Source organism: Phenylobacterium sp., assembly GCF_004297125.1.
GTDB lineage: Bacteria > Pseudomonadota > Alphaproteobacteria > Caulobacterales > Caulobacteraceae > Phenylobacterium.
This window is the reverse complement of record NZ_SCVD01000026.1, coordinates 1-57,671: the sequence shown is the minus strand read 5'-3', so window position 1 is coordinate 57,671 and position 57,671 is coordinate 1. Positions and strand designations below refer to the sequence as shown.

The following is a 57,671-nucleotide window of genomic DNA, read 5'->3' as shown; positions in this document are numbered from 1 at the left end:
GTGTGGGTCATCAGCTCGCGCATGGTGGGCATGCGGGCCGGCGCTTCCAGGATCGGCTTGCCGTCCGGGCCCATGCCCTTGAACACCTTCACCCCCGCCAGTTCCGGCAGGAATCTGGTGATGGGATCCTCGGGCCGCCACTTGCCCTGGTCGTAGAGGATCATCATCGCGACCGCCGTGATCGGCTTGGACATCGAGAAGGCGCGGAAGATGGTGTCCGGCCGCATCGGATCGCCGGTGGCTTGGTCGCGCTTTCCGGCGGCCGAGCTGTGGACCACCTTGCCGTCCTTGAGCACCAGGATCACCGAGCCGCTCCAAAGGCCCTGATCGACGAGGGGCTGGAGCACGGCGTCAACCGCCGGCAGGCGTGGCTCGGCCACGGCGGGGGAGGCGCAGAGCGCCGCGGCGGTCATGGCGGCCAGCGCGAGTCGGCGGGAGATCATGGAACTGCTCATCAATCGAGAACGGGGAACATCAGGCCGGCCTGGCGCCGCGCCAGCCGTAGAAGGCTACAAGGGCGAAACAGGCGGCCGGCAGCAGGAAGGCCGAGGGCGTGCCGTAGAGCTCGGCGATCCGGCCCATGGGATAGGGCAGCAGCACCCCGCCGCCGATGGCCATGACCATCATCGAGGCGCCCCGCTTGGTGTCGGGACCGAGGTCGGCGATGCCCAGGGTGAAGATCGTGGCGAACATGGTCGACATGAAGAAGAACACGCCGATCAGGGCGATGGCCGAGACCTGGTCGACACCGGCGGCGACCACCAGGCACAGGGCGACGTTGATCACCCCATAGAGCGTCAGGATCACCCGCGGCGCGAAGCGTAGCAGCAGGCCGGTCGCCACGAACCGGCCGATCAGATAGCCGGCGGTGGCGATGGACAGCAGATAGGCGCCGCCCCGCGAGGTGAGGCCCGGCCAGGTCTCGGTGACCAGGTTGATGAAGAAGGCGCCGATGCCGACCTGGGCGCCGATGTAGAGCGCCTGGGTCAGCACGCCGAGCCGGAAGTGACTGCGGGACCAAAGCGCGGACCGGCCCACCGCCGAGCCGTCGGCCGCCTCATGGCTGGCCTCGCGGACTTCCGGCAGGCGGGAGAACGACACGAAGGCGGCGAAGGCGATCACCGCGATGGCGATCACGAAATAGGTCAGTTGGACCGCCCCCTGGCCACCGCCCGCGGAGGTCGCGCCGGGTTCCTCGGCGAAGAACAGCGCGCCGCCGATCAGCGGGCCGAAGAACACGCCCAGGGCATTGAACGACTGCGCCAGGTTCAGCCGCTGGGTCGCCTTTTCGGGTGGGCCCAGCACGTTGACGTAGGTGTCGGCGGAGGTCTCCAGCACGCATAGACCGGCGGCGAGCACGAACATCGAGCCGACGAATAACGGGAAGCTCGCCGCCTCCGCCGAGGGGATGAACAGCAGCGCGCCGCCGGCGGTGACCACCAGGCCGGAGACGATGCCGAACTTGTAGCCGCGGGCCTGCAGCAGCAGGCCGGCCGGCACGCTCATGGTCAGGTAGGCGCCGAAGTAGGCCATCTGCAGCCACGTCGACTGCGCCTTGCCGACGTGGAGTGTCTCCTGGAAGTGCTTGTTGAGGACGTCCAGCAGTCCATAGGCCAAGCCCCAGACCACGAAACAAGCGATGGCGATCGACAGCGGCCCGCGCAGGGATCCGGCCGGGCGCGCCAGCCCCGGCGGCGCGGCGTCGGTCTCGATGACCATGGTCGTCTCCCCTTGCATGGCGCTTGACGCACGCCTTGCCGTCACGGTGCCTGCGATCTGTTTTGAAGGCAAATGGTTAGTTTTGATCGATTGCAGATCAGGCCCCGCCATGGGCGATCTGCTCGCGCCAGGCCTGGCGATAGGCGTCGAGCGAAAAGGGCAGGGGCGCGACACGCTGCAGTGGGGACTTCGGCGGCAGCGTGGGGTCGATCAGGCGCAGCGCCCCGTAGGGCACGTCGTCGTGGGCGTTGGAGACGTGGACCGCTTGGTCCGGCCGCAGGGTCGCCAAGGCGCGCACGAAGACCTGGGCCTCGGCGAAGCGTCCCTCCACCAGCAGGCGCTCGCGTGAGCCGATCAGGTCGAGGGCGGCGTCGGACATCAGGGCCAGGTAGAGGCCCAGCACGGCGCGCTTGTCTGACCGGTCCTCCGGTTCGTGGCGCCAGCGCCCGGTGTGACCGGGGAAGGGGCCGACGCCTGGCGCGAAAGACGGGAACACGCAGGCTCCGCCGGCGATCAGCGCCGGGAGGCGTTCGATCAGGGCCTCCGGATCGTAGTCGTCGGTCAGATGCCAGGTGTCGAGACCCGCGATCAGTTCGGCCTCGCGCCCGCCCATGAACCGCGCCGAGGGGATCGGCTGTCCGGCGACATCGACATTCACCAGGCAGTCGCGGGCCTCGTCCAGGACCGGCAGGCCGCCCGCCGGATCGTCGAGCGACGGCGAGCGCATGGCGACGAACCAGGTGCCGGTCGAGAGGACCGTGGCGTCGTGGCGCCCGATCTCCGAGTGCCCGCGCGCCGCCAGCAGCGCCGCGTTGCTGTCGTGCAGGCCGCAATGGATCTGGCAGCCGGCGGGCAGTCCGGTGAGGGCGACCCACTCGGCTGTGAGCGGGCCCAGCGCCTCGCCGGCGTGGCGCACCGGACCCAGCCGATCGGCCCACCCCCGGTCGATGGCCAGTTGGCTTGGCCGATTGTCGAAGGGCCGCCAGAGGTCGCTGTGGCAGCCGAGGCTGGTGACTTCGCTGGCGGCGACCCCGCTCAGGCGCCACGCCCAATACTGTGGCCAAGGCAGGATGGTCAGGTCGTCCGGCCAGGGTCCGGTCATCGCTTCGAGGCGGTGGAGCTGAAGGCCGAGGTTTAGGCCCTGCGGCAGCGCCGGCGAGCCCGTCGCCCGGAAGTCGTCACGCAGACCGGCGTAGGCGGCGCGCTCCGCCTCCGGACCCTCGTCTTCGTAGTCCATCGGCGGTGTGAACGGCGCCCCGCCCGACACCAGGGCCGCCGCGGCCCCGTGGCCAACCGGGATGATGGCGCAGACCTCGGCCAACCCGGCGAACTCGCGCAGCGTCGCGCGCAGCCACGCCTCGATGCCGTCCACGTCCAGCGCGCGGTAGCGCCGGGCTTCGACCACCGCGTTGCGGCGCGAGCGGCGCGCCAGCGCCTGGCCGTCGGCGCCCCACAGCGACAGCTTCGCGTTCGTCTTGCCGATATCAAGGACGATCACGCCGTGGTTCGCCACAATTTCCCCCCGATCTATTTTGACGGCTTTTTATCGAAACTGATTGAAGAGGGCCAGGGCCAGGATTAGTCTTTCCACATGACTGTCCATACGCCGTCCCGTGCGCCCGCCTCCGCCTTGCCATTTCTTGTGCCGGCGTCGCGATGGTCCGCACACGCGGCGTCGAGCCTCTCGCCCGAGGAACTGCTGCTCTACCGCTCGAACCTCCTGGGCTCCGACCTGACGGTGACCAACTTCGGCGGCGGCAACACGTCGGCCAAGCTGGAAGAAGCCGATCCCCTCACCGGCGAGGCCGCCACCGTGCTCTGGGTGAAGGGCTCGGGCGGCGACATCGGCTCGATGAAGCTGGACGGCTTCTCGACCCTCTACCTGGCGAAACTGCTGCGGTTGGAGACACTCTATCGCGGGGTCGCCTTCGAGGACGAGATGGTGGGCTACCTCCCCCATTGCACGTTCAACCTGAATCCGCGCGCCGCCTCGATCGACACGCCGCTGCACGCCTACCTGCCCTACGCCCATATCGACCACGTCCACCCCGACGCGGTGATCGCGCTCGCCGCCTCGGCCGGCGGCGAGGCCGCGACGCAGGAGATCTATGGCGGCGAGGTGGGCTGGCTGCCCTGGAAGCGTCCGGGCTTCGACCTGGGCCTGCGCCTGCGCGACTATGTGACGACCAACCCGGGTCTGCGCGGCGTCATGCTGGCCGGCCACGGGATCATCTGCTGGGGCGATGACGCCAAGGGCTGCTACGAAAACACCATCGACCTGATCGCCCGCGCCGCCCAGCACCTGAACGCGCGGCTGGCCAAGGCCCCGGCGTTCGGCGGCGCCCTGGTCGAGGCGCTGCCGCCCGAGCGGCGCGCCGCCATCGCCGCCGAGTTGATGCCGCGTTTGCGCGGCCTGATGACCGGCGCCCACTCCAAGGTCGGCCATTTCAGCGACGACGCCGAGACCCTGGAGTTCGTGGGCGGCCGGGACTACCAGCGGCTGGCCGCCATCGGCACCTCCTGCCCCGACCACTTCCTGCGCACCAAGATCGCGCCGCTGGCGCTGGATCCGGCGCGCGTCGCCGAGGCCGGCTACCTCGAGGCGGCCCTGGAGACCTATCGGCAGGGCTACGCCGCCTATTACCAGCGCAACGCCCAGGCGGGCGACCCGAAGATGCGTGACGCCAATCCCGTGGTCGTCCTGCTGCCCGGCGTCGGCCGCTTCACCTTCGCCGCCGACAAGACCACGGCGCGGCTGGCCGGCGAGTTCTACGCCAACGCCATCAACGTCATGCGCGGGGCCGAGGCCATCGGCGGCTACGTCGGCCTGCCTGAGGCCGAGGCCTTCGCCATCGAATACTGGGCGCTTGAGGAAGCGAAACTGCAGCGGATGCCCAAGCCCAAGGCCCTGGTCGGCAAGGTCGCCCTGGTGACGGGCGCCGCGGGCGGCATCGGCGGCGCGGTGGCGGCGCGGCTGCTGGAGGACGGCGCCTGCGTCATGCTGCTCGACATAAATGCGCCAGGCCTGGAGACCATCCGCGAGCTGATGGTCCAGAAGTTCGGCCGCGACGCGGTGCGGGCCGACACCTGCGACGTCACCGACGAGGCGGCCGTGGCCCGCGCCTTCGCCACGACGGCCCGCGAGTTCGGAGGCCTGGACATCCTGGTCGCCAACGCAGGGCTCGCCTCATCGGCGCCGATCGGGGAAACGACGCTGGAGCTCTGGCGCAAGAATTACGGGGTCTTGGTGGAAGGCTACTTCCTGGCCAGCCGCGCCGCATTCCCGCTGATGCAGGCCCAGGCCGGCGGCTCCATCGTGTTCATCGGCTCGAAGAACGCCCTGGCCGCCACGCCCAACGCCTCGGCCTACGCCTCGGCGAAGGCCGCGTCCCTGCACCTGGCCCGCTGCCTGGCCCTGGAGGGTGCGGCGCACGGCATCCGGGTGAATGTCGTGAACCCCGACGCTGTGATCCGCGGCTCGCGCATCTGGGACGGCGACTGGCGCCAGGAGCGGGCCAGCGCCTACGGCATCGACGCCGGCGACGAGCTTGAGGAATTCTACCGCAACCGCTCGATGCTGAAGCGGAGCGTGCTGCCGGAGGACATCGCCGAGGCCGTGCGCTTCTTCGCCTCCGACGCGTCCGGCAAGTCGACCGGCAACATCCTCAACGTCGACGCCGGCAACGCCCAGGCCTTCACCCGATGAACGGCCAGCCCCTGTCCGCCGACCAGATCGAGAGCCACAACGCAGAGCGTATGGAGGCCCTGCGGGACGAGTACGACAGCCTGGGCCGCGCGCTCGGCCGGCGGGGGGTCGACATCGAGGCGGTGAAGGACAAGGTCGCGGCCTTCTCCGTGGCCTTGCCCAGCTGGGGCAGCGGTCGCGGCGGCACCCGCTTCGCCAAGTTCCCGATCGCCGGAGAGCCGACCAACATCCACGAGAAGCTGGAGGACTGCGCCGTCGTCCAGCAGCTCAGCCGGATGACGCCCCGCGTCTCACCGCATTTCCCCTGGGACAAGGTCGCCGACTACGCGGCCCTGCGGCAGGAAGCGGCCGCCCTGGGCCTGGGCTTCGACGCCGTCAATTCCAACACCTTCCAGGACCAGCCCGGTCAGCCGCACTCGTATCGAAACGGCAGCCTCACCGCCACCGATGCGGCGGTGCGCGCCCAGGCCGTCCAGCACAACATCGAGTGCATCGAGATCGGCCGCCAGTTGGGCTCGACGGCGGTCACCGTCTGGGTGGGCGACGGGACCAACTTTCCCGGCCAGCAGGACCTGGGCGGCTCGCTGGATCGCTATCTCGACAGCGCCGCGCAGATCTACAGCGCCCTGCCGGAGGGCTGGCGCATGCTGCTCGAGCACAAGATGTACGAGCCGGCCTTCTATTCGACGGTGATCTCGGACTGGGGCTCCAGCATCCTGGCGGCCCAGCAGCTGGGCCCGAAGGCCCAGTGCCTGGTCGATCTGGGCCACCATGCGCCCAACGTGAACATCGAGCAGATCGTCGCGCGCCTGCACCGCTTCGGGAAGTTGGGCGGCTTCCACTTCAATGACTCGAAGTACGGCGACGACGACCTCGATTCCGGCAGCATCAATCCGCACCAGCTGTTCCTGGTGTTCAACGAACTGGTGGAGGCCGAGGCCAATCCCCGGGACGGCTTCGACCCCGCCTACATGATCGACCAGTCGCACAACGTGACCGACCCGATCGAGAGCATGCTTTCCTCCGCCGAAGCCATAGGCGCGGCCTACGCCAAGGCGCTCATCGTCGACCGCGCGGCCCTGCACGCCGCCCAGTTCGACAACGATGTGATGATGGGCTTCCAGGCCCTGCGCCGGGGCTACCGCACGGACGTCACCCCGATCCTGGCTCTGGCGCGGATCGAGGCGGGCGGCGCAGCGGACACGATCCAGCTCTATCGCCAATCCGGCTGGCGAGAGCGCAAGGCGCAGGAACGCCGCGCGGTGGGGCTTGGCGCTGGCATCGTTTGACGCATTCTGATCAAAGCCGATTGCGGAGCCCCGGAAACGGGCCGACAACCGACCGCAGGGTTTTGAGGGACAAGATGCACGCCGCGGAGCGCGAGACACTCATTCTGCGCCTGCTGAGCGAACGGGGCTTCATCGGCTTCCAGGAGCTCGAACGCCGGATCGACGCCTCGCCCGCGACGCTGCGGCGCGATCTCGGGCGGCTGGTCGAGGCCGGCCGCATCGACCGCGTGCGTGGCGGGGCGCGGCTGCGCAGCGGCGGCGACGCCGTAGACACCCCCGGCGGCGCGCACCTGCAGGGCGTGCCCTTCCACGAAAACATCGGCCGCCACCCCCGGGCGAAGGCCGCCATCGGCCGGGCTGCGGCGGAGCTCTGTCGGCGCGGCGAGGCGGTGATCATCGACGGCGGCTCGACCACGCTGCAGATGTGCGCGCACTTGGAGACCCTGGAGCTGCAGGTCCTCACCAATTCGCTGCACATCGTCAGCGCGTTGCTGCCCCAGCCCGGCACGCGGATTTCCATCCCGGGCGGTACGTTGTTCCGCGAGCAGAACATCGTGCTTAGCGCGTTCGAGCAGGACGGCACCGAGCGTTTCCACGCCACCAAGATGTTCATGGGCGCCGCCGCCATCAGCCGTCACGGCCTGATGCAGAACGATGTGCTGCTGGTGCAGGCCGAGCGGCGCCTGCTGAGCCGCACCGACGAACTGATCGTGCTGGTGGACTCGAGCAAGTTCGCCGAACCGGCCGGCCATGTGGTCTGCGGCCTGGACGAGATCCACATCATCATCACCGACGACGGCATCTCCGAGGCCGACGCCGCCGCGATCGAGAAGGCCGGCCCCCGCCTGATCCGCGTCCCGGTCTAACGGGCGGTCTGCACGCCCAGCAGCCGGACCGGGCCCAACAGCCCCGACGGCAGTAGCGGCGAGGTGGCGGTGTAGGGCGAGATCGGCGCGAAGGTGATCGGCTTGGCGCCCGGCTGCTTGTCGCCGATCAGCCGGTTGGGCCAGAGGTTCACGACCCGGATCTCGACCTGGTTGTCCCGCCGCCTGAGCGCATCGGTGATGTCGACACGGTAGGGGGCGTGCCAGGAGGTGGCGACCGGCTTGCCGTTCACCGATACCGCCGCCAGCTCCTTGACGTCGCCCAGGTCCAGGACCACGCGCTTGCCCGGCCCGAACCACGAGGCGGCGGCCTTCACCGTCTTGCGGTAGGTCGCGCCGCCGGAAAAGTACTTCACGCCGGGATCGGCGGACTCCGTCCACGAGCCGAGCTGGTCGAACGTCGCCTCCGCCGGCGCGCTGCGGCCCGGCTCGAAGCGGACCGACCAAGGGCCCGCTAGCGTAGCCAGCACGTCGGTGCGCGCCGCCGGCGCCTGCCAGGCCTGGGCCGTGGTCGGCCTTCGGAAGACCACGAAGACCGCCTCGTGGGCCTCGAGCCTGAGCGGCGTCACCGTGGTCCCGTCGGGCGTCAGTCGGTAGCTGACCGACTCGGTGCGGCCGGTCTCGGCCCGCCAGAGCTCGGCGGCCTTGCCCGTCACCCGGAAGGTGGCCTCGACGTCCAGCGCCTCGTCCTTCTGGTTCGAGACGAAATAGACGTCCGCGTCGTCGGTGCGACGGTGCAGGCTCAGGAGCTCGGGATCCTTGGCCGAGGTGTTGAAGGCGTAGTCGGGACCGACCTTCTCCGCCGCCAGCGCCGCCGTCAGCGTGCGATAGACGCGGCCCTGCCCGAACCGGTGGCCATCGGCTCCGCCCGCGCCCCACACCTCGTCGGCGATCCGGCGGACTTCCGCGTCAGAGGTCGCCAAGCCCAGCGAACCCACCGGCTTCGGCCCCACCACCACGGCCCCGTCCGCGACGAGGTCGCGGACTTTGCGGATCGCCGGACCGGTCATCCGGGTCACGTGGTCCGGCAGGAACAGCACCCGGTAGCTCATGCCCCCCGGCGTCACGAGCCGCCCGTCCTTCACCGACAGCAGCGATAGCAGCGCCTCGGGATTGATGTAGTCGTAGCGATAGCCCGGCGGCACGTCGGTGTTGAGCCGGCGGCGCATCAGCTCCGTAAGGTTCCGGTCCTCGCCGTAGAAATAGGCCACGTCGGCGACGTACCTGCCCTGCTGCAGCATGAAGGACGTGCGGGCGAGATAGCTCACCCACGGCCCGGCGTCCTCGGCCCAGGTGTCGTTGCGGTTGAAGAACTGGCCGAAGAAGAACAGCGCCAGGCCCGGCTTGGCGTCGACCTGCGGCTGGTGCCGGGAGTCGTGGACGATGATGCGGTTGACGCCCCGGGCGAAGATTTCGTCCGCCACCGGCTTCAGCATCCGTGGCGAGAACGACCAGGGGTCCGTGCCGGCCGCCACGGTCAGAGCCTCGGCCGCCACCAGAGGCTTACCGTAGACGTGCGCGGCGGAGGCCGCCTCTTCCAGATCGGCCTTCAGCGAGAGCTGGCCGGGACCGGCGGCGAACGGGCGGTACCAGTATTCGGCTGTCGGGATGTCCGACCGGGCCTTCATGGTCATGCCGTCGCCGATCGCGCGTGGCGTGTCGCCGTTGGCCTCGGTGTAGTAGCCCATGCCGCGCTCGTGCAGCGCCTTGGCCAGCACGCCGTAGTGGGCGTCGGCCAGCAGCTCCTTCAGCGTCAGCCGGTAGTCCCAGAGGAAGCGGTCGCTGGCCTCGGCGCTCTCCACCACCCGGCCCGCCAGCACAGGGCCGAACGGGGTCGGGTCGTAGCCGCGGCGGCGCTGGAACTCGGCGAACAGGCCGGGGGTCCAGTTCTGGACTCCGGCCTCCCAGCTGTCAGTGAGCAGGGTCTGTACGCCGCCGGGGCCAACCGTGCCGCCGGTCGCGGCATCGTACTGGCTGAGGTAGGCGTCGATGTAGCGGCGCACGGCGGCGGGATCGAGCTTGTCGACCTCCAGGCCGGTGGCTTCGGCCTCCGCTGGGCCGTTGGTCTGGCCGGTGAGCGACCAGCCGAACCGCAGCACGGTCCAGCGGCCGGACGGCGGCGTCCACTGCAGCCTGCCGTCCGCGCCGACCTTGGCGGTCAGGTCGATCACGCCAGCCTTGGGGATCACCGCGTCGGCGGGGGCAGGGGCCGTGGCCGAGTCGGGATCGATCGACGGCTGGAAGCCTGCCTTGGCTTCGAAGGCCTGCACGCGCGCGCCCGTCTCGAAGGCGAGGCTGGCGATCGAGAAGGACGTGGGCGGCGCCGAAGACGGCCGGTAGCCTTTGGGTAGATCTGGCAGCGGCGGCGGCGGCGCTCGCGCGGTCAGCACCACCCGGAAGACCTTCGCCGTGGTCGCCGGGAAGGCCAGGGTCTGCTGCGGCGCCGGATGGTCTATGGTCGCGCTGCCGGGAATCTCCAGGCGCGCCACGGTGCGGAACTCACGCCCGTCGTCGCTGGCGCGCAGCTCGACGCCGGCGCCGGTGGCGACCGCCAGCGTCAGGGCCGAGAGCCGGGTCGGCTTGGCATAGGTCGCCTGGATCCACGCACTGGCCTCGCCGGCCGGAATCGGCAGGGTGACGGACTTCGCAAGGTCCCCCGCGGCGATCGGCGAAAGGTTCAGTGCGCCGGCGCTGGAGGACAGCAACGCGGGCGCGGCCTTCTCCGCGGCGGGTGTCGGGAAGGCGATCACGAAGGCCGGGCCGTGAACGTCGCCCTTGAGCTGCTTGGCTCGGCTGGGCGCCGCCTTGGCCTGGAACGGTCCGGTCGCAGCGGGAAGCGGAGTCAGCAGGCGGTCGAACGACCGGCCGCCCTCGATCTCGGTGGCGCTCCAGACGTATTTCTTCATGGCGTCGGCGGGCGACACCCAGACGCCGCCGGTCTGGCTCCAGCCGGGCGACCCGGCGATGCCGACCTCCATGCCGGCGTCGTGCGCGATCTGCGTCGTCTCGCGGAATACGCCCTGCCAGCCCGGGCTCATGAACGGCAGCAGGCTGTCCACGACCTTGGCCTCGGGGAACCCGCCGCCCGAGAAGGTATGCACGCCGCCCACGCCCACCCGCTGCATCCAGGCCAAGTCCAGCTTGGCGCCCTCCAGCGAGACGTTGCCGCTGAGCCAATGCCACCACACCCGCGGCTTGGCGGCCTGGGGCGGCGCCTGGAAGCCGGAGAGCAACGGATCGGTCGCGGGCTGCGCGAAGACCGGTCCGGCCGCGATCAGCAGGGCGGCGCTGGCGATCAGGGCGCCGCGCCTCACGGCGCGGCCTTCCGGGCGGCGGACTTCAGCAGGCCGCGCGCTTCCATCCACCAGACGAACTCCTCGAACCAGTGGTCGCTGCTGGCGCCCTTCGGCGTCATGCCGAAGCCGTGCCCGCCGCGCTCGTAGATGTGCAGTTCGGCGGGGCGGCCGGCGGCCTTCCAGGCGTTGAAGATCGGGATCGAGGCCCGGGCCGGCAGCAGCGGATCATCCGCCGCCGTGACGATGAACGCAGGCGGCGCGTCGGCCGGCACGGGCGTTCCCAGCGCCCCATAAACGATGCCCACGAAGTCCGGCCGGCCAGCCGCCTCGCCCGTCGAGATGTTGGCCGCGGTGATGGCGCCGGCCGAGAAGCCCACGAACCCCACGCGCTTGGGGTCGACGCCCCAGTCCGAGGCTCGGGCGCGCACCAGCTTGACCGCGGCGGCGGCGTCTTCGGCCGCCAGGGGCTCGGTCGCGAACGGCGGCAGCCGATGTTCCAGCGGCTTGCCGTCCGGACCCTTAGGATTCTGCAGCCCCCGCATGCGCTTCATCATCTCGACCATGAACACGGCCGGCGCTGGCGGTGTCTGCTCCACGCGGTATTTCAGCACGAAGGCCGTCGCACCCTGCTCGGCGAGCTTCTTCGCGACCAGGATCCCTTCACTGTCGAGGGACAGCATCATGAAGCCGCCGCCGGGGGCCACGATCACTGCGGTCCCGTTGGCCTTCGCCGGGTCGGGCAGGAAGGGAATGAGGCTGGGCTGGGTGACGTTGCGCACGATGCGCTGGCCGCCGCTTCCCGGAATCTCGTCGATCCGCTCGGGGTTGCCGCCGCTCTCCGGCAGCGGCTGCGCATAGACCGGGAACGAGGCCGGGTCCGCGGCCTGCGCCGAGGCGGCGACACCCAGGAGGATCGCGGCGACGACACCTGCCCCCACGGCGCGCAAGCGACCTGCCCTCATCGTGTCGTCCTCCCTCCGACCGGTCCGCGCGGTGCAGGTTCGAGCCCGCATACCTGCGTCACCCTAAGCCGATCCGCTCGCGCTTCACCGCCTGAGGTCGCCACCGGCGTCATTTGATCATAGACGATGGCATATGATCGAAAGTGAGTATAGCGACTTTTCAGCGGCCTAAGCCGCGTAGGACCGAGGCGCACACGAGGCTCGCAAGGGCTACTTGTGGTCGCTAATGGCAAAACTGCTCCCTATGAAGCGGCGCCAGTTGGGACTTGACGGCGGCGCATTATGAGCGATTTTGATGCCTTCTGCTGCAAATCCGCGTTCAATGAGGTTGCAGTGAATAATAAAGATCATACGGGGGGAGTCCCAATGTTCCAACGCCACCTTCGCGTCTCGCGCCGGGCTGTCCAATGGCTGCAAGGGTGCGCCGTCGTCGCCCTGGCCGCCGCCTGCGCCACGCCGAGCTTCGCCGCTGACGAGGGCGAGACCCTCAGCGAGATCGTCGTCACCGGGTCGCTGATCCGCGGGGTGGCGCCGGTCGGCACGAATGTGACCAGCGTCGACGAGGCCCAGATCAAGAAGATCGGCGCGGTCTCGACGAACCAGGTGCTGGCGCAGGTCCCCGTGGTCTCGAACGCCTTCAACACGACCGCGGCGACGCCCACCACGATCGGCAACTCGATTTTCCGCCCCAACATCCGGAACCTCGGCGCCGCGGGCGGCAACACCACGCTGATCCTGATCGACGGCCATAACGTGGTGGGCGCGGGCATCCTGCAGACCACTCCGGACGCCGGCGTGATCCCGCCCGGAGCCCTTGCGCGCGTCGAAGTGGTGGCCGACGGCGGCTCCTCGATCTACGGCGCCGACGCCGTGGGCGGCATCATCAACTTCATCACCAAGCGCAAGGCCGACGGCTGGGAGGTCTCGACGCACTACGGCGCCGCCAAGGGCGGCTACCATTCCGAGGATCTCAACGTCACCGGCGGGACCAGCTGGGCGACCGGTTCGGCGTTCGTGTCCTATGTCGCGCGCTACAACAGCAACCTGTCGGCGGCCAAGCGCGACTATTTCCGCCAGGACTTCCGTCCGCAGGGCGGCGCGGACTTCCGCGGCCGGGGGTGCTCGCCGGGCACCATCAGCGCCAACGGCGCCACCTACGCCCTGCCAGGCGGCGTCCCCGGGACCAGCAACCTGTGCGACCTTGCGGTGTTCACCGACCTGGTCCCGAAGGAGCACCAGAACAGCGTCTTCGGGTCCATCACACAGACAATCAGCGACAGCGTCAGCTTCGACGTCACCGGCTTCTGGACCGACCGCCTGACCAAGTCGCGGGCGGCCCAGGTGGCCGGCGCCGCCGTGCCGATCACCGTCGCCAACCCGTTCTTCGTCCGCGTCGGCGCGGCCAACGCCCAGACGGTGGATTTCAGCTACGCCTCCGTCCTCGGCCCTTACGCCGAGAGCCGCGCCGAGCTGGAGGAGTACGGCGTCACGCCGGTGCTGACCTTCAAGTTCGGCGGCGATTGGCAGGCCAAGGCCATGTACAACTATGGCTGGAGCGACACTCGGATCTACGCGCCCGGCGTCAACACCACGGCCCAGGCCGCTGCGGCCGCGGCCACCACCACCGCCACGGCGCTCAACCCGTACGACCTGACCCAAACCAACCCCGCGGTGATCCAGGCGATCACCAACTTCGGCAACACCGCCCGCTCGAAGCAGACGCTGAACGACTTCAGGGTCATCGGCGACGGCCCGATCTGGTCGCTGCCGGGCGGAGAGGTGCGGATCGCGATCGGAGCCGAATACCAACGCCAGGGCGCGGACGCCCTGTCGGTCAACGGCGTTCCCGGCGTCCTCACCGGCGCCATCGCGCTCGAAACCCACCGCAACATCAAGTCGCTGTTCGGCGAGGTGTTGGTTCCGATCGTCGGCGGGGCCAACGAACTGGCGTTCGTGAAGGAGCTGACCCTCACCGGCTCGGTCCGCTATGACGACTACAGCGACTTCGGCACGACCACGAACCCGAAGATCGGCTTCACCCTCGTCCCGGTCGAGGGCCTGAAGATCCGCGGCAACTACGGCACCTCGTTCAACGCCCCCAGCCTCGCCGACAAGACCGGCGCTGTGGACACCCGGGCCCAGATCCTAGCCGTGAGCCCGTTCCGGGCGCCCGGCTCGGCGCCGACCGACCTGTTCCGGCCGACGATCATCCTGGCCGGCGGCAACCCCGACCTGCAGCCTCAGACCGCCGATACCTGGTCGATCGGCGCGGACTTCACGCCGTCGCAGGTCCCCGGCTTCCAGGCGGGCGTGACGTTCTGGAGCGTAAAGTTGAAGAACACGATCACCGTCGTCCCGTCGGGCGGCGTCGGCTCGCTGTTCACCGTCCCGGCCTTCGCCAGCTTCGCCACCATCAATCCGTCGCTCGCCTTCGCCCAGGCCCAGACCGCCGGCATGTTCGTCGATGGCGCGCCCAGTATCGCGGCGCTCTATGTCGGGACCAGCCCCTATGTGCTGCTGGACCTGCGGCGGAAGAACATCGGCAACCTGAAGGCCTCCGGCCTGGACTTCTCGGCCAGCTACACGCGTACGCTCGACTGGGGCACGGCCTTCGCCGCGGTCACCGGGACCTACGCCCTGGACCGCAAGGCCTCGCCCTTCGCCGGCGCCGACTACATCGACGTCCTGGGCGCCGACACGAGCAAGTTCCGCGCGAGCGTCTCCGCCGGGGCGACGGTGGGCCAGTTCACGGGCTCGGCGACACTGAACTACTCCGCCGGCTACGACGTGACGGGGGCTGCCCCCCAGACCCACACCGGCGCCTTCGCCCCGGTGAACCTCGCGCTGGTCTACAACTTCGAGGCCGACAACGCGGTGCTGAAGGACCTCAGCGTCTCGCTGAACATCGACAATGTGTTCAACGAGGACCCGCCGTTCCTGAACGTCTCGCCCGGCGCGCTCCGCCAGGTGAATGGCTCGACCGTCGGCCGCTTCGCCAACCTGGGCATCCGCAAGCGGTTCTGATTTGTCCGCGCCTGCGGTTCCGCTGCCGGCGCGTCGGTCGCGGCGGTGGCGGTCCGAAGACCCCAGAGACTCAAGGCTGCGGCATTTCGACCCGATGGGGTCGGAGGGCGCCGCTGCGCATGCCGATACTCCGACGCCCACGGCTTCCGACGGGTGCAAGCTCTCGACGAGTTTGGTCGGCGATCGGAAATTTTGTACCTCCAGCCTGCGAACTCCGTCATCGACAAGGGAGAATTCTACCGCGTAGAACCCGCGCGGCGATCGCAGGGGCCTGAGCGCGGCCCGTGCGCGCGCCGGGGATGAGGACATGACGATGCGCGCGATGGAGCAGCAGGGACTCTACGATCCCCGCAACGAGCATGACGCCTGCGGAGTCGGCTTCGTCGCCAACATCAAGGGCCGCAAGTCGCACGAGGTGGTGCAGGCCGGCCTGCAGATCCTGGTCAACATCGACCACCGCGGCGCCGTGGGCGCCGACCCGCTGGTGGGCGACGGGGCGGGGTGCCTGATCCAGATTCCGGACCGGCTCTACCGCGACTGGGCGGTCGAGGCGGGCGTCGATCTGCCCCCGGCCGGCGAGTACGCCGTGGCCATGTGTTTCCTGCCGCAGGATGCGCTGGCGCGCTCCGCCGCCATGGAGCAGTTCGAGCACTTCCTGAAGGTCGAGAAGCAGCCGCTGCTGGGCTGGCGCGACGTGCCGGTGAACACCGACGGCCTGGGCGCGGCGGTGCTGGCCTCCATGCCCTCGATCCGACAGGCCTTCGTCGGCCGCGGCCCGAACGTGAAGGACCAGGACGCCCACGAGCGCAAGCTGCTGGCGGTCCGCAAGCAGTTCCAGAATCCGCTGGCGGAACTGGCGGCCAAGCGCGGGATCCCCGAGCTCACCCAGGTCTACCTGCCGTCGTTTTCCACCCGGACCGTGGTCTACAAGGGCCTGCTGCTCGCGAACCAGGTGGGCAGCTTCTATCGGGATCTGGCGGACGAACGCTGTGAGTCCGCCCTATCGATGGTCCACCAGAGGTTCTCGACCAACACCTTCCCGTCCTGGAAGCTGGCGCACCCCTATCGGTTCATCGCCCACAACGGCGAGATCAACACCGTCCGCGGCAACGTGAACTGGATGAACGCCCGGCGGCGCACGCTGGAGAGCGAGCTGCTGGGGCCCGACCTCAACAAGATGTGGCCGCTGATCCCGCACGGACAGTCGGACACCGCCTGCCTGGACAATGCTCTGGAGCTGCTGCTGGCCGGGGGCATTCCGCTGGCCCAGGCGGTGATGATGCTGATCCCGGAGGCCTGGGCCGGCAATCCGCTCATGGATGCCGAACGGAAGGCCTTCTACGAATACCACGCCGCGCTGATGGAGCCGTGGGACGGCCCCGCCGCCGTGGCCTTCACCGACGGACGCCAGATCGGCGCCACGCTGGACCGCAACGGCCTGCGCCCCGCCCGCTTCGTCATCACCGACCAGGACCACGTGATCATGGCCTCGGAGGTGGGCGTGCTCGACGTTCCCGAGGAGCGCATCGTCCGCAAGTGGCGGCTCCAGCCCGGCAAGATGCTGCTCATCGACATGGAAGAAGGGCGGATCATCGAGGACGAGGAGATCAAGCGGAACCTGGCCGCCGCCGCGCCGTACCAGACCTGGCTGGCCGAGACCCAGTTCAAGCTGGAGGAATTGTCGCTGGACGAGGTGGCGCCCGAGGCGGCGCCCAACGACCCCGAGACCCTGCTCGATCGCCAGCAGGCCTTTGGCTACACCCAGGAAGACCTGCAGTTCTTCCTCGAACCGATGGGCCGCGATGGGGACGACCCCCTCGGCTCCATGGGCCACGACACGCCCATCGCCGTGCTCTCGTCGCGCTCCAAGCTGCTGTACGAGTACTTCAAGCAGAACTTCGCCCAGGTCACGAACCCGCCGATCGACCCGATCCGCGAGGAGCTGGTGATGAGCCTGGTCTCCATGATCGGGCCCAGGCCGAACCTGCTGGGCCGCCAGGCTGGCACGCACAAGCGCCTGGAGGTGGCCCAGCCGATCCTCACCGACGAGGATCTGGCCAAGATCCGCGCCGTGCACGAGCTGCTGGACGGCGCGTTCCGCACCGCGACGATCGACATCACCTGGTCGGCCGAGGAGGGCGCGGCGGGACTGGAGGCTGCGCTGGACCGTGTCTGCCGCGAGGCGACCGACAATGTGCTGGCCGACACGAACATCCTGATCCTCTCGGACCGGGCCGTGTCGGACAGCCGCATCCCGATCCCGGCCGCGCTGGCCACCGCGGCTGTCCACCACCACCTGATCCGCCAGGGCCTGCGCATGCAGACCGGCCTCGTCATCGAGACCGGCGAGGCGCGCGAGGTGCATCATTTCTGCGTGCTGGCGGGCTACGGCGCCGAGGCCGTGAACCCCTATCTGGCGTTCCAGACCCTGGAGCAGCTCCGCGTATCCAACGGCCTGTCGCTGTCGGCCTACGACGTGCGCAAGAACTACATCAAGGCGGTGGGCAAGGGCATCATGAAGGTGATGTCCAAGATGGGCATCTCGACCTACCAGTCCTACTGCGGCGCCCAGATCTTCGATGCGGTCGGTCTCTCGTCGGCCCTGGTCGACCGCTACTTCACCGGCACGGCGACCACCATCGAGGGCGTCGGCCTCGCGGAGGTCTCGGAAGAGACGGTCCGCCGTCACCGCGACGCTTTCGGCGACAATCCCATCTACCGGAACATGCTGGACGTGGGCGGCCAGTACGCTTGGCGCCTGCGCGGCGAGGCCCACGCCTGGACGCCGGAGTCGGTCTCCGGCCTGCAGCACGCCGTGCGCGGCAATCTGCCGGGCGAATACCTGAAGTTCGCCAACGCCATCAACGAACAGAGCGAGCGCCTGCTCACCCTGCGCGGCCTGATGCGCATGAAGCCGGCCGAGACCCCCCTCTCGCTGGACGAGGTGGAGCCGGCCGCGGAGATCGTGAAGCGCTTCTCCACCGGAGCCATGAGCTTCGGCTCGATCAGCCGCGAGGCGCACACGACCCTGGCCATCGCCATGAACCGGATCGGGGGGCGTTCGAACACCGGGGAGGGCGGCGAGGAGCCTGACCGCTTCGTGCGCCTGCCGAACGGCGACTCGATGCGCTCGGCGATCAAGCAGGTCGCCTCCGGCCGCTTCGGGGTCACGACCGAGTACCTCGTCAACGCCGATGACATCCAGATCAAGATGGCCCAGGGCGCCAAGCCCGGAGAGGGCGGCCAGCTCCCCGGCCACAAGGTGGACAAGAACATCGCCCGGGTCCGGCACTCGACGCCGGGCGTCGGCCTGATCAGCCCCCCGCCCCACCACGACATCTATTCGATCGAGGATCTGGCCCAGCTGATCCACGACCTGAAGAACGTGAACCCCCAGGCCCGCATCTCCGTGAAGCTGGTCTCGGAGGTGGGCGTCGGCACGGTCGCGGCCGGCGTCGCCAAGGCGCGGGCGGACCACGTCACCATCTCCGGCTTCGAAGGCGGCACGGGCGCGAGCCCGCTGACCTCGCTCACCCACGCCGGCTCGCCCTGGGAGATCGGCCTGGCCGAGACCCAGCAGACCCTGCTGCTGAACGGCCTGCGCAGCCGCATCGCCGTGCAGGTGGACGGCGGCCTGCGCACCGGTCGCGACGTGGCCATCGGCGCGCTGCTGGGCGCCGAGGAGTTCGGCTTCGCCACGGCGCCGCTGATCGCGGCGGGCTGCATCATGATGCGCAAGTGCCATCTCAACACCTGTCCGGTGGGGGTGGCGACCCAGGACCCGGTGCTGCGCGCGCGGTTCACCGGCCAGCCCGAGCACGTGATCAACTACTTCTTCTTCGTCGCCGAGGAACTGCGCGGGATCATGGCCGCGATGGGCTTCCGCACGCTCGACGAGATGGTCGGCCGGGTGGACCGCCTCGACATGCAAGAGGCCGTCGACAACTGGAAGGCCCGGGGCGTCGACCTGTCGAAGCTCCTCTACGCTGCGGCCTCAGCCGGCCAGGCGGCGCTCTTCAACACCGAGCGTCAGAACCACGGCCTGGAGCACGCCCTGGACCACGCCTTCCTCGCCGACAGCGCGCCGGCGCTGGAGCGGGGTGATCCGGTCCGCGGCGAGTATGCGATCCGCAACGTCAACCGCACCGTGGGCGCCATGCTCTCGGGCGAGGTGGCCCGGCGCTACGGCCACGCCGGCCTGCCGGACGACACCATCGCGCTCACCCTGCGCGGCACGGCGGGCCAGAGCTTCGGCGCGTTTCTCGCCCGAGGCGTCAGCCTGACGCTGATCGGCGACGCCAACGACTACGTCGGCAAGGGGCTGTCGGGCGGCCGGGTGGTGGTGCGCCAGCCGGCGGGGTCGCGCCGCGATCCCACCCGCAACATCGTCGTGGGCAACACCGTGCTCTACGGAGCCATCGCCGGCGAAGCCTATTTCGAGGGCGTGGCCGGCGAACGTTTCGCCGTGCGCAACTCGGGGGCCGTGACGGTGGTCGAGGGCGTGGGCGACCACGGCTGTGAGTACATGACCGGCGGCGTGGTCGTGGTGCTAGGCGACACCGGCCGCAACTTCGCCGCGGGCATGAGCGGCGGCGTCGCCTACGTCTACGATCCGCTCCGGCGCTTCGAACCCCTGTGCAACAAATCGATGGTCGACCTCGAAAGCATCGCGGCGGACGCGTCGGCGGGGGACGACGCGCAGCGGCCGAGCCAGCGTTCGGTCTCGGTCGACAACGCCGGCATGGGCGACCTCTTGGGCCACGACGCCGAGCGCCTGCGCATCCTGATCGAGCGCCACCACCTGCACACGGGTAGCCGCCGGGCCGCCGAGATCCTGGAGAACTGGGACCTGGCGTTGCCGTCGTTCGTGAAGGTCATGCCGAAGGACTTCCGACGGGCGCTGACCGACATGGCCACCGAGCGCGCCGCGGCCGCCGCGGTCGCGGCAGAATAGTCCGGACGGGGGAACTACGATGGGTAAGCCGACCGGATTTCTCGACTTCGAGCGCAAGGACCGCGGCTATGCGCCGGTCGTCGAGCGCCTGAAGCACTGGAAGGAGTTCGTCCTGCCGTTGCCGCGGGACGAACTGCGCCAGCAGGCCTCGCGCTGCATGAGCTGCGGGATCCCGTTCTGTCACCAGGGCTGCCCGGTGAACAACCAGATCCCGGACTTCAATGAGCTGGTCCATCGCGACCAGTGGCGCGCGGCGCTGGACAACCTGCAGTCCACGAACAACTTCCCGGAGTTCACCGGCCGCATCTGCCCCGCCCCGTGCGAGGCCGCCTGCACCCTGAACATCCCGGACACCCCCGTGACCATCAAGTCGATCGAGTGCCAGATCATCGACCGGGGCTGGGACGAGAACTGGATCACGCCCGAGCCCTCGCGCCGGGGCACCGGCAAGCGGGTGGGCGTGGTGGGGTCGGGCCCCGCCGGCCTGGCCTGCGCCCAGCAGCTCGCCCGGGCGGGCCACGCCACGACCGTCTTCGAGAAGTCGGACCGCATCGGCGGCCTGCTGCGTTACGGCATCCCCGACTTCAAGATGGAGAAGCACCTCATCGACCGGCGCGTCCGGCAGATGGAGGCCGAGGGCGTGATCTTCCGCACCGGGTTCGAAGTCGGTGGAATGGTTTCGGTCCAACGCCTGTTGGACGACTACGACGTGCTGGTGATGGCCTGTGGCGCCGAGGATCCGCGCGACCTGCCCATCCCCGGCCGCAATCTGGCGGGCGTTCACTTCGCCATGGAGTTCCTGACCCAGCAGAACAAGCGCAACGCCGGCGACGAAGAGGCTATCGCCGCGCCGACGGGCGCGATCGACGCCCAGGGCAAGCACGTGGTGGTGATCGGCGGCGGCGACACCGGGTCGGACTGCATCGGCACGTCGAACCGCCAGGGCGCGGCCTCGGTGGTTCAGCTCGAGATCATGCCGATGCCGCCCGAGCACGAGAACAAGGCTCTGACCTGGCCCGATTGGCCGCTGAAGCTCCGCACCTCGTCCTCGCACCAGGAGGGCGTCGAGCGCGAGTTCGCCGTGGCGACGAAACGGTTCATCGGGCAGGACGGCCGCGTCACCGCCATCGAGTGCGTGCGCCTCGAATGGATCGCCGGCGCCGACGGCCGGATGCAGATGCGCGAGATCGCCGGATCGGAGTTCGAACTGAAAGCCGACTTGGTGTTCCTGGCGATGGGGTTCGTCGGTCCGACGAAGGCCGGCGTGGTGGAGCAGAGCTGTGTGGACCTCGATCCGCGTGGCGCCGTCCTGGCCGACACCAACGACTATCGGACCTCGCAGCCCAACATCTTCGCCTGCGGCGACGCGCGGCGCGGCCAGTCCCTGGTGGTCTGGGCCATTCGCGAGGGACGCCAATGCGCCCGCGCCGTCGACGCCCACCTGATGGGTTCCTCCACGCTGCCCCGTTAGGGCGCCTGGCGGAACTCGTCCCGTCCGGGACGGCTCGTTCAAGGAGCCGAAATTCAAGGCGCGCGCCTCGAATATGGCGGCCAGCGGCGGCCGCGGCCGGGAATCCGCAGGTGATGGGGGAGGTCTGCGTGTTCACCGTTGCTGAACGGCGCTATCACAAGCGTCACCAGCCGCTCCAACCCACGACGCTATGCCCGCCAGACAAGCCCCGCCCGCCATCGGCCCTCGCCTGCAGGCCCTCCGCAAGGAGCGCGGCCTCACTCTGGACGAGCTCTCGGCGGCGTCGGGGGTCTCGCGCTCGATGCTGTCGCAAATCGAGCGCAGCCAGGCCAACCCCACCCTGGCCACCGTATGGCACCTGTCCCACGCGCTGGGTGTGGAGCTGTCGGAGTTCGTCGGCCATCAGCGGATCGAGCGACGTGGTCGCATCGACGTCACGGCGGCGTCCTTCGTGCCCGAAATCCGCACAGAGGACGGCCAATGCGTGCTGCGGATCCTCAGCCCGGCGGATAAGGCGGGGTCCATGGAGTTCTATCTGCTGGATATCGCGCCCTTCGGGGAACTGGTGTCCGAGGCCCACACCCGCGGCAGTCACGAACACCTCACCGTCCTCGGCGGCGAGTTGGCGGTGATGAGCGGGGATACGACGGCCACGGTCGGGGCCGGGGGGATCGCGCGCTATCCGGCCGACGTGCCGCACGCGATCCGGAACGAGACCGGCGCCCCCGCCCAGGCCATCCTGGTGGTTATCTCATAGTGGAAATTCCATTATACTAGACATGAATTCCAGTATGACGTACGGCTTGGCGCCAGGAGGCTGCCGATGCCGGACAACGCGTTCTATGAACGCCAGCGCGCGATCCTGGAGGAGATCCAGGCCCAGGGCCTGACCAAGCCCGAACGGGTGTTGCTGTCGCGCCAGGGCGCCCATGTGCGGCTGCGCGACGAGGACGGCCGCGAGGTCGAGGCGATCAACCTCTGCGCCAACAACTACCTCGGCCTGGCCGGCGACCAGCGGATCGTCTCGGCCGCCATCGCGGCCACCAGCGCAGGCGGCGCCGGCTTCGCCTCGGTCCGGTTCATCTGCGGCACCCACGAGCTCCACAAGGAGCTCGAGAGCGCGATCTCCAGCTACCTCGGCTACGAGGACGCGATCCTGTTCGCCGCCGCATTCGACGCCAACGGCGCGGTGTTCGAGCCGCTGCTGGACGACCAGGACGCGATCATTTCGGACAGCCTGAACCACGCCTCGATCATCGACGGCGTCCGGCTCAGCAAGGCCCGACGCTACCGGTTCGCCAACAATGACATGGACGACCTGGAAGGCCAGCTGAAGGCCGCCCGGACGGAGGGTGCTCGCACCATCCTGATCGTCACCGACGGCGTCTTCTCGATGGATGGCTACCTCGCCAACCTGTCGGCGATCACCGACCTCGCGGCCCGCTACGACGCGCTGACGATGGTCGATGACTGCCACGCCACGGGCGTCGTCGGCCCGACAGGTCGCGGTGTCGGCGCGCTGCAAGGCGTGGCCGACCAGGTCGACATCGTCACCGGCACCTTCGGCAAGGCGTTGGGCGGGGCGATGGGCGGCTTCATCTGCGCGCGCCGCGACGTGATCGCCCTGCTGCGCCAGAAGGCTCGGCCCTATCTGTTCTCCAACGCGCTCGCGCCCTCGATCTGCGGCGCGTCGCTGGCGGCCATTGAGATCGCCAAGGGCCCCGAGGGCGACGACCTGCGCCGGCAGATCGTCCGCAACGCCGCCCATTTCCGCGGCGCCCTGACGGAGGCGGGCTTCAAGCTGAACCCCGGCCAGCACCCGATCATCCCGGTTCTCCTCGGCGACGCGCGGCTGGCCCAGAGCATGGCGCGCGAGCTGCTGGACCTCCGCGTGTTCGTGACCGGCTTCTCGTTCCCGGTGGTGCCCAAGGACCAGGCGCGCATCCGGACCCAGGTGTCCGCCGCGCACACGCCGGCGGATTTGGATTTTGCAGTGGAGGCGTTCGTGAAGGCGCGGGAGATCTGCGGGGCGGCCGCGGGATGACGAATGCGATGTTCGCCTTGGAGAAGAGCCGGCCGGAACCGGGGCTCTGGGGTGTCGAGGCGAAGGCGCCCGCCGTCGGCCCGGAGGACGTGCTGATCAAGGTCAAGCGCACCGCGATCTGCGGCACCGACCTGCACATCTGGAACTGGGATGAATGGGCGGCGGCCACCGTGCCGACGCCCATGATCGTCGGCCACGAGTTCTCGGGTGAAATCGTCGAGATCGGCGGCCGTGTGACGCGTCCCCTGAGGTTGGGCGAACGCGTCTCGGGCGAAGGGCACATCGTCAACCTGCACTCGGCCGCCAGCCGCGCCGGTCACTTCCACCTGGATCCCGAGACGGTGGGCGTCGGCGTGAACCGCCAGGGGGCCTTCGCCGAGTACCTGTCGATCCCGGCGTTCAACGTCGTGCCGCTGCCCGACGAGGTGACGGACGAGATCGGGGCGATCCTCGATCCGTTCGGCAACGCCATGCACACGGCCCAGCAGTTCGAGCTGCTGGGCGAGGATGTGCTGGTCACCGGGGCCGGGCCGATCGGCATCATGGCCGCGGCGATCGCCCGCGCCGCCGGCGCCCGGACCGTGGTGATCACCGACCACAATGCGTTCCGCCTGGCCCTCGCGGCCAAGCTCTCGGACGTGCGGCCTGTCAACGTCCTGACGGAGGACCTGAAGGACGTGATGGCCGAGCTGCGCATCCCCGATGGGTTCGGCGTGGCGCTGGAGATGTCGGGCGCGGCGTCGGCGATAGAGCAGGCGGTCGATGCGCTGGCCATGGGCGGCAAGCTCGCCATGCTGGGTATCCCGGGCAAGGCGATGGAGGTGGTCTGGTCGCGGATCATCCTGAAGGCGCTGACCATCAAAGGCGTCTACGGGCGCGAGATGTTCACCACCTGGCGCAAGATGTTCGGCCTGATCCGAGGAGGCCTGGATCTCACGCCCCTCATCACCCATCGCTTCGAGGCGCGCGCGTTCGAAGCCGCCTTCTCGACTGCGCTCGGAGGGGACTCCGGCAAGGTCGTCCTGACCTGGTGAGCGACGGCGGCTCCGCTCGCAACCCCGAGGCGCCGCCCACGTGGGCGCCGGCGCCCGTCCTGTCGGCCGAATCCTGAGCTGCCGGCCGATGTGCGGCCGCGCACCGGCGGTTATGGCTTCGGGCCGGCCGTTCGATGGCTAAGGTTTCCGGGTGAGAGACACCGCAGACGCCATCGCAGGTTCCAGGAGGCGCCGCTGACCGCCGGCCTCGCCCCGGAGCTCGCCACGCGCCTGCGGAACGCCGCCGGTCTTATGGATCAGCGCCGGTTCGGCGAGGCGCGGGCGCTGCTGGAGCCGGCCGTGCGCGCGGCGCCCGGACAGGCCGATGCGCGCTGTCTGCTGGGCGCGGCCTTGCGGATGCTTGGCGAGACCGGGGGCGCGGAACGCGAGCTGCGCGGTGCGCTGGCGCTCGACCCGGCTCGCCAGGACGCCGCCCTCGAACTGGCGCGGCTGTTGAACGCGCTGGGCCGGCATGACGACCTGGTGCGCGTGACGGGCCCCGCCGCGGCGGTCCTGCAACCCCGGCCCGCGCTGCTGGCGGAGCGGGCAAAGGCGTTCCAGGCCTTGGACCGCATGGAGGAGTGCCTGGTCGAACGCGACCGCGTCGTCGCGCTGCAGCCCGGCAAGCCCGTGCCCCTGCACAATCTGGCGGCGGCCCTGGGCGACGCGGGCGAGGCGGGCCGGGCGGAAGCCGCGGCTCGGGCCGCCCTGGCGGCGGGCGGCGAGGCGCCCGAGACCTGGCTTGTCCTGGCCCGGGCGCTGCAGAGCCAGAACCGCTTCGACGACGCCGAAGCCGCGTTCCGCGAGGCCCTGCGGCGGCGGCCGGACTATGCGGATGCGCTCCGCGACCTGGCCCAGCTCGTCTGGATGCGGACCGGCGACCTCGCGGCGGCGACGGCGGTCCTGCCGAAGGCGGTCACCCCGCCGCAGCGGATGCTGCGCGCCCGGTTGTGCGAGTACGCGGGCGACATCGCCGGCGCCTATCGGATGCTCACCGCCGACCCTGTCGCAGGCGACGCCGCGCTGGAGATCACCGCGGCCCACCTCGCCATGTCCTTCGATCCGGACCGCGCGCTGGCCCACGCCCTGCGCGCCGAGGCCCTGGCGCCCGACGCGGATGTCGTGGTGCGCAAGGCCATCGATGTGCATCTGGCCGCCGGCCTCGCCGAGGCGGCGCTGGCCCGGATCGAGGCGGCGCGCGCGCGCCACCCGCTGGACCAGGGCCTGATCGCCGCCCAGTGGACGGCCTGGCGGATGCTGGGCGATCCCGCCGCCGCGGCCCTCTACGACTATGAAGCCCTGGTCGGCGACTGGCCGCTCGACACGCCGGCCGGATGGGCCGTGCTTGAGGACTACCTCGCCGACCTTGCCATCGGGCTGACCGATCTGCACGGCCTGCACGCCCATCCCCTGGATCAGTCCCTGCGCCACGGCGCCCAGACCAGCGCGAACCTGCTGCGCAGCGAGCACCCGGCGATCCGCGCGTTTGCGGCCGCGATCGACGGGCCGATCCGGCGTCACATGGCGTTCCTGGGCGCCGGGTCCGATCCACTACGGGCGCGGAACACGGGCGATTACCGCATCAAGGGAATGTGGTCGGTCCGGTTACGGCCGGGCGGCTTCCACGTGGACCATGTGCATCCCCAGGGCTGGCTCTCCTCGGCCTGCTACATCGAGCTGCCGCCTGCTGTCGGAGGCCCCGGTCGCGAGGGGTGGCTGCGCTTCGGGCAGCCAGGCGTGCCGACACCGGAGGCGCTCGAGCCCGGGTATTTCATCCAACCCCAGGTCGGTCGGCTGGCGCTGTTCCCGTCCTACATGTGGCACGGCACCGTCCCGTTTTCCGGGGACGGACGGCGGCTGACCATCGCCTTCGACGTCCTGCCCGCCTAGGGCGCCGCATCGGCGGACTCCGCCCGCCCTTCTCTGCCCAAAAGCGCATCAGATTCCATTATCTAGGACCACTATGACGGAATTTCCCCGTCAAAGATCAAAAGTGGTCCAGGTTGGTTGAAAGAGAGGCGTTTGCGAAGTTTCACTTAGAAGCAGAAGTTGTTCAACTTCACAGACCCCTGTCTGTCGGAAAGAATTTCGTGTCGCCGGATGTGTAGCGCGAGAAATTGCGCCTCGCGACGCGATGGGGTGTGCCTGAATTGTCAAAATAGCTTGGCCGCATAATAGACGAGTCAAGAATGACTTATCTGACCGGGAGGGGTCGGTCCGTAGATTTGCGCACGTTTTGAATGGGGACAAAATGGCTGTGTGGAATGATCCTGCTTTACTTTCGAATGCCAGTTGCAACGCGCGCGATCGTTGCCGTGTCCTTGCAACGGCAAGTAGCGCCGTCCTGTTGTTCGCCGCCCAGTCCGCCTTTGCACAGACGGCGTCGGATGATGCGACGGCCATCGACGAGGTCGTCGTCACCGGCTCGCTGATCGCGCGACCCGACTATGCGGCCAACAGCCCCGTCGTGTCGGTCACCACCGAGGCGCTGGAGAACACCGGCCAGATCACGGTGGAAAGCGCCTTGACCCAGCTGCCGCAGTTCTCGGGCGGTTTCGGACAGAGCAACACGTCCAGCACCGGCACGGGCCTGAACGGCGGGCAGAGCTATGCGACCCTGCGCGGCCTGGGCTCGAAGCGCACCTTGCTGCTGCTCGACGGCAAGCGCCTGCAGCCGTCCAACCCGGATGGGTCGGTCGACCTGAACACCATCCCCGAAGCCCTCATCGGCAACGTCGAGGTCATCACCGGCGGCGCCTCCACGGCCTACGGCTCCGACGCCACGGCCGGCGTGGTGAACTTCCGCCTTAAGCGCGACTTCTCCGGCCTGACGCTGAACACCCAGTACGGGATCAGCAACTACGGCGACGGCGATTCCTACCGCTACAACGCCACCGGCGGCGGACGTTTCGACGAGGGCCGTGGCCGGGCGATCCTGTCGCTGGACTACTCGCGCCGCGATCGCGCCAAGCGGAGCGAGCGGCCTTGGTACTCCGACCGCCTGCCGCAGACCGGCAACGCCGCCAGCTATCATGGCTCGGCCGTCTTCGCCGGCAACGAACCCACCCTCGCCGCGGTCAATGCGATCTTCGCGGGCAAGTATGGCCTGACGCCCTTCACCACCACGAACAACAGCACCCGGTTCAGCGGCGGCGCGCAGATCGGCTTCAACACCGACGGGACGTTGTTCACCGCCAACGGCGTGCCGGTGAAGAACTTCAAGGAACAGCAGACCGACGACGCCTATCTCGTGGACTCGGGCAACACGATCTACGGCCCGTCGCAGCAGATGAAGTTCGGCTTCACGGGCGGCGATCTGCAGACCGACATGAAGCGCTACTCGGCGTTCGGCCGGTTCGACTACGAGCTCACCGACACCGTCGAGGCCTTCGCGCAGTTCAGCTACACGACCTACAAGCAGACGGCGATCGTCAACACGACGCTGTCCAACAACATCTATCTGCAGAGCATTCCGTACAACAATCCGTTCCTGCCGGCGGACCTGCGCTCGATCCTAGCCTCGCGCGCCAATCCCACGGCGGACTTCCAGTTCCACAAGGCTTTCAACGCCATCGGGAACCGATACCAGGGCTACGAGTACGACGTCTGGCAGATGATGGCCGGACTGACCGGCAAGGTCGGGATCAAGGACTGGAGCTGGGAAGCCTACGGAGCGACCAGCTCGTCGGCGTTCGAGAACAGCCAGACGGGCGGCCTCAGCGTCAGCCGGCTCAACAAGCTGACCTACAGCCCCACCGGCGGGACCGACATCTGCGCCGGCGGCCTGAACCTGTTCGGCAACTTCCCGATCTCGGAGGCCTGCGCGAACTACATCAAGCGCGACACGCTCAACACCACGGACATGAAGCAGCGCATCGCCGCGGCCACCGTCCAAGGGGCTCTGTTCGAGCTGCCGGCCGGCGAGGTCCGCTTCGCGGCGGGCGCCAGCTACCGGTACAACTCGTTCACCTACGACTCCGACGACGCCCTGAACCAGCCCGATGGGACCAGCGACATTATCGGCTTCGCGGTGCTTCGCGACTCGGATGGTTCGGTGAAGACCAAGGAGCTCTATGGCGAGCTGCTGGTGCCGGTCCTGAAGGATATTCCCTTCATCCAGGAGCTGAACCTCGATCTCGGCTACCGCTACTCCGACTATGACTCCATCGGCGGAGCGCATACGTACAAGGCCGACGTCGAGTGGAGCGTCACCGATTTCCTGCGCCTGCGGGGTGGCTACAACCGTGCGATCCGGGCGCCCAGCGTCGGCGAGCTGTTCGCTCCCGTGTCGACCGGCAGCGTCAGCATCGGCAACCCCGGCGCCAACGTGGTCAGCGGCGACCCCTGCGACGTCCGCTCGTCGTTCCGCCTCGGCGCCGACAAGGACAAGGTGCGGGCGCTGTGCATCACCCAGGGCGTCACGCCGGCGATCATCGATGGCTACATCGGCACCGCCCAGGTCTTTCCGCTCACGGGCGGCAACCCCGACCTGCACGAGGAGACCGCCGATACCTGGTCCTTCGGCGCCGTCGTCCGCTCGCCCTTCGATCACCCGCTCCTGAGCAACCTCTCGGTCTCGGTGGACTGGTACAAGATCGACGTTTCCGATGCGATCGGCGTGCTGTCGGTCGTCCAGTCCGTGCAGTACTGCTTCAACGTGGGCGGCTCGAACCCGACCTACGACCCGAAGAACTACTACTGCTCGCTGCTGTCCCGGGCCCGGACCGGCGCCCTGGAGGCTCCGACCAGCCAGCCGCTGCTCAACCTGGCCCAGTTCAACGTCAGCGGGATCGACGTACAGCTCGACTGGAAGGCGGAGCTGTCGGACGTGGGGATCCCCTTCGAGGGCCGCCTGGCGTTCCGCAGCGCGGTCAGCTTCCTCGACAAGTTCGAGATCCAGGCCCTGCCCGGCGCCGCCGTCTATGACTTCGCGGGCACTATCGGCACCTCGGTCGAGAGCAACGCGGGCATCGCCCACCCCGAGTTCAAGGCGATCACCTCGCTGACCTATTCGCGGGACAACGGCAGCATTGGCGTAACGTGGCGCTACATCGACAAGATGAAGCACTCGAACTTCGTCACGTCGCCGACGACGGCGCCGCCCGGTATCTCGGCCTACAACGCGTTCGACATCAACGCACGATACTCGCTGCCGTGGGATACCGACGTCCGCGTCGGAATCACCAACCTCTTCAACAAGGCTCCGCCGTCGTACGGCAGCACGGCGGAGACCTACGACTCCTCGACCTACGACGTGGTCGGCCGCTACTTCTTCATGTCGCTGACCAAGAAGTTCTGAACCAAGGCGGGCGCGGCTCAGGCCGCGCCCGCTCGCTGATCAAGGGTGCGTCGGACCCAGCCTCTTGCCGCTTCCAGAGGGACGGCCGGATCGCCGGGTTCTCAATTCCGAAGGGGACAGGGAATGAGTGACAAGTTTCAAGGCAAGGCCAGGACCTTGCTGATGTCGGGGTCGCGGCTGGGAGGCCTGGGCCTGTCCCGGCGCCTGGCCATCGGCCTCTCGGTGGTCGCGATGCTCGGCGCCGCCGTGCCGGCCGTGGCGCAGGCCGCCGTGCCGACGCCCGAGGCCTGGTTCGGCCATCGCATGGGCACGGACCGCAAGCTCGAGCCGTACGCGAAGATGGTCGCCTACTATCAGGAGCTCGCGAAGACCTCCGACCGCATCAAGGTCGTCGAGATCGGCAAGTCCACCGAGGGCCGGCCCTATCTGGCGATGTTCATCTCCTCGCCCGAGAACCTCGCCAAGCTCGAGGACTACCGGCAGATGAACGCCAAGTTGGCCGACCCGCGCGGCGTGCCGCAGGCCGAGCTCGACCGGATCGTCAAGGAGGGCAAGGCGGTCATCGTGCAGTCCTATGACCTGCACTCCAGCGAGATCGGCTCGTCGCTGACGGCCATCGAATTCACCTACGGATTGGTGACTCGGACAGACCCCGAGGCGCTGAACATCCTGAACAACACCATCGCCATCATCATGCCGTCCCTGAACCCGGACGGGCACGACATGGTCCAGGAGTGGTACATGAAGTACGTCGGCACGCCCTACGAGGCGGGTCCGATGCCGTGGATGTACCAGAAGTACGTGGGCCACGATAACAACCGCGACGCCTTCATGCTGAACATGGCGGAGTCGAAGAACATCGCGAAGATCCTCTATCGCGACTGGGTTCCGCAGGCCTACATCGACCACCACCAGATGGGCCAGTATTCGCCCCGCATCTCGATCCCGCCTTATGCCGACCCGATCCGTCCGGGGGCCGATCCGCTGGTCTGGCGCGAGATGACCTGGTTCGGCTCGCACATGGCCTACAAGCTGGATGCGGCTCAGCTGTCCGGCGGCATCGGCGACGCGATCTACTCCGGCTGGGGCCACATGGGCTTCCACTGGATCACGCCGTTCCACAACATCGCCGGGATGCTGGACGAGAGCGCCAGCGCCAACTTGGCCACGCCGCTCTACGTCCACCCCGACCAGCTTCAGGGCGGTCAACGGAACGTGCCGGACAACAAGCCCCAGATGAACATGCCCGACCCGTGGCCCGGCGGCTGGTGGCGGTCGCGTGACATCGTCGACCGTCAGTTGGTCACCTCGTGGGCGCTGCTCGACCAAGCCGCGCGCAATCGTGAGACGGTGCTGAAGAACGGCTACACCAAGGCGCTCCGCCAGACGGAACGTGGCGCTGCGGCCGAAACCAAGGCCTACATCGTCAGCGCCAACCAACACGATCCGCTGACCGCCAACAAGATGATCAACGCGCTGCTGCTGCAGGGCGTCGACATCTACCGCGCGCCGGCCGAGTTCGTGCATGAGGGCAGGGTCTATCCGGTGGGCAGCTATGTCTTCCCGATGAACCAGCCCAAGCAGGGCCTGCTACGCTGGATGCTGGGCGAGACCCACTTCCCGGACGACACCTATGCCCGGGACAAGAACGGCAATCCGATCCGGCCCTACGACATGTCGACGGACACCATGACCGAGTTCATGGGCGTGGAGAGCACGCCGGTGGGCACGGCGGTGACGGCCACCCTGAGCAAGCTCACGACGCCGGTGACGACGCCAGGGACCGTCGCCTCGGGTTCGACTTATCTGCTGGACGGCGATCTGAACGACAGCTTCCACGCCGCCAACCTGCTGCTGAAGGCCGGCGCGACGGTGAAGCGGGTGAAGACCGCGACGGGTGCGGCCAAGGCCGGCGACTTCATCGTCTCCGGCGCCTCGCCGTCGGTCGCGGGCCAGATCGCAACCTCGACCGGGGTCTCGTTCGCCGCCGCCAGCGCCGTGCCGGACAGCGCGACCTACACGCTGAAGGCGCCGCGCGTGGCGATGCTGAAGCGCTATCGCGGCGGCAACATCGACGAGGGGTGGACGCGCTTCCTGCTGGAGACGTTCGACTTCAACCAGACCGCGCTGATGGACGCCGAGATCAAGGCCGGCAATCTGATCAAGAAGTACGACGTGATCGTGCTGCCGTCGGACTCGATCTCGAACATGACGGGGGAACCGCCGCCGCCCGGAGCGCCTAGCCGGGGCGGCGGATTCGGCGGCGAGAGCGTGGAGGCGACGCCACCCGAATTCCGCAGCGGCTTCGGCGCCGAAGGGGTCAAGGCCCTGGAGGAGTTCGTCAAGGCCGGCGGCCGACTGATCACATTCGCCCAGGCCGGCGATCTGCCGATCCAGAAGTTCGGCCTTCCGGTCCGCAACATCGTGGCGGGCAAGCCGAGCAAGGAGTTCTGGTCGCCTGGTTCGACGCTGAAGATCAAGGTCGACAACAAGAACCCGCTGGCCTTCGGCATGCCCGAGAACGCGCTCGCCATCTACACCGCGGAGGGTCAGGTCTATGAGGTGACGCCGCGCATGTGGAACGAGCGCGTCGAGGTGATCGCCTCCTATGTGGACAAGGACGTCCTCAAGAGCGGGTGGCTGCTGGGCGAGGACCTCATCGCCGGCAAGGCGGCCATGGTCTCGGTGCAGCTCGGCAAGGGCGAGGTGGTGCTGGTGGGCTTCCGGCCGCAGCACCGTTCGCAGGCGCATGGCACCTACAAGCTGTTGTTCGACACCCTGTTCGCCGGCCCCCCGGCCGCGTAACCCGCGGGACGCCGCCCGCCATATCCCGCGGTCTGCGGATCCCCGTGTGTGTCCCCTCGCACACGGGGATCTTGCCGTGATCGCTTTCCGTCACCGCGAGAATCGCGTCTCACCCTTGGCCACTCCTGGTCGTCGAACAAGGTGGATCACTGAACATGAAGACCCTGGGCCTCCCGATCGCGCTCGCCGCCCTGATGCTCTCCACCTCGGCGTTCGCCGCCCCGGCGCTTCCGGCGCTGAAGAAGCAGGCGGTCGCCGGCGTCCAGGCCCGCGCCAAGCTGGCCCAGCAGATGAACGACAAGATCTTCAGCTTCGGCGAGCTGGCGTTCCAGGAGGTCGAGACCTCGAAGTACATCACCGACGTTCTGGAGAAGAACGGCTTCACGGTCACGCGCGGGGTCGCCGGCCTGCCCACCGGTTGGGTCGCCACCTGGACCAACAAGACCGGCGGCCCGACCATCGCCATGGGCTCCGATATCGACGGCATCCCCAAGGCCTCGCAGACGCCGGGCATCCCGTGGCGCAAGCCGATGGTCGAGGGCGCGCCCGGCCACGGCGAGGGCCACAACTCCGGCAACGCCGTCAACGTTGTCGCCGCCCTGGCGGTGAAGGAGATCATGGAGAAGGAGGGCATCGCCGGCACGCTGATGCTCTGGCCGGGCGTCGCCGAGGAGCTGGTGGCCGGCAAGGCCTTCATGGTGCGCGCGGGGGTGTTCAAGGGCGTGGACGCGGTGCTGTTCACCCACGTGGGCGACAACCTGGCGGTCACCTGGGGCAAGCCGTCCGGCACCGGCTCGGTGTCGGTGGAGTATACCTTCCACGGCGCCGCCGCGCACGCCGCCGGCAAGCCCTGGATGGGCCGCTCGGCCCTGGACGCCGTGTCGCTGATGAACATCGGCTGGGAGTTCCGCCGCGAGCACATCCGGCCCGAGCAGCGATCGCACTATGTGATCACCGACGGCGGCGACCAGCCCAACGTCGTGCCGCAGATCGCTAAGGTCTGGTATTATTTCCGTGAGCAGGACTTCAAGCGGATCTCCGACCTCTACGCCATGGGCAACAAGGTGGCCGACGGGGCGGCGATGATGACCGACACGACCGTCGAGCGGCGGGTCCTGGGCACGGCCGCGCCGCGCCATTTCAACAAGCCGATCGCCGAGGCGGCCTATGCCAATATCCAGGCCGTGGGACTGCCCAAATGGACCGCCGACGAGCAGGCCTTCGCCAAGGCGGTGCAGAAGGAAGTGAAGGCCGATAAGCAGGACGGCCTTGCCGTCGAGCTGAAGAAGCTGGAGCCGCCCGTCGAGAAGCCGGAGAGCGGCGGGTCGGACGACATCGGGGACATCTCCTGGACCGTGCCGACCATCACCGTGAACTATCCATCCAACATCCCCGGCCTGGCCGGCCATAGCTGGATGAACGCCATCTCCATGGCCACGCCCATCGCCCACGACGGGGTCGTGGCCGGCGCCAAGGTCATCGCCATGACCACCCTGGACCTCCTGACCCGGCCCGAGCTGCGGACGGCGGCCAAGGACTACTTCACCAAGGTGCAGAACAAGGACGAGCACTACGTCCCGATGATCTCCGAGAAGGACCAGCCGGCCGTGGAGATCAACGCCGACGTCATGGCCAAATTCCGCCCGGCGATGCGGGCCCAGTACTACGACGAGACCAAGTACCCGACCTACCTCGACCAGCTGGGCGTGAAGTGGCCCACGCTGGAAAAATAGCCCGCGAGCGGGTCGAGCGGTCCGACGCCGATCCGGCGGGCTCATGAAGGTGCGTACAGCACCGGCCGCTTAGTAGGTGGGGTGAGGGCCGAGGCGTCGGCCCGAAGGCCCGTGGCGGTCCGGGAGAGCGCCCGCCGGTCACGGGCGCCAGTCTATCCGTCGTCTGCTCGCCCGCTTGTGCGCCCCGTTCGGGCGGGATAACTTGCATAGAAAGACTGTGTCGCCGCCGACGGCGGGCGACCAAACGGGGGGACGGAGCATGCCCGAATTTGTCGTGGTGCTGGCGGTCAACGCCGCGGTGATCCTGGGGCTGTTCGTGCTGGCGTGGGCGGTGTGCGTGGCCATGCGCGACTGCACGCCGGTCGATAGCCTGTGGGGCCTCGGCATGGGCGTGGTGGCCGTCTCGACCTACCTGCAGACCGGCGGGGGCACGGAGCGGCGCATCGTGCTGACCGCGATCTGCGTCGCCTGGGCGCTGCGCCTGGGCGGCTACATGCTCTGGCGCTGGCGCGACCATGGGCCGGACGGCCGCTATGTGCGGCTGCTGGACAAGGCGAAGGCCGAGCGCGGCTGGGGCTACGGCTACGCGGCGTTCCGGCTGGTGTTCCTGCTGCAGATGCCCCTGCTGTGGCTGGTCTGCCTCCCGGTTCAGCTGGGACAGGTCTCCGCCGAGTCGGCCGACCTGGGGACGTTGGGCTGGATCGGGGCGGCGCTGGCGCTCTTTGGCCTCGCCTTCGAGGCCCTGGCCGACTGGCAGCTGGTGCGGTTCAAGAAGAACCCCGCCAACGCCGGCCAGGTGATGGACAAGGGGCTGTGGCGCTATACCCGCCACCCCAACTACTTCGGCGACGCCTGCGTCTGGTGGGGCCTTTGGCTGGTGGCCGCGGAGACGAGCCTCGGGCTGTTCGCGGTGATCGGGCCCATGTACCTGGTCTTCACCCTGACCCGGTGGAGCGGCGTCCCGACCGTCGAGGGGCGACTTCGCCGCCGCAAGCCAGCCTACGAGGCCTATATGCGCCGCACCTCGGGCTTCTTCCCCTGGCCGCCCAAGCCGCCGGAGGCCGCCTGACCCGGCGCTCCGACCTTGACAAGGTGACCCCGCCACAGAAGGGTCCGCGCGCTCCCGACCCCTGAGGCTAAATGGCCGAGTCCAGCCGCACTGACACTCCGGATCCGGCGCTTCCAACCCAGCTCGTCCAGGCCAATTCCGCCACGCGCGCCCTGAACATCCTGGGGGACCGCTGGACGCTGATGATCCTCTACCTGGCCTTCCAGCGCGTCCGTCGCTTCGACGAGTTCCAGAGCCGCATCGGCCTCGCCCGCAGCCTGCTGATCGACCGGCTGCGGCGCCTGCAGGCGGTCGGCGTCTTCGAGAAGGTCCGCTACCAGGAGCGGCCGGCGCGGGACGAATACCGCCTGACCGAGATGGGCCTGGACCTCCACAGCCTCGCGCTCAGCATCATCCGCTGGGAGAAGAGATGGTTCTACGACCCGGCCAACCCGGCCCATCGGGTCAGACACAGCTGCGGCAAGGTGTTCACGCCGGAGTGCCGCTGTGGCCACTGCGGCGAGGTGGTGAGCCCGCGCGACGTCTATGTGGTGGAAGGGCCGGGCGCGGAGTTCGAGCCGTCCCCGCCGCCGCGCGCGCAAAGGCGCTCGATCGTGCCGGCGGGCGACCTGAACCAGGGCAACCCGATGCTGGACCGCGCCTTCCAGGTGCTAGGCGACCGCTGGACCAGCCACGTGATCGCCTCGGCCTTCATGGGGCGGCGGCGGTTCAACGATTTCCAGAACGCGCTGGGCGTGGCCCCCAACATCCTGTCGGACCGTCTGACCCGGCTGGTGGACCTGGGCGTCCTGCGCCGCGAGCTCTATCAGCAGCGTCCCGACCGCTGGGAGTACCGGCTGACCGACGAGGGCCGCGACCTCTATCCGCTCATCGTGGAGCTGAACCGCTGGGGCGACCGCTGGCTGGCCACGAAGGGCCCGCCGCTGATCACCTATCACCGCGCCTGCAGCCACGTGCTGGAACCGAAGATGACCTGCGATCAGTGCGGCGAAGAGGCGACGGTGCGCAACGTCACCCTGTGACGGCCGGCTACTTGGCGATCGGCCGGTCGAGCATCTCCCTGACCTCGTCGGTCATGGGCTGGCCGGCCTTCATATTGGCGCTGATGCGCCCGTCGAAATATTCCCGCCACTCGCTGACCAGCGCGCCCCGGAACTGCAGGCTGCCGGCATAGGGGATGGCCACATGCTGGCCGGTGGTGAGGTCGAACTCGTCGACGCCTTCCATGAACAGCCGGTCGGCGGACTCCGCATAGTCGAAGATCCGCCACCTGCTGCTGCCCGGCGCGATCATCGACTTCATGTTCTGCAGCGCCGTTCGCATAGCCACCTTGCCCTTGATCGCGGGGGCGTAGCCGGACGAGTTGCGCCACACGATGTCGTCGGTGACGTGCGCCAGGACGCCTTCGACGTCCTGCTGCTTCCAGGCGGCGATGATCGCTTCAAGCACCGGGAACAGGCGCGGCATCGGGGGCTCCTTGGCCAGGGCGGGGACGGCGGCCAGCGCGCCCGTTGCGGCGGCGGTGGCCATCAGGGTTCGGCGGTCGAGGGGCATGGTCGGGGCTTTCACGTGGCGGCGGGGCGGTCGAGCAGGCCCTCGACCTGGCGGGTCAGCGGCTGGCCGGCCTTCTGCTGGTCGATGACGCCCAGATCGACGTAGTCGCGCCAGCCGACGATCAGGTCGCCGCGGAATTCCAGCACCCCGGCGTAGGGCGCGGCGACCCGATGGCCGTCGGTGGTGCGGTAGTCGTCGACGCCCTCGATGAACAGGCGGTCGCCGGTCTCGGCGTGGGCGAAGATCCGCCACTGGATGCCGTGCATGTCGGCCTGGAAGCGCTGCAGCAGCTTGCGGGCGGCGGCCTTGCCGCGCACCGGCGGCATGGCGGGGGCGGCGTAGTGCCAGACGATCTCGTCGTCCATGAAGGCCAGCACGCGGTCGATATCCTTGGCCTGCCAGGCCTGGATCACTTGCTGGAGGATTCCGTAGCAGCGGCCCATCGGGCCCTCCGAACTCTGGAACTCAAGGACGCCGGGCGGCGCGGGGCCGCCCGGCGTCAGGACTAGAAGGCGGCCGACAGTTCGATGCCGTAGGTCCGCGGCGCGCCGAACGACGACATCTCTTCCTGGAAGAACGGGATGATGTTGGTCCGGTAGATCGTCTTGCCCAGGTTCTTGCCGTAGACCGAGACGCTCCACGGCCGGTCGGGCAGGGTCAGGGTCACCCGCCCGTCGAGGGTGCCGTAGCCGTCTTCCCAGGTGGTGTTCTCGGGCGCCCAGGGCATCTTCCCCTGGTAGCGATAGCTCAGGCGGGCCGAGAGGGCGTCCTCCCAGGAGCCGACGCTGGTGGTGGCCTCGGCGCCGATGGCGCCCTGCCAACGGGGCGTCCGCTGCATGCGGTTCCCGGAGTTGTTCACCCCGGCGAAGATGAAGGTGTCGTACTCGGCGTGGACATAGCTGCCGCTGGCCCAGGCGCGCAGCCATTGGGTCGGCGCGAACTGGAAGTCCGTCTCCACGCCCTTGATGGTGGCGCCCGGCGCGTTGCTGATCACGTTGCAGAGGCAGGAGGCCAGGGTCTGCTGAACCTGGAGGTCCTTGTACTCCATGTAGAACACCGCGGTGTTCCAGCGGACCCGGCGGTCGAACAGCTCGGTCTTGTAGCCAGCCTCGTAGTTGGTGACCTTTTCCGGATCGTAGGGGGTCTGCGCGGCGAAGGCGTTGGACGCACTGTTCTGGAAGCCGCCGCCCTTGAAGCCCTTCGAGACCGTGACGTAGGCCATGTTCCGATCGTCGGGCGTCCAGCGCAGGGTGGCCTGCGGGGTCAGCTCCTTCCAGGAGTCGCCGTAGGGCGTCGCGAAGTTGGTGGTCAGCGGCGTCAGCGGGGCTAGGTCGTTCGGGTTCAGCCGGTCGCCGGTGGCGACGATGATGCCGCGCTGGAAGCCGTACTTCTTGTCCTTGGTGTAGCGGGCTCCGACGTCCAGCTTGAGGGTGTCGGTGATCTTGAACCCGACCTGGGCGAAGACCGCCACGTCGCGGTTGTGGCCGTGGTCATCCCAGTGGCTCTCGCCGGAGAGCGTCGGCAAGACCGTCGATTCACCCCAGTAGCGGTTGTACTGGTGGACGTTGGTCTTCTGGTAGTAGGCGCCGACGATCCAGTCGAAGCGGCTCTCGGTGTTGGTCGAGGCCAGCCGCAGTTCCTGGGAGACCTGGTTCATCCCCTCGATGAAGTTCACCGGCTCGGCGAAGAGCAGCGGGCCGGCGACGTTGTAGCCGTTGTTCGGGCCGAGGCCCGTCTGGTCGTAGAGCGTGAACGAGTGGTTGTGGCGGTAGCCCGTGATGCTCGAGAGGCGGACGTTCTCGGCCACGTCCTTTTCCACCTTGATGATGATGTCATACGTCTCGTGGCGGGCGCCCTGGGGAGTCGGTGCGGTGTCGCCCTTGAAGAGCGGCCAGATCGGCAGGCTCTCGGTCCGCTTCAGGCCGCCGGGCCGCAGCGCGGCGATCAGGGAGCGTGTCGTGGACCAGGGCGTGAAGCCGGTGGGCAGCGTCGTGCTCTTCAGGCCGACGCGATGGATCCCGTCGTTGCTGTCCTTGGAGTAGTCGACGTTGAGGCTGGCGCGGAGGTCTGAGCCTTCCGGCGCGTAGGCCAGCTGGATCCGGGCCTGCTTGGAATCCAGGTTCTCCAGGTCCTTGTTGTGCAGGATGTCCTTGTAGTAGCCGCCGCGGTTGATCGTCTGGAACGAGACGCGGCCCGCCAGGCTCTCGGTGATCGGCCCGGTGATGTAGCCGTTGGTCTGCTGCAGATCGTAGTTGCCGAGCGTGACTGTCATCCGGCCAGAGGCGTCGAAGCTGGGAGCGTTCGAGATGATGTTCACCGCCCCACCGGCGACGTTCTTGCCCAGCAGCACGCCCTGTGGCCCGCGCACCACCTCGACCCGGGCCACGTCGTAGAAGGCCGAGTTGAGGTTGCCCGAGCGGCTGACGTAGACGTCGTCGACAAAGGTGGCCACCGACTGGTCGGCCGTGGGTGAGCTCAGGCGGGTGTTCACCACGCCGCGGATGTTGATCTCGTTCGACTGCGGCGAGTTCGCCGTGAACGAGATGCCGGTCATGTTGTGGGCCAGGTCCTCAAGGGTCAGGACCCGGTCCTTCGCCAGGTTGGCCCCGGTGATGGCGGTGATCGCCAGCGGGGCGGTCTGGACGTTCTCCTCGCGCTTCTGAGCGGTGACCAGCACCTCCTCGAGCTGGCTGCCGGTGTTGTCGGCGTCGGCCGCGCTCGCTGGCATAGCCAGAGCCATCCCCGCGATCAGCGCGACGAAGGACGTGGTGTTCCTGAAACTCACTATGCATCTCCCCCTAGATCAGGCGGGCGTTTCGAACGCCTCGGCCCATGTTTCCTCCCCGCATTCCGCGGGGTTGTGTGTGAGCATGTCTTGAGCGTCAAAAGCTCAAGAGAAATTCCAACAAGCAAGAATGGCGTGCGTCTCTACGACAACTCTACGTCATCTCACCAATCAAGCCGCCAATGTAACCTCAGATTTGGCTAGATTGGATTTTCACTTAAAGATTCCGACCTTATTTGGCGGGCCGAAGTACCATATTCAACTTCAAGAGTAGGCGGAATTTTTTCGTCTCGTCAAGCAAGTCACCTCGCGCGCCGTGGCCCGAAACGGCTCCGGCAGAGGCCTTTGCCGAGAGTTTCGAATCCTCGAGAAAACAACTTGCCAATCGTAGGTACTGTTATGCAAGTTAATTCGACGCGGGCCCCATGGCGATGGCGGCGCGACAATCAGCGAGGAGAGCAGGGCGATGTCGGCGAGCCTATCGGACGAGCAGAAGATCGCGGTCGGTCGTGAAATGGCCGCGGCCTGGAAGGCGATGGACTGGCGCAAGGTGGCCGACATGTTCACGCCCCAGGGCGTGCTGCACTCGATGATGGTCGAGCCGATCGTGGGGCGAGAGGCCGTCTACAAGCGCGTGTCGGGGCTGGGAGAGGGCCTGGAATCCATCACCTTGAACATCGCCCACATGGGGGTGGTCGATGGCGTGCTTTTCATGGAGCGGGTCGACGAGTTCGTGATCCGCGGGCGCGCCGGCTCGGCGCCGGTGGTCGGCGTCCTCGAATTCGACGGTCCGCTGATCAGCGTCTGGCGCGAGTATTACGACCGCGCCCATCTGCTGAAGAACATGGGGCTGGTCGAGGACTTCGATCAGAAGACTCGATAGTCCGGCCGAGCGACGCTAGCGGCCGAAGCTGCGCAGGGCGCCCGACTGGGCGGAGTCGATATACTCGTCCAGCCGGGTGATCAGCCCGTCCTTCATCTTGATGACGCAGCAGGCGTCCATCGCCCACTTCGTGCCGTCGGGCAGGGTGGCCTCCAGCACGTGCTGCTGCAGGAAGCCGTCGGACAGCGCCTCGCGCCGCACGACCCGATAGTTGCGATCGGGCAGGGTGCGGATGAACCACTCCAGCACCTTGATGTTCTGGTCGACGGTCTGCTCGATCCCGTCGCTGTTGTGCCAGAGCTTGGCGTCCGGCGCGTAGCAGGCGCGAACGGTGGCGACGTCGCCGCTCTGGATCGCGCCAACGAAGCGCTCGGCGAAGTCGAGATAGTCCTGGGCGGTCATCGGGGTTCCTCGCTCAGCGGCCGGTGGTGACGCGTTCGCCCGAGAGAGAGCGGCGCATCAGCAGTTCGTAGCCCATGGGATCGCGCGCCAGGTTGGCGCGGACATCCACGGCCATATAGTCGGTGTCGACCTCGCTCTCGCCGCGGCGGATGGCCTTCAGGCCGACCAGGGCGATGGTCTCGGGGGTCTCCTTGGCGCCCTCCACATGGCTGGCCATGCGGGTGTCGACCGAGCCTACGATCAAGGCGGTGACGCTGGTGTTCTGGGGGGCCAGTTCGGCCCGCAGACAGGTGGACATGGCGCGGCCCGCGAACTTCGACGGACTGTAGCCGCCCATGCCCGGCACCGCGACGATGCCGCCGGCCGACAGCACGTTGGCGATGGCGCTCTCCGGATGCCTGGCCAGGATCGGCGCGAACGCCCGGCACATGGCCAGCGGCCCGAAGTAGTTGGTCTCCATCTCGCTGCGCGCGGCCGTGAGGTCGGGCGCCCTCAGCAGCGTCTGCATGGCGAACTGGCCGGCGTTGTTCACCAGGATGCTGACGTCCTGGCACTGCGCGGCGGCGGCCTCGATCTGCTCCGGCTTGCTGACGTCCAGCTCGACCGGCACGACCCGGCCCTGGCCTTCGTCGACCAGGCGCCGGGCATTGGCGATGTCGCGCGTGCCGACGTAGACCTTGGTCGCGCCGGCGGCCAGGAAGGCGCGGACGAAGGCCTCGCCGATGCCCCGATTGCCGCCCGTGACCAGGGCGACGCTGCCTTTGATTTCCATCCCGAAAGTTCTTCTTGTTTGAGGTGTCTGGAGTTCCTCAGCCCATCGGGGCGATGAGGCCGTTGCGGATGAACTCCCGGTCGGCCCAGACGCTGTGGGTGCCGCTGGAAATCTTGTGGGGCAGGGCGATGCGTACGATGGGGCCAGCCTCGAAGTTCTTGCAGTCCACCAGGATGCATTCCGAGGTTTGGTTGTTCTCGTCGATGATGAAGCTGACGAGGTAGCCGTCGTCCTCGTCCTTGGCGTCGATGCGGGGGACGAAGGGGCTCTCGCTGGCGTAGCGGCCTTCGGGCAGGTTCAGCTCCCAGGACTCGCCCGTCTCGAGGTCGTGCTTCACATAGCCGTTGAACAGGAACCAGCCGGGCTTGGTCCGGGTGGAGTAGGCGTAGCGGTAGGGCCGGCCGGCGTAGCGCTGGTTGAACATCCCGAACTCCAGGATTCGGTCGTCCAGATGGTGCTCGCGGGTCTCGCCGGTCTTCAGGTTGAAGCGCCAGCGGTGCAGCTTGGGAATGAAGCTGTGCTCGTCGACGAACGCCATCATGTGGCCGAAGCCGTCCGGTGCGTCGGCGAGGGGGCGTGGGGTCGGCTTCTCCTGGAAGTAGCCGTCCATGACGATCTCGTCGCCGTCCTCATAGGCGTTGAGGAAGTGCAGGACGTAGGTCGGGTCGGCCTCGAACCACCTGATGTCGCGGGTGTCGCCGTGGCGCGGGATCACCGCGAAGCGTGACGGCATACCCCGGTGCTCGCGCACGGCGTGGACGTTCCGCTTCAGAAGTTCCTCGTCCCAGAACACCGGCAGGTCGTTGAGGATCGAATAGTTGGCGGTGAACGCCATGTCGTGGGGCAGGCGCGGGCCGGGCAGGGGCACCGGCACATAGTGAGACAGCTTCCCGGTCCGATCGACGACGCCATAGTGCATGTACGGCGCGTGCTTCGAATAGTTGAAGAACAGGAGTTCGCCGGTCGCCTCGTCGATCTTGGTGTGAGCCGAGACGCCGTCCAGCGGACCCCAACTCGCGACGCCGCCCTGTTCCAGGGACTCCGGGTCCAGCCAGTAGGCTTCGCCGCACTGGTAGAAGGTCGAGACGATCTTGCCGCCGTGCACCACCACATCCGTGCTGGACGCGTCCTTCAGGCCGCCATGGGCGCCGAAGCCCGGGCGCAGCGAGACCTCCGGGCCGTCCATCAAACCGCCCCACAGGGCCTGGCCGGCCTCCTGTTCGGCCTGGAAGCCGCGGGTGCGGACGAAGCGGTTGCGGTAGTCGGCGCGGCCGTCCTTGAAGCTGATCATGTGGATCATCCCGTCGCCATCGAAGGGATGGTAGCGGCCGAGCGGCTGCTGCACCGGGTTCTCGGTGTTGCGGACGTAGACCCCGTCGATGTCGGTCGGGATCGCGCCCTCGATGACCTCCAGGCCCTCGGCGTTCACCTCCTCATGCAGCGGCGTCCACGCCCCGGTCAGATAGGGATGGTTGCTGGGCCGCAGGCTGACTTGCACCGGCGGCAGGCGCTCCATCTTCATGAGAGCTCTCCGAGACTCGTTTCGGCGGCCGACGGACCGCCCTGGACTTCAACCTACCATCATGGTCTTGTTGTGCAAGTGACCTAGCCGACGAATGGGCGAACACCTGGCGTCCCGTACGGGGAACTGGAGGAATCATGAAGCGCATCCTGAGCATCCTGGCCGTCGTCCTGGCTGTGACCGCCGCGCCGATGCGGGCGGTGGCGGCGGACGGCGATCAGGCCAAGATCGCGGTGGCGCGGGAGATGATCGCAGCCTGGAAGGCCGCCGACTGGCGCAAGGTCGCCGACCTGTTCGCCGAGGACGGGGTGCTGCATTCCATGATGATCGCCCCGGTGGTGGGCCGCCCGGCGATCTACGAGCGGATCGCCGCGCTGGGCAAGGGCGCTCCGGGCGGCGTCATCCTCGACGTGGCCCACATGGGCGTGATCGACGGCCTGGTGTTCATCGAGCGCACGGACCGCTTCGTCTACAACGGCAAACCGGGCGCGGTGCCTGTCGTGGGCGTCCTCGACATCCGCGACGGTCGCGTCCAGGCGTGGCGCGAGTACTACGACCGCGCGGAGCTGTTGCGCGAGATGGGGGTCGCCGAGGGCGGCGCGCACTAGGCTTTCGTCCGCGCCCCGGGGCGCCGCTCGGCCACGTTGTCGGGCGTGAGCGGCGCGCGGCATCCGCTGCAGATCACCTGCGCGAGGATCGGCTTGCCACAGGCGTTGTGGGTCACCTCGACAGGCGGCCCCGAAGCGTCGGCCAGCCAGCGGTCAGCCCACAGCAGCAGCGCCAGGGCGTGGGGATAGAGGTCCTTGCCCTTCCTGGTCAGCCAGTACTCGTAGCGCGGGGGCGACAGCTCGTAGAGCCGGCGTTCGAACACTCCGTTCGCCACCAGCGCCCGCAAGCGGTCGGTGAGGATGTTTGTGGCGATGTCCAGCATGGCCTGGATGTCGTCGAAGCGGTGGACCCCGAAGTACTGGGTCGAGATGACCATTCCCGTCCATCGATCGCCGGTCATGTCGACGACGTCCGACGTCGGGCGGACGGTCTCGTCGGCGCCGCCGGGCTGGCGGCGGCGATGAAGGCGGGTGACCTGGATCTCCTCGACCCCAGCCCCTGGCCCGGGATGGTGGCTGCAGCTGTGCAGTGAGATGTCCCCGCCGCAATGCTCGCAGACCATCTGGGGGAGCATCGAGCGGCCGCACCCGGCGTGCGCCAGGCCAGCCGGCCCGTGGGGCGACACCTCGTCCCAGCGGATACCCCAGCTCCAGGCGAGCAGCACGGAGTCGAACAGCCCCTTGCCCATCTCGGTCAGGTGGTAGGCTTGGCGAGCGGCCCCCTCGCGGTGGGCCCGCCGCTCCAGGATCCCGTTGGCCACGAGGCCGCGCAGACGGTTGGACAGGGTGTTGCGCGGCGCGCCGGTGCGGGCCCGGAAGTCCTCGAAGCGGGTCGTGCCGCGGAACGCCTCTTCCAGGATCAACTGGCTCCAGCGGTCGCCGATGGCGTTCAGCGCCCGATGGACGGAGTTCTTGATGATCTTCCGCGTGCGCGCCATGGCGTTGGAGCCAAGGCCTATAGGCGCCCTTCCGGGGTGTCCAGCCTCTCGGAAGTTACTTGTGAAAAGAGACTATAGAGACGCTCAGGCCAGGCGCTCGACCACCACGGCGGCGCCGATCCCGCCGGCGGCCGATGCGGCCACCAGGCCCAGCCGCCCGTCGCACGCGTCGAGGGCGTCGAGCAGGGACGACAGCAGGATCGCGCCGGTCGCGCCCATGGGGTGGCCCTTGGCGAGGTGGCCGCCGCCGACATTGAGCTTCGCGGGGTCGACGGGGCGGTCGCGCAGGAACTTGGCGATGGTGACGGCGAAGGCCTCCATGAATTCGATCCGGTCCATGTCGCCGAGGTCCAGGCGGGCCTTGGCCAGGACCCTGTCCATGGCGGTGAAGCCCGCCAGCAGACCGGCCTGCGGGTCGCCGCCGGCCTCGGCGTAGGCGAGGATCCGCGCACGAGGCTGCTGGCCCCCGCCCGGTCGGCCGCCCAGCAGCGCCAGGCCGGCGCCGTCGCAGACCGGTGGGGCATGGGCGACGGTGTGGCGATGATCTATGGGGCCGTCGAGGGCGTCGGCGTAGGACCTGGCCAGGCTGGCGAACGCGGGGGGCATGGCGGCCAGCGACTGGGCGGTCATCTGCGGGCGCAGGCACTCCTCGCCGACCAGCCCGCCGACCGTGATGCGCGACCGCACCAGGGCGGGCGTCGCCTCAGCTTCGAGGGCGCGGACCTGCGAAGTGAGCGCGACGGCGTCCATCGCCTCGCGGGAGATTCCCTCGGCTTCGGCCAGCCGGTCCGCGGACAGGGCCACCGGAATGTAGCGGGCGCGCTTCGGCAGGCTGGCGTCGGTATAGTAATCCGCGGCGTCGGCCATGAACGGGGTGCGCGACATCATCTCTACCCCGCCTGCGAGGGCTCGATCGACGTCCCCCATCGCCACCCGCGCGGCCGCATGACCGATCGCGGTCAGTCCCGAGACGCAATAGTTGTTGATCGTGAAAGCGTAGGCCTCGTCGCGGACGCCGCTGTGCAGTTTGGAGACCAGGGCGATGTTGCCCCCCTGCGCACCGACCTGGCCGACGCACCCCAGCACCAGGGCCTCGGCGGCGCGGGGATCCCCGCCGCGCGCTTCGAGGCCGTCGACGAGGCCGGCCACCAGCTCCTGCGGCTTGAGGCCCGCCAGCCCGCCGTCGGGCCGGGCCTTGCCGCGGGCCGTGCGCACGGCGTCGTAGATCCAGGCGTCCATGCATCGGCCTCCAGCCGCGCCGGGTCAGGCGGGCCGGCCGACCACGAAGCTCACCACCGTCCCGAGCGAGCCGCCGATGTTCAGGGTTCCGTAGGTGCGGGCGTCCTCGACCTGATAGTCGCCGGCCGTGCCGGTGACCTGGCGGCCGGCGTCCAGCAGCATCCGCGCGCCCGTGGCGCCCACCGGATGACCGACGCCGATCAGGCCACCGGACGCGTTGACGGGGCAGCGGCCGCCCAACTCGATGACGCCCTCCTCGACGGCCTTCCAGCTCTGTCCGGGCTCGGTCAGGCCGAAGTGGTCGATGGCCATGTACTCGGTGGAGGTGAAGCAGTCGTGGGTCTCTATCCCGTCCAGGCTTTCCGGTCCCGGCACGCCCGCGCGGCGGAGGGCGTCGGTGATGGCCTTGCGCACGTGGGGGAAGACGTAGGCCTCGCCGCGGCTGCGTTCGATCTTGTCCAGAAAGCGGATGCCGGCGTTGGCGTGGCCCCAGCCGAGGATCTGCGGGAAGGCGGCGGCGTCCACGCCGCGCCGGCCGGCATAGGCCGCCATGAAGCGGTCCGAGCAGAGCACGATGGCCGTGGCGCCGTCGGTGATCTGGCCGCAGTCCTGGCGCCGCGTGCCCGGCTCGATCACCGGGTTGGCGGTGTCGTCGTCGGTGAAGGCGTCAGGCCCGAACTGCCACTTGCGGGTCTGGGCGTTGGGGTTCCGCTTGGCGTTGCCCAGGTTGATCTCGGCGATGCGGTTCAGGTGCCGGCGGTCGAGGCCGTAGCGTTCGCCATACTCCTGCGCCACGCGGCCGAACACGGCTGGCCACATGAAGCGGCAGTCGATGCCCTCCCGGCCCTGCCAGGACGCGGCGTTCTGCACCTTGGAAGCTTCGTCGCCGGGAAGGTTCTTCTCCTCCTCGACGCCGACGATCATCACGCAATCGTACCGCCCGGCCTCGATCTCGGCCGTGGCGGCGAGTACGGCGATGGACGACGAGGCGCAGGCGGCTTCATGGCGCATGGCGGGCTTGCCGTAGAACTCGGGAGTGACCTGGGCGACCATCGCCGCGAGGTGTCCCTGGCCGCGATAGAGTTCGCCGAAGGCGTTGCCGACATGGATCGCGTCGATGTCGGCATGGTCGAGCCGGCAGGCCGCCAAGGCCCCGGCGATGGCCTCGCCCATCATGTCGGTGAGGTCCAGGCCCTCCCGCGACCAGGCGCGCGCGAAGTCCGTCTGATGGCCGCCCAGGAGATAGATCGCCATGACTGCTTCCTTGTCCGCTTGCCGAGATATTGGCCACCCTAGCCAGATAGTACGGCAATGCAAGTTACCCCCGCCGCCGGTCTGGGATCGGGCGCTGGGGTCTGTGGGTTCTTTTATGCAAGCAACACTGCGGCGGCGGTTGACGGCCTGAAGACGGCTCAATAGGTTCCAATTTGCAAGTTTGTTCAGGGGCGCTTCTGATGCAGGGCTACGAGGCGATCCGGTCGCGCCTGCGCATTCCGGCCATCGCCGCGCCGATGTTCCTGGTCTCCGGCCCGGAGCTGGTCCTCGCCGCCTGTCGTGCCGGCATCGTCGGCAGCTTCCCCGCCAACAACGCCCGCACCATCGAGGAGCTGGACGCCTGGATGACCGAGATCGCCGATGCGGCGCGGGCGATGGATATGCCGTGGGCGATCAACATCATGGTCCACCGCACCTATGCGCGGACCGCCGAGGAGCTGGAACTCGTCCTGAAGCACAAGCCCCCGATCGTGATCACGGCCCTGGGCAGCCCCAGGCAGATCGTGGCGGCCATCCAGGGCTATGGCGGCATGGTGTTCGCGGACGTCAACTCGATCACCTATGCGCGCAAGGCCGCCGAGGTCGGGGTCGACGGCCTGGTGCTGGTCTCCGCAGGCGCCGGCGGGCACACCGGCCAGCTCTCGGCCTTCGCCTTCGTGCCCGCGGTGCGCGAGTTCTTCGAGGGCGTCATCGTGCTGGGCGGGGCTATCGGATCGGGCCGCGCGGTCCGCGCGGCGGAGATCCTGGGCGCCGATTTCGCCTACCTCGGCACCCGCCTGATCGCGTCAGAGGAAAGCATCGCCCACCCGGACTACAAGCAGATGCTGATCGACGCCTCGGCCGACGAGATCATCCTGTCCGCCTCGCTGACGGGCGTGCCGGCGAACTGGTTGAAGGGCAGCCTGATCGCGGCCGGCTACGACCCCGCCCAGATGGGGCCGAAGGCCGAGATCGAACTGGGCCGCCCGGAGTCGGACGCCACCAAGCGCTGGCGCGACGTGTGGTCCGCGGGCCAGGGCGTGGGGGCCGTCCGCCTGGTCGAGAAGGTCTCCCGGATCGTCGATGACCTGGCTTCGGAATACGAGGCGGTGAGGGGCTAGGCTGCGCGGCCCGCCCCAGGGCCCGCGGCGCGCGAGGAGGACCTGCGATGAGCAACCGGACAGTGCTCGTGACCGGTGCGGCCGGCGACATCGGGGCCGCCGCGGCCGCGCGTTTCGCGCGGGATGGCGATCGGGTCGTGGTGACGGATCGGCGCCGGGAAGACCTCGACCGGGTCGCCGCGGCGCTGCGCGAGGCGGGCGTCGAGGTGCTCGCCCACGCCTGCGACCAGACCGACCCCGAGGCAGTGGCCGGCCTGTTCTCCGCCGTCGAGGCGTTCGGACCGCTACGCGCCGCCTTCGTCAACGCCGGCTACGGACGTTACGGGACCTTGATCGACATGAGCTTCGAGCAGTGGCGGCGGCACATCGACGTCAATCTCAACGGCGGGTTCCTGATGGCCCAGGGCGCGGCCCAACAGATGGCCAAGGCGGGCGAGGGCGGCGCCATCGTCATCAACGCCTCGACGGCCGCTTCCCATGTCTGCGACCTGCTGGGCGCCTATGCCGCCTCCAAGGCGGGCCTTTCCATGCTGGCGCGCACGCTGGCCTCGGAGCTCGGCGTGCACCGGATCCGCGTGAACCTGATCCTGCCGGGGGTCATCGAGACCACGATGACGCGTTCGCTTCTCGACGACCCCGCCACCCGCGCCGACGTGCTCTCGGAAACGCCGGTGGGCCGCCTTGGCCAGCCCGAGGACGTCGCCCGGCTGGTGGCGTTCCTCTGCAGCGACGAGGCGGGGTTCATCACCGGCGCCGAGGTTCTGGTGGACGGGGGACAGACCATCCACGGCTATCCCCGGTGGTTCCGGGCCGACTACGCCAGGCCGGGAGCGGAATGGCGCCCGATGGCCGGCTAGCCCAGCGCCATCACGCCGGGGTCCGGCGCCTCGGCGAACAGCCGCTCGACGTCGCCGGCGCGCCGATCGATCACCGCGCGGCGGTTGATCGTTCCCTTGTCCGAGATCTCGTGGGCGTTGGCGTTGGGCGGTTCGCTCAGCAGCAGCGCCCGCTTCACCCGCGCCGCGCCGCCGTGCTGTTCGGCGTTGTAGGCCGCGAGCCGCCGCGCGATCTCCCCCGGATCGGCGCCGGCCGTGGGCCACAGCATCACGCCCAGGTGAGGCCGACCGTCATCGCAGAGCACGAGGTCCAGGACCAGTGGCGAGAGCGCCTTGATCAGCCCGTCGCGCAACGCGCCGCCGTAGACCCAGGTCCCGCTGGACAGCTTGAACTCCTCCGCGGCGCGGCCGGCGAAGGCCAGGCCCTGCGTCGGATCGGCGGGGTCGTGGAACACCGCCAGGTCGCCGGTGCGATAGAAGCCCTCCTCGTCAAACGCCGCAGCGGTCTTCTCCGGCTCGTCCAGGTAGCCCGAAGTGACGTTCGGCCCACGGGCGCGGACCTCGTAGCGGTCGTCCGAGGGCGCCAGCTTAAGGGTCGTGCCGGGCGCCGGCAGGCCGATGCCGACCTTATCGGTCTCGAAGTGGATGACCATGAAGGCCGAGACGGTCTCGGTCATGCCGTAGCCGCTGGTCATCATGATCCGGTGGCCGGTCTCGGCGACCGCGGCGGCCTGCAGCCGGTCGTGGACGGTCTGCGACAGCCCCGCGCCGCCGTACAGCATCAGCCGCATCTTCTTGAAGAAGGTGGCCCGCAGCACCGGGTCGGTCTCCAGCGCCTCGACCAGCATGGTGTAGCCCAGCGGCACGTTGTTGAAGTAGCTGACCGGGATCTCCCGCAGGTTGCGGATCGAGGTCTCGAACAGGCCCGGCGCCGGCTTGCCGTCGTCGATGTAGAGCGTGCCGCCTTCCAGCAGCGTGGTCCGGAGCACGAAGGCGCCGGCCGCATGGTGCCAAGGCAGCCAGTCCAGCATGACGTCGTGCCAGCCCGCCGCCTCGCCGATGGTCTGCTGGCACTGGGCGCTGTTGGCGGCGAGGTTGTCGAAGGTGATCGGCACGACCTTGGGCAGGCCGGTGGATCCCGAGGTCAGCATCAGGGCGGCGCGGTCCTGCGGCTTCAGCGCGGCGATGGAGGCCGCGACCGCCTCGGCGGGCGCCGTGCGCAGGATGTCGGCATAGGCCGTGGCCGGCTTCGCCAGGTGCGAGGGGTCGGTGGTGACGATGGTCGCGCGGCCCAGGTCCAGCCGGTCCAGGGCGCCTGCGGCCGCGGCGCTGTCTTCGGCGAAGACCACGGCGGGCTTCACCTTGGCGATCACATGGGCCAGGCGGCCATAGTCGCCGCCCAGCGCCGCGTAGGTCGTGCTGACCGGGCAGACCGCCCGCCCGCCGGCCTGGGCCGCAAAGCTCATCACGGCGAAGGCCGGCGTATTGCCCGCCAGGACCAGGACCGGCCCTGGCCTGGGCTGGTCCAACAACCACTGGGTGGCGGCGTCCATGTCGCGCTTGAGCTGGGCGAAGGAGGTGTAGATCCATTCCCCGTCCGGCCCGCGCCGCGCCAGCGCCGGCTTGTCGCCGGAGGCGGCGGCGCGCGCCGCGAAGGCCGCGGGGATGTTGGCCTCGTAGGGCCTGAGCGGGACCTTCGAGGCGATCAGGATCGTCCCGTCGGGCCGCCGTTCGATGGCGAGGTCGACTGGCAACAGCTTGGCTTCCCGGAATGGGGCGGGCGGGTCGGAGGCCAGGGTCTCGCGGGTCATGGTTTCCTCGCCTGGCCGTTCTCGGCCTTGTCGGTGCGATTGCACAGGTGATCGGATCGAAGCCAAGCCGCCCCTCAACCCGCGGTCAGCACGTCGCGCCCGTCCATGAAGGCCGCGAAGGCTGCGTGGGAATCCGGATAGGTCTCGCGCGGCTGGGCGCCGATGGCGGCATGGACTGCGGCGCCGACGTCGCGGCCTGCGATGGCGACGGGCGCGCCTTCGACGGCGAAGGCTGCGCGCAGCCGGCCACCGCCGGACACCAGGGTCTGGCCACTGACGTCGCATCCTTCGCTGACCAGCCAGGCGACCAGGGGCGCGACGGCCGCCGGATCCATCCGCTCGGCCTGGCCCGGCGCGAGGAAAGGTTCGGTCATCGCCGTGACGGCGTAGGGCGCGATGGCGTTGATCGTCAGGTTGCGTGGGCGGCCCTCGACCGCCAGGCCGCGGACCAGGCCGATCAGCGCCGCCTTGGAGGAGGCGTAGGCCGCCATGCCGTCGCCGCCGTGCAGGCCGGCCGAGGAGGCGCTGACCACGATGCGTCCAGCGGGCGCCTCCGACAGCACCGGCCAAGCGGCCTGGACCAGGTGGAAGGCGCCGAAGAAATTGATGTCGAAGATCCGCTGGAAGCCCTCACGGGTCTGGCGGTGCAGGCGCCTGGTCTCCGGCACGCCGGCGTTGGAGACCACGGCGTCCAGACGGCCGAACTCGGCGAGCGCCTGGGCCACCAGCGCCTCGCCGGTCTCCGGCGCCTCGGCCGGATCGATGTTGGCGACGGCGCGGCCGCCCAGCGCGCGGACCTCCGCGGCCACCGCCTCGGCGCTGGAGGGCGCGGACCTGTCCGCCCAGCGGTTGTTGACGACCAGACTGGCGCCTCGCGCCGCGAGGTCCAGGGCGTAGGCGCGGCCCAGCCCCTTGCCGGCCCCGGTCACGATCACCACGCGGTCGCGCAGGCTGGTCATTGAAGGTCTCCTCGGAAGGGCGTCGCCAGGGGTCGCGTCACTACGCCGGGGGCCGCGGCGCAGACGATCGGGATCGCGTTCAGCACCATCCCCGCCACCCCGAGCTGCTCGGCGGACGTCGGCGTCGTGTCGCCGGGCCGCTTTTCGAGGTCGATGGCGATCCTGACGCCAGGCTGGCCGGTCACGTGGATACGCCAGAGCGGCGGAGCGGGGTCGGGCAGGTGCGCCGTCTCCATGTACCAGTGGATCGACATGGTCAGCTTCGGCGCGCCGCCCACGATCGCCCGCCAGCGCCAGTTCACATGGCTGACCCGACCCTCGGGGATCGGGCCGGCGGCAGTGTGCAGGTCTGCGCTGGCCGGCAGCACCACGTGGTCGGTGTCGATGCGGTCGAGCGCCAGGCCCAGATGCTCTGCCATGGCGGAGAGCACCTCGACGTACATGCCGTTCAGCGACGAGGCCGGTCCCCAGGACGGATCGTTCGGATCGACGGCCCGCGGATCGCTCCCGAAGCCCAGGACCCGGAAAACGTAGTCGGGATTGCGCACCGCCCGGCAGTCGACGCTCTCGACGATCTCGATGTGGTCCAGCTGCGCGCAGACGCCCGTGGCCACGACCGCGATCTGCTCGGCCGCGAACCCAGGGTTCAGGCCGGCGGCCATCAGGCTGGTCCCGCCCATGTCGCAGGCGGCCTGGAGGGCGGCCAGGCGGTCGCCGGCCCAGTGCTGCGGGCGGCTGTAGCCATTGATGCTGATGACATTCTTGCCCGAGGCGAGCAGCGCCAGGATGTCGGCGTCGTGCGACCCGTAGGGCGGCGCCAGACGGGCGGCGTGGATCACCACGTCGGCGTCGAGCGCCAGGATGGCGTCGGCGTCGCGGGTGGCGATCACCCCGCTCGGGGGGCGCCGCGCGATGTCGCCGGCGTCGCGCCCGACCTTGTCGTCGCCATAGACGTAGAGGCCCACGAGCTCCATCGCCGGGTGGTCGATCACCGCCCGCAGGCAGCTCTTTCCCATCGCCCCGGTGGCCCACTGGATGACGCGATATGCCATGCCGCTCCTCGTCGCCGCGGGAGCCTAGCCGAACGAGTATCGTTATGAAAGTGACTATCGTGGCCGCGTCAGGCCTCCGCGAGCTCGCCCTCGCGGTTCTCGGCCTCGATCACCTCGAAGGTCACGTCGTGCGGTTCGACCGGCTGGCTGCAGCACGAGCAGGTGACCGCGGGCTCCAGGTCGTGGCCGTCGGCCTTGTGCCGCAGGAGCAGGGGCGGACCCTCGGGTGAGACGTAGTACTTGTCCCCCCATTGCAGCAGCATCAGCAGTACGGGGTAGTAGTCGATCCCCTTCTCGGTGAGCCGGTACTCGGATCGCCGGCCCGGCAGCTCGTGCGCGCGGATCACGCCCTGGGCGGTCAGCCAGGAAAGGCGCTCGGACAGGATGTTGGTGGCCATGGCGGTGTCGCGATGGATCTCGTCGAACCGGCGCAGGCCCGTGAAGATCGAACGCAGGATCAGGCTGGCCCAGCGGTCGCCGGTGATCTGCGCCACCTCCACCATCAGGCCCGACGCCAGTTCGGCGGCGTAACGCTGCTGGCGGCGGCGGCTGTAGCGGGCGCTCATCCAGCCGACCCCGGGGCCCTCGGTCCAGTCGACGTCCCGCGCGCTGATCTCGTCTCCGCACTTCAGGCAGGTGGGCGTCGGCTCGAAGACGTGGCCACAGGTGCGGTGGCGCATCTCCAGCCGCAGCTTGCCGTCGGCGGCCCCCCAGCGCCGTTCCCAGCGCAGCATCATCAACGCGGGCCAGTAGAGGTCGCGGCCCTTGCGGGTCAGCCGGTATTCGAAGCGCGGCGGGGTTTCGCTGTAGAGCACCTTCTCAAAGACCTCGGCGGCCACCAGGCGTTTCAGCCGGTCGCTGAGCAGGGTCTGCAGGAGGCCCGTCCGGGCGCGGAACTGGTCGAACCGGCGCGCGCCGATCCAGCTGGCCTCGAGGATCAGCAGGACGGAAGTGTCCCCGACGACCTCCAGCGCCCGCCAGATCGAACAGGTGCGGATAAACTTCGGCGGCGACATGTTGCGGTCTTCAAGCCCCAGGGATCGGACCGCCAAGGCTCGCGGAACGGGTACGATAGCGCAAGCCGCATTCTCAGACGCCATCCCGCCACGCGCCGTCTGCCCTCGCGCGGTCAGGAGGCGGCCACGCCCGAAAGCTCGCGGCGCAGGACCTTGCCCAGTGGGTTGCGCGGCAGGGCCTCCACGATGCGCAGCTTCTCCGGGAGCTTGTACGTGGCCACGTCCTGCGCCTTCAGATGCTCGCACAGCTCGTCCAGGGTCAGCGTCTGGTCCGGCCGCAGGGCCACGACCGCGCAGACTCGTTCCCCCAGCCGCTCGTCGGGATAGGCCGCGCAGCTCGCCTCCCGCACCCTGGGATGGCTCTCGATCAGCACGTCCACCTCGGCGGGCGAGATGTTCTGGCCGCCGCGGATGATGATCTCCTTGCAGCGTCCGACGAAGCGGTAATAGCGGCCGTCTGCTTCCGGGGTGATCTCGAACAGGTCGCCGGTCCGGAAATAGCCCTGGGCGTCGAAGGCGGCGGCCGTTAGGTCCGGCGCCCGCCAGTAGCCATCGAAGGTCATGGCGCCGTCGATACGCAGTTCGCCCTCGACGCCGGGAACGGTGATCTCCTGTTCGGTCTCGGGGTTGACCAGGCGCGTGCGGATCTTAGCCGGGAACGACGCCGGCCATTCGAGACCCTCCGCGCCGAACCGGGGGAAGAAGCGGGCACGCTGCTCGGGATCTGGGATCGCCTCTCCCGTCGAGAACAGGGACGTGCCCTCGTTCGAGCCGAAGACGTTCATCACGGTGACGCCGTGCCGGTCCTGCCACCCCTTCACCATCCACGGGGCCAGCGGCGCGGAGCCCGAGCCCAGGCAGCGCAGGTGTGACAGGTCCGTCGCCGCCAGCAGCGCCTCGCTGTTCAGCAGCATGTTCAGCACGGCGGGCGGAGCCACGGTATAGGCCACACCCTCGTCCTGCATCTGGCCCAGGAAGATCGGCAGGTCGAACGGCTGGTGCTGGATCAGCCGCCCCTGGCAGAGCAGCCAGGGCATCACCATCCCGCCGATGGACGCGATGTTGATCAGCGGGAAGGGGTTGAGGATGGCGTCGCCCACCCGCAGGCCGGCCGCCTCGACCAGGGCCTCTCCGTTGACGACCCAGTGGTCGTGGTGCCGCGGCACTCCCTTCGGCATCGCCTCGGTGCCCGAGGTCCAGCAGAGCGTCAGGGCTTCGGCAGCGTCCAGGTCGGCCGGGGTGGGGAATGGCCAGACCTGGGCATTCGCCGTGAGCTGGTCCAACGCGTGCGCGCCGGGCGGCGCCTGGCCGCCGAGGACGACGATCTGTGCGCCCGTCACCCCCTCGCGCTTGAGGTCCGCGAGCATGGCGGCGTGGTCGCAGCCGTGAAACAGACCGGTCGTCAGATAGACCCGCGGCGTCACCGACGGCAGGATCTGACGCAGCTCGTGGGCGCGATAGGCCATGGCGACGGGGCTCAGGATCGCCCCCATCCGGGCGCAGGCCAGGAAGGCGAGCACGCCCTCGACCACGTTCGGCAACTGCGTAGCCACGACGTCGCCGCGCCCTACGCCGAGGGCGGAGAAGGCATGAGCCATCTCGTCCACGGCCCGGTCCACGGCGGCAAAGGTCATCCGCCGCCGGGGCGAGCCGACCAAGGCTTCCCGGTTGGGTGCGTCGGCGAGGGCCTCGGCTTCGCCGCGCTCGGCGACCGCCTTTCGGAACAGGCTGTCGACGGTTTCTCCTCGCCACCACCCCCTGCGGCGGTACTCGGCGACACGTTCGGGCGAACTGGGATTCAAGCAGGACTCCGGGGTGCAAACCGCGTCATGGCGCAGGCGCCCGCGCCGCCGAAAGAGCTCGCACAGTGCGTATGGTAATGCAAGTTAACGCGAAGCCTGCAGCCGTGATGCCTCGCCGGCCGCAGCAGGAACGCGCCCGCGCCGGCGGCGATCAGGGCGAGTCGCATTTCGCCTCCGTCGCGTGATTGTACAGACCGCTACGACGCCGCTTGGGCCTCCGCCCCAAACCGCTCCGCGTCATGGCATCATGGCGAAGATGGTCTTAGGCCTGTAGCAGGGCGTTTCAGAGAACTTCGGTCTGTGGCAAGATGTTGAAAACGTGGAAAAATCATGTTTTCAGGAGCGGCCGACTTGGTTCGTTGCCGGATTTCGCGACCTATGTGTGACCTGGATGGCGGGGCGGCGGCACCGCCCGGCCAGGTTGCGTGATGACGCGGTGAAACCTTCCGCGGGGCGGCAGAAAGCCTTACGCGGACGACGAGCGCGACGACGATCTGCTGACCCGGGCGGAGGCGTCTGCCTTTCTCGCCCGCTTCAGCGTCCGCATGAAACCCGCAACCCTGGCCCGGATCTGGTCGGTCGGCCAGGATGGCCCGCCGTGCCGTCACATAAGGCGCAAACCCTATTATCCTCGCGGCGAGCTGCGCGCCTGGGCGCTCCGCCAACGCACGGGCCTCAGGGCCTCTCGCACGCCGACCGCGCCGGGCGCGGAAGCGCGGCGGTGACCCATGACACATTGGAGGGATTTCCTGGATGCGGACGCCCCCGGCGGCGACTACCTGCCTTGGAGTGTCGTCAAGCGCCGCACCAGCCTCAGCCGAACCACGGCTTGGCGGCTTCAGAAGCGCGGTGAATTTCCTGAACCCTACAACATCTCACCGGGCCGGGTCGGCTATCGGGAAGATGAGGTCAAGGCGTGGCAGATCTCCTGAGACCACAGCGCCGCCCGAACCGTTGCATCGGCTGCGCGTCCGCCCGGCCCGCCGACCCTCGACGCGGCGCCAGCCGCTATCGCTTCGCGGCGCCAAACCGACGAGCGGACCGCGGCCTCCGCCCGATCCCCTCAGACCGGTGCGTCAACGCCCCCGACTTCACCCTGCGACGAGGCGGCGCCCGTCACGAACGTCGTGCCCTCGCCGGCGGAGAAGCGGGAGAGACTGGCGCGCCGACGGTCCCAACATGCGCTGGCGATCGCCCAGCAGATGCACTTGGACTTCTGAACGGTCTCAGACGCCGGGGTGGAGATACGTATCCGCTGTTCGCGGCGGAGGTCGTCGCCCATAGGGTCGAAGCAGACGTCGGCGCCTTTGCCGTCGGTCAACGCCATGACCCGTTCGGTCAGGTTCTCCTGACCGTTCAAAATCTGCTTCGCCTAGATGTCGGGTGCGTGACACGCAGAACGAACAGCCCTGGTCCTCATGGCTGCTGTTGGTACTAGCGTTGGCGCCTGCGGTTCCAGCAGGTCCACTTCTCTCGGAAATTCGAGTCTAGCCGGGGCCCACCAGCCGCCGGTTTCAACCGATCTCGGAAAGTCCGGAAAATTCCCGTTAACGCATTGTTATAGATGAAAAATCGGGAACTTGACGACGGCTTCACGCCCCTTCGTCCTTGGGTGACCGTTCTCGATCCTTCGTCGGGGCCGCGCCGCGCGGTTTCGTTCCCGCCGCTTCCGCGATCAAGCGGTCGGTGAGGACGTCCTTGTACCAGTGCAGGAGGTCGAGTCCGGGCTGGATGGATTTGGGGTCGTTGGAGAACATGAGGAGGATGGAGAGGCCCTGCATGGCGGCGCGGTTGAGCTGTGACATGGCCTCGACGGTGGCGCGGTCGG

41 protein-coding genes (1 of these 41 running past the window's edge) are annotated in these 57,671 nt (G+C 68.7%); 20 read left to right on the top strand and 21 right to left on the bottom strand.

Annotation, left to right across the window (positions count from 1 at the left end; translation table 11 throughout):
* The 3 genes from EPO51_RS19185 to EPO51_RS19175 all read right to left on the bottom strand — a co-directional run.
* Positions 1-443 carry the start of a serine hydrolase domain-containing protein gene (locus tag EPO51_RS19185; protein WP_293353551.1) on the bottom strand. The gene continues 820 nt to the left of window position 1, outside the view, so the window shows 443 of its 1,263 coding nt (coding positions 1-443); the start codon lies at positions 441-443; its stop codon lies beyond the left edge, outside the window.
* A gap of 31 nt (positions 444-474) precedes the next feature.
* Entirely contained in the window at positions 475-1,719 is a 1,245-nt protein-coding gene (locus tag EPO51_RS19180; protein WP_293353549.1) for a sugar MFS transporter, read from the bottom strand.
* 97 nt (positions 1,720-1,816) lie between these two features.
* On the bottom strand, positions 1,817-3,217 hold the full coding sequence (locus tag EPO51_RS19175) for an FGGY-family carbohydrate kinase (RefSeq protein WP_293353547.1): 1,401 nt from the start codon (positions 3,215-3,217) through the stop codon (positions 1,817-1,819).
* 93 nt (positions 3,218-3,310) lie between these two features.
* Here EPO51_RS19175 and EPO51_RS19170 point away from each other — a divergent pair, with 93 nt between their 5' ends.
* From EPO51_RS19170 to EPO51_RS19160, 3 genes are all read left to right on the top strand, one after another.
* Complete coding sequence (locus tag EPO51_RS19170; RefSeq protein ID WP_293353545.1) at positions 3,311-5,425, top strand: bifunctional rhamnulose-1-phosphate aldolase/short-chain dehydrogenase; 2,115 nt, start codon at positions 3,311-3,313, stop codon at positions 5,423-5,425.
* Complete coding sequence (gene rhaI, locus EPO51_RS19165; RefSeq protein ID WP_293353543.1) at positions 5,422-6,714, top strand: L-rhamnose catabolism isomerase; 1,293 nt, start codon at positions 5,422-5,424, stop codon at positions 6,712-6,714. The genes EPO51_RS19170 and rhaI overlap by 4 nt, the downstream gene beginning before the upstream one ends.
* A 74-nt stretch (positions 6,715-6,788) precedes the next feature.
* Positions 6,789-7,580, top strand: coding sequence for a DeoR/GlpR family DNA-binding transcription regulator (locus tag EPO51_RS19160; RefSeq protein WP_293353541.1), 792 nt, complete (start codon positions 6,789-6,791; stop codon positions 7,578-7,580).
* Here EPO51_RS19160 and EPO51_RS19155 read toward each other — a convergent pair.
* Complete coding sequence (locus tag EPO51_RS19155) at positions 7,577-10,912, bottom strand: glycosyl hydrolase (RefSeq protein ID WP_293353539.1); 3,336 nt, start codon at positions 10,910-10,912, stop codon at positions 7,577-7,579. The two genes, EPO51_RS19160 and EPO51_RS19155, sit on opposite strands and share 4 nt — an antisense overlap.
* On the bottom strand, positions 10,909-11,856 hold the full coding sequence (locus EPO51_RS19150; protein WP_293353538.1) for an alpha/beta hydrolase: 948 nt from the start codon (positions 11,854-11,856) through the stop codon (positions 10,909-10,911). The genes EPO51_RS19155 and EPO51_RS19150 overlap by 4 nt, the downstream gene beginning before the upstream one ends.
* A 366-nt stretch (positions 11,857-12,222) precedes the next feature.
* On the opposite strand from EPO51_RS19150, the gene EPO51_RS19145 reads away from it, so the two are divergent.
* The 12 genes from EPO51_RS19145 to EPO51_RS19090 all read left to right on the top strand — a co-directional run bounded on the left by EPO51_RS19145 (position 12,223) and on the right by EPO51_RS19090 (position 36,311).
* A complete protein-coding gene (locus EPO51_RS19145; protein ID WP_293353537.1) occupies positions 12,223-14,880 on the top strand; it encodes a TonB-dependent receptor plug domain-containing protein in 2,658 nt (885 codons plus the stop codon).
* A gap of 307 nt (positions 14,881-15,187) precedes the next feature.
* Positions 15,188-19,834 carry a glutamate synthase large subunit gene (gltB, locus tag EPO51_RS19140; protein ID WP_293353535.1) on the top strand — a complete coding sequence of 1,549 codons (4,647 nt, stop codon included), beginning with the start codon at positions 15,188-15,190 and terminating at the stop codon, positions 19,832-19,834.
* 19 nt (positions 19,835-19,853) lie between these two features.
* The gene (locus tag EPO51_RS19135; RefSeq protein WP_293353533.1) at positions 19,854-21,305 is read left to right on the top strand and encodes a glutamate synthase subunit beta; all 1,452 of its coding nucleotides are present in this window, start codon (positions 19,854-19,856) and stop codon (positions 21,303-21,305) included.
* Between the two features lie 190 nt (positions 21,306-21,495).
* The gene (locus EPO51_RS19130; protein WP_293353531.1) at positions 21,496-22,062 is read left to right on the top strand and encodes a helix-turn-helix domain-containing protein; all 567 of its coding nucleotides are present in this window, start codon (positions 21,496-21,498) and stop codon (positions 22,060-22,062) included.
* Positions 22,063-22,128: 66 nt separating this feature from the next.
* Complete coding sequence (locus tag EPO51_RS19125; RefSeq protein ID WP_293353529.1) at positions 22,129-23,349, top strand: glycine C-acetyltransferase; 1,221 nt, start codon at positions 22,129-22,131, stop codon at positions 23,347-23,349.
* Positions 23,346-24,383: an L-threonine 3-dehydrogenase gene (gene tdh / locus EPO51_RS19120; RefSeq protein ID WP_293353527.1), complete on the top strand. Its 1,038-nt coding sequence runs from the start codon at positions 23,346-23,348 to the stop codon at positions 24,381-24,383. The genes EPO51_RS19125 and tdh overlap by 4 nt, the downstream gene beginning before the upstream one ends.
* Positions 24,384-24,635: 252 nt before the next feature.
* On the top strand, positions 24,636-26,273 hold the full coding sequence (locus EPO51_RS19115; protein ID WP_293353525.1) for a putative 2OG-Fe(II) oxygenase: 1,638 nt from the start codon (positions 24,636-24,638) through the stop codon (positions 26,271-26,273).
* Between the two features lie 457 nt (positions 26,274-26,730).
* Complete coding sequence (locus EPO51_RS19110) at positions 26,731-29,682, top strand: TonB-dependent receptor domain-containing protein (RefSeq protein ID WP_293353523.1); 2,952 nt, start codon at positions 26,731-26,733, stop codon at positions 29,680-29,682.
* A gap of 123 nt (positions 29,683-29,805) precedes the next feature.
* The gene (locus EPO51_RS19105; RefSeq protein ID WP_293353521.1) at positions 29,806-32,487 is read left to right on the top strand and encodes a M14 family metallopeptidase; all 2,682 of its coding nucleotides are present in this window, start codon (positions 29,806-29,808) and stop codon (positions 32,485-32,487) included.
* A 155-nt stretch (positions 32,488-32,642) separates the two neighbouring features.
* On the top strand, positions 32,643-34,220 hold the full coding sequence (locus EPO51_RS19100) for an amidohydrolase (RefSeq protein ID WP_293353519.1): 1,578 nt from the start codon (positions 32,643-32,645) through the stop codon (positions 34,218-34,220).
* Positions 34,221-34,479: 259 nt separating this feature from the next.
* Positions 34,480-35,289, top strand: a complete 810-nt coding sequence (locus EPO51_RS19095) for a DUF1295 domain-containing protein (protein ID WP_293353517.1) — start codon at positions 34,480-34,482, stop codon at positions 35,287-35,289.
* Between the two features lie 71 nt (positions 35,290-35,360).
* Positions 35,361-36,311 carry a winged helix-turn-helix transcriptional regulator gene (locus tag EPO51_RS19090; protein WP_293353515.1) on the top strand — a complete coding sequence of 317 codons (951 nt, stop codon included), beginning with the start codon at positions 35,361-35,363 and terminating at the stop codon, positions 36,309-36,311.
* 7 nt (positions 36,312-36,318) lie between these two features.
* Here EPO51_RS19090 and EPO51_RS19085 read toward each other — a convergent pair whose 3' ends face one another.
* The 3 genes from EPO51_RS19085 to EPO51_RS19075 all read right to left on the bottom strand — a co-directional run bounded on the left by EPO51_RS19085 (position 36,319) and on the right by EPO51_RS19075 (position 39,628).
* Entirely contained in the window at positions 36,319-36,843 is a 525-nt protein-coding gene (locus tag EPO51_RS19085; RefSeq protein WP_293353513.1) for a nuclear transport factor 2 family protein, read from the bottom strand.
* A gap of 11 nt (positions 36,844-36,854) precedes the next feature.
* Positions 36,855-37,286: a nuclear transport factor 2 family protein gene (locus tag EPO51_RS19080; protein WP_293353511.1), complete on the bottom strand. Its 432-nt coding sequence runs from the start codon at positions 37,284-37,286 to the stop codon at positions 36,855-36,857.
* A 62-nt stretch (positions 37,287-37,348) separates the two neighbouring features.
* The gene (locus EPO51_RS19075; RefSeq protein ID WP_293353509.1) at positions 37,349-39,628 is read right to left on the bottom strand and encodes a TonB-dependent receptor; all 2,280 of its coding nucleotides are present in this window, start codon (positions 39,626-39,628) and stop codon (positions 37,349-37,351) included.
* Between the two features lie 466 nt (positions 39,629-40,094).
* Here EPO51_RS19075 and EPO51_RS19070 point away from each other — a divergent pair, with 466 nt between their 5' ends.
* A complete protein-coding gene (locus EPO51_RS19070; RefSeq protein WP_293353507.1) occupies positions 40,095-40,511 on the top strand; it encodes a nuclear transport factor 2 family protein in 417 nt (138 codons plus the stop codon).
* Positions 40,512-40,526: 15 nt separating this feature from the next.
* Here EPO51_RS19070 and EPO51_RS19065 read toward each other — a convergent pair whose 3' ends face one another.
* From EPO51_RS19065 to EPO51_RS19055, 3 genes are read right to left on the bottom strand one after another with little or no spacing between them, the layout of a single operon-like run.
* On the bottom strand, positions 40,527-40,913 hold the full coding sequence (locus EPO51_RS19065) for a nuclear transport factor 2 family protein (RefSeq protein WP_293353505.1): 387 nt from the start codon (positions 40,911-40,913) through the stop codon (positions 40,527-40,529).
* Positions 40,914-40,926: 13 nt separating this feature from the next.
* Positions 40,927-41,685, bottom strand: coding sequence for an SDR family oxidoreductase (locus EPO51_RS19060; protein ID WP_293353503.1), 759 nt, complete (start codon positions 41,683-41,685; stop codon positions 40,927-40,929).
* Positions 41,686-41,722: 37 nt separating this feature from the next.
* Positions 41,723-43,207: a carotenoid oxygenase family protein gene (locus EPO51_RS19055; RefSeq protein WP_293353501.1), complete on the bottom strand. Its 1,485-nt coding sequence runs from the start codon at positions 43,205-43,207 to the stop codon at positions 41,723-41,725.
* A gap of 137 nt (positions 43,208-43,344) precedes the next feature.
* Between EPO51_RS19055 and EPO51_RS19050 the strand changes: the two genes are divergently transcribed.
* Entirely contained in the window at positions 43,345-43,815 is a 471-nt protein-coding gene (locus EPO51_RS19050; RefSeq protein WP_293353499.1) for a nuclear transport factor 2 family protein, read from the top strand.
* Here the strand turns inward: EPO51_RS19050 and EPO51_RS19045 are convergent.
* The 3 genes from EPO51_RS19045 to EPO51_RS19035 form a co-directional block, all read right to left on the bottom strand.
* On the bottom strand, positions 43,812-44,753 hold the full coding sequence (locus EPO51_RS19045) for a winged helix-turn-helix transcriptional regulator (RefSeq protein WP_293353497.1): 942 nt from the start codon (positions 44,751-44,753) through the stop codon (positions 43,812-43,814). The two genes, EPO51_RS19050 and EPO51_RS19045, sit on opposite strands and share 4 nt — an antisense overlap.
* Before the next feature lie 84 nt (positions 44,754-44,837).
* Entirely contained in the window at positions 44,838-45,992 is a 1,155-nt protein-coding gene (locus EPO51_RS19040) for an acetyl-CoA C-acyltransferase (protein WP_293353495.1), read from the bottom strand.
* 24 nt (positions 45,993-46,016) lie between these two features.
* Positions 46,017-47,246, bottom strand: a complete 1,230-nt coding sequence (locus EPO51_RS19035; RefSeq protein WP_293353469.1) for an acetyl-CoA acetyltransferase — start codon at positions 47,244-47,246, stop codon at positions 46,017-46,019.
* Between the two features lie 200 nt (positions 47,247-47,446).
* Between EPO51_RS19035 and EPO51_RS19030 the strand changes: the two genes are divergently transcribed.
* Positions 47,447-48,367, top strand: coding sequence for an NAD(P)H-dependent flavin oxidoreductase (locus tag EPO51_RS19030; RefSeq protein ID WP_293353467.1), 921 nt, complete (start codon positions 47,447-47,449; stop codon positions 48,365-48,367).
* Positions 48,368-48,414: 47 nt separating this feature from the next.
* Positions 48,415-49,224, top strand: coding sequence for an SDR family NAD(P)-dependent oxidoreductase (locus EPO51_RS19025; protein WP_293353465.1), 810 nt, complete (start codon positions 48,415-48,417; stop codon positions 49,222-49,224).
* Here the strand turns inward: EPO51_RS19025 and EPO51_RS19020 are convergent.
* From EPO51_RS19020 to EPO51_RS19000, 5 genes are all read right to left on the bottom strand, one after another.
* Positions 49,221-51,014: an AMP-binding protein gene (locus tag EPO51_RS19020; RefSeq protein ID WP_293353463.1), complete on the bottom strand. Its 1,794-nt coding sequence runs from the start codon at positions 51,012-51,014 to the stop codon at positions 49,221-49,223. The genes EPO51_RS19025 and EPO51_RS19020 overlap by 4 nt on opposite strands.
* 74 nt (positions 51,015-51,088) lie before the next feature.
* The gene (locus EPO51_RS19015) at positions 51,089-51,973 is read right to left on the bottom strand and encodes an SDR family NAD(P)-dependent oxidoreductase (RefSeq protein WP_293353461.1); all 885 of its coding nucleotides are present in this window, start codon (positions 51,971-51,973) and stop codon (positions 51,089-51,091) included.
* Positions 51,970-53,025: an NAD(P)H-dependent amine dehydrogenase family protein gene (locus EPO51_RS19010; RefSeq protein ID WP_293353459.1), complete on the bottom strand. Its 1,056-nt coding sequence runs from the start codon at positions 53,023-53,025 to the stop codon at positions 51,970-51,972. Before EPO51_RS19010 ends, EPO51_RS19015 begins: the two co-directional genes overlap by 4 nt.
* 68 nt (positions 53,026-53,093) lie before the next feature.
* On the bottom strand, positions 53,094-54,041 hold the full coding sequence (locus EPO51_RS19005; RefSeq protein WP_293353457.1) for a winged helix-turn-helix transcriptional regulator: 948 nt from the start codon (positions 54,039-54,041) through the stop codon (positions 53,094-53,096).
* A gap of 113 nt (positions 54,042-54,154) precedes the next feature.
* Complete coding sequence (locus EPO51_RS19000) at positions 54,155-55,843, bottom strand: class I adenylate-forming enzyme family protein (RefSeq protein WP_293353455.1); 1,689 nt, start codon at positions 55,841-55,843, stop codon at positions 54,155-54,157.
* Positions 55,844-56,571: 728 nt separating this feature from the next.
* On the opposite strand from EPO51_RS19000, the gene EPO51_RS18995 reads away from it, so the two are divergent.
* Entirely contained in the window at positions 56,572-56,775 is a 204-nt protein-coding gene (locus EPO51_RS18995) for a helix-turn-helix transcriptional regulator (protein WP_293353453.1), read from the top strand.
* 131 nt (positions 56,776-56,906) lie between these two features.
* Here the strand turns inward: EPO51_RS18995 and EPO51_RS18990 are convergent, their stop codons facing one another.
* Complete coding sequence (locus EPO51_RS18990) at positions 56,907-57,170, bottom strand: hypothetical protein (protein ID WP_293353450.1); 264 nt, start codon at positions 57,168-57,170, stop codon at positions 56,907-56,909.
* A gap of 265 nt (positions 57,171-57,435) precedes the next feature.
* Positions 57,436-57,671, bottom strand: a 236-nt coding sequence (locus tag EPO51_RS18985; protein ID WP_293353448.1) for a hypothetical protein, incomplete at its 5' end; no start/stop codon positions are given.

Coding starts and splice junctions, on each gene's coding strand:
- EPO51_RS19180 (WP_293353549.1), bottom strand. CDS start 1,719: ATGGTCATCGAGACCGACGCCGCGCCGCCGGGGCTGGCGCGCCCGGCC.
- EPO51_RS19170 (WP_293353545.1), top strand. CDS start 3,311: ATGACTGTCCATACGCCGTCCCGTGCGCCCGCCTCCGCCTTGCCATTT.
- rhaI (WP_293353543.1), top strand. CDS start 5,422: ATGAACGGCCAGCCCCTGTCCGCCGACCAGATCGAGAGCCACAACGCA.
- EPO51_RS19160 (WP_293353541.1), top strand. CDS start 6,789: ATGCACGCCGCGGAGCGCGAGACACTCATTCTGCGCCTGCTGAGCGAA.
- EPO51_RS19150 (WP_293353538.1), bottom strand. CDS start 11,856: ATGAGGGCAGGTCGCTTGCGCGCCGTGGGGGCAGGTGTCGTCGCCGCG.
- EPO51_RS19145 (WP_293353537.1), top strand. CDS start 12,223: ATGTTCCAACGCCACCTTCGCGTCTCGCGCCGGGCTGTCCAATGGCTG.
- gltB (WP_293353535.1), top strand. CDS start 15,188: ATGACGATGCGCGCGATGGAGCAGCAGGGACTCTACGATCCCCGCAAC.
- EPO51_RS19135 (WP_293353533.1), top strand. CDS start 19,854: ATGGGTAAGCCGACCGGATTTCTCGACTTCGAGCGCAAGGACCGCGGC.
- EPO51_RS19130 (WP_293353531.1), top strand. CDS start 21,496: ATGCCCGCCAGACAAGCCCCGCCCGCCATCGGCCCTCGCCTGCAGGCC.
- EPO51_RS19125 (WP_293353529.1), top strand. CDS start 22,129: ATGCCGGACAACGCGTTCTATGAACGCCAGCGCGCGATCCTGGAGGAG.
- tdh (WP_293353527.1), top strand. CDS start 23,346: ATGACGAATGCGATGTTCGCCTTGGAGAAGAGCCGGCCGGAACCGGGG.
- EPO51_RS19115 (WP_293353525.1), top strand. CDS start 24,636: ATGGATCAGCGCCGGTTCGGCGAGGCGCGGGCGCTGCTGGAGCCGGCC.
- EPO51_RS19105 (WP_293353521.1), top strand. CDS start 29,806: ATGAGTGACAAGTTTCAAGGCAAGGCCAGGACCTTGCTGATGTCGGGG.
- EPO51_RS19100 (WP_293353519.1), top strand. CDS start 32,643: ATGAAGACCCTGGGCCTCCCGATCGCGCTCGCCGCCCTGATGCTCTCC.
- EPO51_RS19095 (WP_293353517.1), top strand. CDS start 34,480: ATGCCCGAATTTGTCGTGGTGCTGGCGGTCAACGCCGCGGTGATCCTG.
- EPO51_RS19090 (WP_293353515.1), top strand. CDS start 35,361: ATGGCCGAGTCCAGCCGCACTGACACTCCGGATCCGGCGCTTCCAACC.
- EPO51_RS19085 (WP_293353513.1), bottom strand. CDS start 36,843: ATGCCCCTCGACCGCCGAACCCTGATGGCCACCGCCGCCGCAACGGGC.
- EPO51_RS19080 (WP_293353511.1), bottom strand. CDS start 37,286: ATGGGCCGCTGCTACGGAATCCTCCAGCAAGTGATCCAGGCCTGGCAG.
- EPO51_RS19070 (WP_293353507.1), top strand. CDS start 40,095: ATGTCGGCGAGCCTATCGGACGAGCAGAAGATCGCGGTCGGTCGTGAA.
- EPO51_RS19065 (WP_293353505.1), bottom strand. CDS start 40,913: ATGACCGCCCAGGACTATCTCGACTTCGCCGAGCGCTTCGTTGGCGCG.
- EPO51_RS19060 (WP_293353503.1), bottom strand. CDS start 41,685: ATGGAAATCAAAGGCAGCGTCGCCCTGGTCACGGGCGGCAATCGGGGC.
- EPO51_RS19055 (WP_293353501.1), bottom strand. CDS start 43,207: ATGAAGATGGAGCGCCTGCCGCCGGTGCAAGTCAGCCTGCGGCCCAGC.
- EPO51_RS19050 (WP_293353499.1), top strand. CDS start 43,345: ATGAAGCGCATCCTGAGCATCCTGGCCGTCGTCCTGGCTGTGACCGCC.
- EPO51_RS19045 (WP_293353497.1), bottom strand. CDS start 44,753: ATGGCGCGCACGCGGAAGATCATCAAGAACTCCGTCCATCGGGCGCTG.
- EPO51_RS19040 (WP_293353495.1), bottom strand. CDS start 45,992: ATGGACGCCTGGATCTACGACGCCGTGCGCACGGCCCGCGGCAAGGCC.
- EPO51_RS19035 (WP_293353469.1), bottom strand. CDS start 47,246: ATGGCGATCTATCTCCTGGGCGGCCATCAGACGGACTTCGCGCGCGCC.
- EPO51_RS19030 (WP_293353467.1), top strand. CDS start 47,447: ATGCAGGGCTACGAGGCGATCCGGTCGCGCCTGCGCATTCCGGCCATC.
- EPO51_RS19025 (WP_293353465.1), top strand. CDS start 48,415: ATGAGCAACCGGACAGTGCTCGTGACCGGTGCGGCCGGCGACATCGGG.
- EPO51_RS19020 (WP_293353463.1), bottom strand. CDS start 51,014: ATGACCCGCGAGACCCTGGCCTCCGACCCGCCCGCCCCATTCCGGGAA.
- EPO51_RS19015 (WP_293353461.1), bottom strand. CDS start 51,973: ATGACCAGCCTGCGCGACCGCGTGGTGATCGTGACCGGGGCCGGCAAG.
- EPO51_RS19010 (WP_293353459.1), bottom strand. CDS start 53,025: ATGGCATATCGCGTCATCCAGTGGGCCACCGGGGCGATGGGAAAGAGC.
- EPO51_RS19005 (WP_293353457.1), bottom strand. CDS start 54,041: ATGTCGCCGCCGAAGTTTATCCGCACCTGTTCGATCTGGCGGGCGCTG.
- EPO51_RS18995 (WP_293353453.1), top strand. CDS start 56,572: ATGACACATTGGAGGGATTTCCTGGATGCGGACGCCCCCGGCGGCGAC.
- EPO51_RS18990 (WP_293353450.1), bottom strand. CDS start 57,170: ATGGCGTTGACCGACGGCAAAGGCGCCGACGTCTGCTTCGACCCTATG.